Below are 55,401 nucleotides of genomic sequence, written 5' to 3' on the forward strand. Positions count from 1 at the left end.
CCCCCCCCCCACGGCGGCACTGGCGGCGGCGAACTCGTAAGACTGCCGGTCGCGGACCTTCACGTAGCTCGAGCGGCGGGCGGCGGCGGATCCCGGGATTTCGATGGCGGTGATCATCTCGCCCGGTTCGATCGCGTGTTCCTTCTGAGGCGTGGTGCCGGGCAGCAGGAAAAAGTCGTCGACCAAGACGCGGCGTTCTCCGAGATGGACCACCGCATCGAAGGCGACCAGCGCGGTGGCGAGGTCGCCGGGATACGTGGCGATGCAGGCCTCGCTGGTGCCGAGCACCGCATGGCCCCTGGTGACGCTGCCGATCGCCGAACAGCCGCTGCCGGGCTCGCGCTTGTTGCAGGCGGCAAAATTCGAGGGATCGCGGAAATAGGGGCAGCGTGTGCGCTGCATCAGATTGCCGCCGACGGTCGCCATGTTGCGGAGCTGCGCCGAAGCCGCCTGCCACAGCGCCTCCGAGACGGCGGGAAAGCCGCCCTTGATGCCGGCGTGGTCGGCGACATGGCTCATCCTGGCGAGCGCGCCGATGACGGCGCCGCGCTCGTCGATCTCGATGGTATCGAGCCCCTTGAGATGGCTGATGTCGACCAGGCTATCGGGCTCGGCGACGCCGCATTTGGCGAGGTCGATCAGCGTCGTGCCGCCGGCCAGCAGCATGGCGCCGGGCAGGGCGGCCGCTTGGCGTGCGGCGTCGACCGAGGCGGCGCGAAGATAGGAAAAATCCCTCATGACGCGGCCTCCAGCGCTGCCTGGCGCACGGCGGCGATGATGTGCGGATAGGCGCCGCAGCGGCAGAGATTGCCGGCCATGTATTCGCGGATCTCGTCATCGGAGCCGGCATGGCCTTCGCGGATGCAGGCGACCGCCGACATGATCTGGCCAGATGTGCAATAGCCGCACTGGAAGGCGTCCTGATCGAGGAAGGCAGCCTGCACGGGATGCAGTTCGCCCTCCCGTGCAAGCCCCTCTATGGTGGTGACGGTGCGGCCTTCGGCCTGTGCCGCCAGCGTCAGGCAAGCCAGCACGCGCTCGCCGTCGACATGCACCGTGCAGGCGCCGCACTGACCGTGGTCGCAGCCCTTCTTGGTGCCTGTCAGGCCGAGGCGGTCGCGCAAGGCGTCGAGCAGCGTGACGCGCGGTTCGAGGTCCAGCGTATGCGGCTGGCCGTTGATATCGAGATGGACGGGGATTGTGGTGTTCGTCATGGGCGTCTGGCTCCAGTTGCTTGACGCTGAGGGAAATGAAGTGGTGTCGGGGCGGGGAAGGGCAAGGCGCAATGTGGTCAGCTTGGCCGATCTCCCCCCGCGGGGGGAGATTACGCTCTTCGGCGCCTTCACCAATCCCTGACGAATATCGGCCTTGGCTTGCAAGCTTTCAGCACGTGACATACCGGTTCCCCTGATTATATGATAAAGGTGCTCCACTAAAGCGGAGGTGCCTCCGTTTATTACGTGGGGGCTGACCCGATGGGGTTCAAGCCCCATATTTCGACAGTGGAGAAAAAATTGGCCGCAGAGCCGTCCGCCATCCCCGACCAGAAGACCGCAGAGGCCAAGCCGCTGCGCGCCGACGCGCAGCGCAACCGCGACCGGCTGGTCGAGGTGGCGGCGTCGGTCTTCGCCGAGCGCGGGATCGACGCCTCGCTGGAGGAGATCGCGCGCCGCGCGGGCGTCGGCATCGGCACGCTCTACCGGCATTTCCCGACACGCGAGCACCTGGTCGAGGTGGTCTACCGCCGCGAGGTGGAGGGGCTGTGCGCGGCCGCCGGCGAACTGGCGGCAAAGCATCCGTCCGACGTGGCGCTGGAAGAATGGATGCGGCGCTTCGTCGACTATATCGCCACCAAGCGAGGGCTTGCGACCAGCCTGCGGATCCTGTTGACGGCGAATGCCAATCTCTATTCCGACACGTCGGGTCGGGTCTCGGCGGCGTTGCGGCAATTGGTCGAGGCGGCGGTGGCCGAGGGCACCATCCGTGGCGATGTCGACGCGTCCGACGTGCTGCACGCGCTGGGCGGCATCTATTCGGCGCCCGACACCCCGGATTGGCGCGATCGCTCGCGCCGGCTGGTCCGGCTGCTGATGGACGGATTGCGGTTCGGCGCCGCCAAGGCTAGGTGAGGGCGACTGGAGACTGGCCTGCGGCTAGCGGGCACGTCCGCGATTTGGGGGCATCTTATGTATGTGGGCCGTTCCTACAAGGTGATGGATTTCGCGCTCTGGTCGCGGCGCAGCGTCATCTACATGGTGGTGGTGAGCGGACTGGCGGTGGCCGCCTACCGTTTTCCCGGACTTGCCGGGTTCTCGGTGCCGTGGTCTGTCGTGCTGGTGCTCGGCACCACGGTGTCACTGGTTGCGGGCTTCAAGAATTCGCAGGTGTTTACCCGCAGCGGTGAAGCGCTGCAGGCCTTTGCGCAAATCACGGCCAGCAGCCGGTTGTGGTCCAATTTCTGCAGGGACTTCACCGACGCCCCGACAGCGAAGCAACTCATCTATCGCCACATCGCCTGGATGACGGCGCTGCGTTTCGCGCTGCGGCGGCCGATGCCATGGGAATCCATGGCGCGGGCCGCCAATATCGAATACCGGCGGCGTTACCATGTCCAGGAGGATACGGGCTCGATCACCGACGAATTGCGGCCGTTGCTAGCCGAGCAGACCGGGGGCGTCCTGAAATCGCCCCGCCCGGCGATCGCCTTGCTCGAAATGCAATCGGTGCAGGTCAACGGCTTGTTCAAGGACGCCAAAATTCCTCCGCAGATCTATGGCGAACTGACAAAACTCATCCGCGACTTCCACGACCAGCAGGCGCGCTGCGACCGCATCAAGAACAATCCCTATCCCCGCCAATACGCCATCGTCAGTTCCATGTTCGTCATGATCTTCTGCACGCTGTTGCCGTTCGGCGTCGTTCCGGTCTTCGCCGAGATGGGCAAATTCGGCGGCGCGCTGGGCTCGATCGCGATCTGGCTGACGATCCCGTTCAGCACGCTGCTGGGCTGGGCATACATGTCGCTCGACCAGGTCGGCGAGAGCAGCGCCAACCCTTTCGAGGGCAACGCCAACGATGTGCCGATCTCGCAGATCTGCCGCGACATAGAGATCGAAATGCGGACCGGGCTCGGCGAGATCGACCTTCCCGCGCCATTGCTGCCTGTCAACGACATCGCGACGTAAGGCCAGTGCCTCACGGCGATAAGCGCGAACCGCCCGGGCGTCATTGGCGATGTGTTTCGCCCCGGGCGGCGCGTCGGCGCCGCCGTCGAAGCGTCAGGTCTTTTCGGGCGTGCACCAGGGGCAGACCTTGGCGGGTTGCGACGGCTCGTCGCCGCGCCGTGTCGGCTCCGCCTCGATCGGCTCCCGTGTGTCGGGACCGTGCGTCTCACTCGTCCGTGTCATGGTTCTTCTCCTTGATGGGTTGCATCGGCGATTCAAGCTGCTTGCGCAATGCTCTGTTTTTGCAGAGTTTTCTCCAAGCGCTTTGCTTTCTCCCGGCCCGCCTGCCTGTTGGAAATCACGCGCAGCCAAGGCGCCAGATGGAAGGCGCTCATCAGCAGGTACATGGCCGGCATGCCGGTGAGCGGCGAAGAGGTGCCCATGCACAGCATCGCCGCATCGCCGCCGAAGATGCCGGCCAGCAGCGCCATCAGGGCGAAGATCGGCGCTGCGGCGAGGCCCAGCCAGTCGGCGATGCCGAGGCGGGCCGCGTCCTGATCGGGACAGCGGCGGGCGTCTGTATGGATGTCGCTCATGTCTTTCTCCTCGGTTGCGCATTGGCGCAAGCCCGGAAAGCAGCAGCAGTTCTGGGAAAGCTGCCACCTTGTGAAGAGCGTCCGGCCGCGCTTGCGTGGAGCCGGCGCTCTAGCCAGGCTCTACTGGACGTCCTTGTTGCGGAACGCCGCCTCGCCGGCAGCAGACACTTCGTCCCATTTCCTGTCCGGCGCGGTGTCTGCGTCGTAATTGTCGCTCCAGTTCCACCATTTGTAGGTCGGGGTCTGCGGATAGCCTTCGGGCGAGTCCTCCCAGACCTCCTGGCGGCCGAGCGGCGTGGCGTCGAGGTAGCTCCAGACGGTGCCCATCGCCTCGTCGCCGCGGTTGTTGATCAGATAGGTGCGGAAGATGCGGTCCCCGTCGCGGATGAAGACGTTGTGGCCGTGCCATTCGTCGACGCCGAAATCTTTGTCGAAGCTGTCGGTGATGGTGTACCAGGGCATTGCCCAGCCCATCCGCTTCTTCAACCGCGCAATGTCGGCCTGCGGCGCGCGCGAGGCGTAGGCCAGCGTGGTGTCGCGGGCGTTGAGATGGGCGAGGTTGGAGACCTGGTCGGCACCCAGCGAGCAGCCGCGGCAGGCGTGATCGGGCCAGCCATACACACCCGGCTCGAAGAAGGCGCGGTAGACGATCAGCTGGCGGCGGCCCTCGAACAGGTCGAGCAGGCTCGCTTTTCCGTTGGGGCCTTCGAACGTGTAATCCTTCTCGACGGCCATCCACGGCATGCGCCGGCGCTCGGCGGCCAGTGCGTCCTTGGCGCGGAGCGTCGCCTTCTCCTTTACGAGCAACTGCTGGCGCGCCGCCTCCCATGCTTGCTGGGAAACGATCGGCGGTGTGTGCATTTGCTTGGTCATGGCTTTTGCCTCGCTGTTCCGGTTTGATGTGACGCGACTGACATAGCGCCGGACAGCGGGATGGTGAGAGTTACAAGTGTGGCGGGATTCGCCGTGGCGGGATTTTTTTGATGGATTCGCTGATCACGGCCGCGGGGCTGTTGCTGGCGGCGGGTGACCCGCTCGGCGCGCTCGACCGCGTGGCGTTGCGCGAGGACGCGCCGGCGCTGGCGCTGCGCGGCATCGCCATGGCGCAGCTCGGCGATCTCGACCGGGCCAGGGCTCTGCTGCGGCGGGCGGGGCGCACCTTCGGGCCGAGGGAAGCGGTGGCGCGCGCCAGATGCGTCATCGCCGAAGCCGAGATCGCGCTGGTTTCGCGCGACCTCGGCTGGCCGGCCAAGGCGCTCGACGCGGCGCGGGCGACGCTGGAAAAGCAAGGCGACCGGCTGAACGCCGCGCATGCGCGGCACCTGGAAGTGCGATTCCTGTTGCTGATCGGCCGTCTCGACGAGGCCGAGCAGGTGCTGGCCGGGCTCGATGCGACGCCGTTTCCGCCGGCTTCGCGGGCCGCGCACGAGCTGGTCGTCGCCGGCATCGCCATGCGGCGCCTCAGGACGAAGACCGCGCGCGCGGCACTCGAGCGGGCCCGCCACGCCGCATGGCGGGCCGGCATTCCCGGACTGATGGCCGAGGTCGACAGCGCGTTCCGGGTGCTGGCAACGCCGGCGGCGCGGCTGATCGCGAACGGCCAGGAGCATCCGCTGCTGCTCGAGGAAGTCGAGACCTTGCAGGCATCGGAAGCGCTGGTGGTCGACGGTCTTCGTTATGCCGTGCGCAGACAGGAGGCGCGGGCCTCTCTGGCGACGCGCCCGGTGCTGTTTGCGCTGGCGCGCGCGTTGGCCGAGGCCTGGCCCGGCGACATGCCGCGTGCGGCGCTCATCGCCAGGGCCTTCGGCGGCAGGCACGCCGATGAATCGCATCGCGCCCGGCTGCGGGTCGAGATCGGCCGGCTGCGCGCCGAGCTGCGCGGGCTGGCCGACATCCAGGCGACGAAGCGCGGTTTTTCGCTGGCGCCGAAACGGGGCGGCGAAGTGGTGGTGCTGGCGCGGCCTCTCGAGGAGCGGCATGCGGCAGTGCTCGCCTTCCTCGCCGACGGCGAAGCCTGGTCGAGCTCGGCACTGGCGCTGGCGCTCGCATCCAGCCAGCGCAGCGTGCAGCGCGCGCTGGAGCAGCTTGCCGAGACCGGCAAGGTGCAATGGTTCGGCCGCGGCCGGGCGCGCCGCTGGATGACGCCGCCGGTGGCGGGTTTCACGACCACCTTGTTACTCCCGGCGCCGTTGCCGAGCGGCTAGGAATGGATCACACGATCAAAAGGTGAGGATGAAGACATGAAACATGCGGCGGCCGAAATCCTGCGTGAATACGGCCCCTTTGCGGGCGTGGACAGCGTGCATGGGGTGAGCTTCGATGGGCAGAACGTCTGGTTTGCCTCGGGCAAGGGGCTCACCGCCTTCGACCCGGAGAGCGGGCAGGCGGTGCGCTCGATCGATGTCGCCGCCCATGCCGGGACGGCCTATGATGGCCAGTACCTCTACCAACTCGCCAAGGACCGGATCCAGAAGATCGATCCCGGCACCGGCGCGGTGCTGTCCACCATTCCGGCGCCCGGCGGCGGCGGCGATTCCGGCCTCACCTGGGCCGAGGGCACGTTGTGGGTGGGGCAGAACCGCCAGCGCAAGATCCACCAGATCGATCCCGAGACCGGGGCGGTCCTGCGCGTCATCGAATCCAACCGCTTCGTCACCGGCGTGACCTGGGTCGATGGCGAGTTGTGGCACGGCACCTGGGAAGGCGATCAGAGCGACCTGCGGCGCGTCGATCCCGAGACCGGAGAGGTGCTGGAACGGCTCGACATGCCGCCCGGCAAGGGCGTGTCGGGGCTCGAATCCGACGGCGGCGACCGCTTCTTCTGCGGCGGCGGCCCGGGCGGCGTGGTGAGGACCGTGCGCCGACCGAAATGAGGGCTAATCTTCGCGGTGAGCTCAAATGCCAACGAAAGCGACAAGAGCATCGTCTGTGTCGATCACACATTCGGCAATTTGTCCGCCGCCGGCTGGCCGTTGCCCGATGCCGGGCCTAGATAGGCTGGACCATCTTCGCAGAGGACCAGACCATGCCTGAACAGATTTCGTTGAACGACGGCTCGACCATTCCCCGGCTCGGCCTTGGCGTGTGGCAAGTCGATCCCGCTATCACCGCCAAGGTGGTGGGTTGGGGGATCAAGGCCGGCTACAGGCTGATCGACACCGCCGAAGGCTACCAGAACGAGAAGGGCGTCGGGGAGGCGATCCGGGGCGCGGGCGTGCCGAGGGGCGAGCTGTTCATCACCTCGAAGCTGCGCAACGGCGCGCACCAGCGCGATGCCGCATTGCGCGCCTTCGAGGATACGATGGACAAGCTCGGTATCGAACAGATCGACCTGTTCCTCATCCACTGGCCGGTGCCCAGCCAGGACAAATATGTCGAGGCCTGGCAGACATTGGTCGAGCTGCAGAAAGCCGGCCGGATCAAATCGGTCGGCGTGTCGAATTTCAACCGGGATCACCTGGAGCGCATCATCGGCGAAACCGGCGTCACGCCAGCCGTCAACCAGATCGAGCTGCATCCGCGTTTCCAGCAGCGCGAGATCAGGGAGTTCCATGCCCGGCACAACATCCACACCGAAAGCTGGAGCCCGCTCGGCAGCGGCAGGCTGCTCAGCGACGCGACCATAGCAGGCATCGCCGCAAAGCACGGCAAGTCCGCGGCGCAGACGATGATCCGCTGGCATCTCCAGGAAGGGCTGATCGTCATCCCGAAATCGGTCCACCAGGACCGCATATCGGCCAATTTCGACGTCTTCGATTTCGAACTGGACGCGCAGGACCTGAAGGCCATCCGCGGCATGGATTCAGCCGATGGCCGCGTCGGGCCGAACCCTGCGACGGCGGCGTTCTTGTTTTGAGGCCACCAACGTTTTTACTCTACGGCGCCCCCCTCTGTCCTGCCGGACATCTCCCCCACGAGGGGGGAGATCGGCTGTCGTGAATGCTTTCGCCAATTTTCAACTTTGAAAAATGTGGCGCTGGAGCCAAAGCTGCCAATCTCCCCCCTTGTGGGGGAGATGCCCGGCAGGGCAGAGGGGGGCGCTGTCCCGCCAGCCTGTCAGGGCGCGTCTGCCAAACCAGCCGCGATAACGATATGCTGGCAGACATTGTCTATGTCGCGGATGACATCGTCATTCCAGAAGCGCAAGACGATCCAGCCATCCTGTTCCAAGCGTTTGGTTCTGGCCTCGTCAGCATTGGCAAGACCCGGGTCGCCATGTTGTGAACCGTCGACCTCTGCAATCAGCTTTTTCTCCGGGCAGGCGAAGTCTACGATGTAGCCGGCGATGGGGAATTGCCTGCGAAAGCCAGGCCCATCAGCCTATGCGCACGCAGCTCGTTCCAGAGCTTTAGTTCGGCATCGGTCATGATCCTGCGCATCGATTTCGCGTTAGCGCGGTGTCTTGGGGGCAAGGGTGTGTGTGGCATGGTGTGAGAGGCTTGATGCTGAAGTTGGTCACCAACGTTTTTACTCTACGGCGCCACCCTCTGTCCTGCCGGACATCTCCCCCACAAGGGGGGAGATTGGCAGCTTTGGCTCCGGCGCTACATTCTTCAACGTTGAAGATTGGCGAAAGCATTCGCGACAGCCGATCTCCCCCCTTGTGGGGGAGATGCCCGGCAGGGCAGAGGGGGGCTGTCCCGCCGGCGTCTCAGGAGATCAGCAGCTTCAGTGCCTCAAATCCCCGAGCCGTCCAGCTGCTGGGCGTCGTCGCCTTCCCAGGGCGAGGGCATGGAGGCGCGGGCGAGGTTGGCCGAGGGCATCGGCATCCAGCATTTCAGCTCGGGCTCGGCATATTCGACGATGCGGCCGGGCGAGGAGTCCGACGCGCGCCAGCCTTCTTCGCCGAACTGGTCGCCATCCGACCAATAGGCGAGGTCGACTTCCGCCGGCCCCTGCTCGGACGGCCGGACCGTGACGAGGATCCGGCTGCCGTCCTTGGGCGCGCTTGACATGTGGCGCCAGCGGTCGGGCTCATCCATCGCTCATCCTCCTCGAGATACATTGCCATGCTTCGAGAGGGATAGTCGCCTCGCGTCCGGAAGCGGTCAACCCGGACTTTTCGCAAAACCGGTCCTTGCGGTCGCGACCGCATTGTCGGATTCGATCGGCGCTATCCGTCCTTGGCGTGCATGCCGAACAAGGAGCGAGGCGATGGCGAGTGACAAGGTCGGGCCGAAACCGCACGGGGCGGACGCGGAGATGAAACTGTTCTTCAGCCGCAACCCCAATCCGCGCCTGGGACTCGCGGTGGCCCGTCACCTCGGGGCGAAGGTCGCGTTCGAATTCGCTTCGCCTATGGCGCCGGGGCAGGCGGAGCGGTTCCGCCCGCTCAATCCCAATCTTTCCCTGCCCTTGCTGGCCTGGCCTGGAGGGAGCCTCTGGGAAGCGGACGCCATAGCCTGCCGGCTTTCGCGCGACATGGGTTCGGATTTCTGGCGCGCGGGCGACGACGAACCCGAGATGATCCGTTGGCTGAGCTGGGGCAAGGAAGAGTTCGTCAGGGCCTGTGACATCGTGCATTTCGAGCGCGGCACCAAGCAGCGCTATGGCATCGGTCCGATCGACGCGGAAAAGGTCGCGGAGGGACTGGAACAGTTCCACAGGACGGCGCTGATCCTCGAGGCGGCACTTGGCCGGCGGCCATGGCTGGCCGGGACTTCGGTTTCCTATGCCGATTTCCGCATGGCGACGTTCCTGCCCTTCAACGACGCCGCCCGCTTGCCGCTCGGCGACTATCCCGAGATCGAGCGCTGGTATCGCCGGCTCGAAGAGATCGAGGCCTGGCGCGATCCGTTCCAGGGGCTGGACGCGCCCGCATTGGCGCCGGTCCCCGGACGGTGATGCCCGCGTGTGAGACGACGCGGGAGCGGCCGACCAGGCTTCAGGATTTGATTCGCGATTCCGCTTCAACTGCTTGTTTTCACGTGCATCCGAAACGATTGGGCGCTTGTCATGCGATCGTTCAGCCGGTCCGAGGTTCGCATCAGGCAGGCAGCATTCGCACAACTGTGCGCAACGCCCAACCGGCGGCCATCGGCGCTCGACGCTTTGCAATCGGATTGATAAGTCCCTCTGCGAAGGAGCGGCTGAGTCTGACATGACCGTTGCGATCGAGATGGGACAGACGACCGCCGGCGCGCCGGCGGCGCTGGACCTTGAGGAACTGCTGGCGACGCGGCTTTTGGTGCAGGGCAATTCGGGCTCCGGCAAATCTCATTTGTTGCGCCGGCTGCTGGAGCAGAGCGCGCCCTGGGTGCAGCAGACCATCATCGACCCCGAAGGCGACTTCGTGTCGCTGGGCGAACGCTTCGGCCATCTGGTGATCGATGCCGAGGAACATACCGAGCGCGGGTTGCAGAGCGCCGGCGAGCGGGCGCGCATCCACCGCGTCTCCACGGTGCTCAATCTCGAAGGGCTCGACGCCGAGAACCAGATGCGGCGCGCCGCCGCCTTCCTCGGCGGGCTGTTCGAGGTGGCGCGCGACCATTGGTATCCCATGCTGGTGGTGGTGGACGAGGCGCAGCTTTTCGCGCCGGCGGTGGCCGGCGAGGTTTCCGACGAAGCGAGAAAGCTTTCGCTCGGCGCCATGACCAATCTGATGTGCCGCGGGCGCAAGCGCGGGCTTGCCGGCATCATCGCCACGCAGCGCCTTGCCAAGCTTGCCAAGAATGTCGCGGCGGAGGCTTCCAATTTCCTCATGGGCCGCACCTTCCTCGACATCGACATGGCGCGCGCGGCCGATCTGCTTGGCATGGAGCGGCGGCAGGCGGAGGCCTTTCGCGACCTGGAACGCGGACACTTCATGGCGCTGGGCCCGGCGCTGTCGCGCCGTCCGCTCGGCCTGCGCATCGGGCCGACGGATACGAGCCCGCGCAACGGTACGCCGCGGCTGATGCCGCTGCCGGAAGCGGCATTGGAGGACGCCCGCGCGATCATCCTGGCGGCACCGCCGCCGGAGGCCGTGCGGCCGCAGCGGCGGGTGACATCGCCGGACCTGCTCGACCAATTGATGGCGGCGAAGTCGGCGGCGCTGGAGATCCGCCCCGAACCGGCCGAGCCGGCGCCCAGCGCCGAGGACCTGGCGGAGCGGCGCGAGCGGATGGACCGCATCCTGCGCGCCATCCTGGCGGAGCCCGATGCGGGCTTCCGCGTCATCGGCGTGCTCTACCAGGAGTTCGTGGTGCGCTGCCGCATCGAGGGACTGGCCTCGGTCGTGCCCGATCTGCAGGAGTTTCGCCGCATGCTGACGCGCGCCCGCGCCGGCGTCGGCTCCGATATGGCCGAGGACGATGCGTGGCGCGACGTCTCCGTGCGCGCTTCGCTGCTACCCGAGGACATGCAGGGCGTGTTCATGATGATCGCCCGCGCGGCCAAGGAAGGCTGGCCTTGCCCGAGCGACGCCGCGATCGCCCGCGCCTATGGCTCGCACTCCATGCGCCGCGCCCGGCGCCTGCTCACCTATATCGAAGAGCAGGGCCTGATCGTGTGCCAGCTCGACGGTACCGGCCGGCGCACCGTCACGCTGGTGGAACTCGCCTGGGCGACGGCGCCGGGCGACCCAAATGCGGCGCCGGGCGACCGCAACGCGGCGCCGGGCGATCCCAATACCGAGGAGACGGAGCAGGGTAGCCTGGCGCTGTGATCAATGCATGCGCGCGGCACGGTTGCGGTTTTCCACTGGAACATAACGAGAACATGTGATACTCTATCGCATCGGTGAGTCTTGCGCGGTACGGTCGAGGGCGATGGGAAAAGTTTCACAGATTCGCGGGTCGAAATTGCCTGCCGTCTTGCGCTCGGTGGCTGATGCATTGCGAGTGGCGCGCGCGGAGCTGTCGAAGGCTCGCCTGCTGGCGCGCGCATGGTGCGAGACGATCGATGAATGCGACCGCGAAACCTATGCGGTTTCGCTGACCCGGCGCGCGCTGGAGGCCTTGTCGGCGGCCCTCGGCATTTCCCCGGCGATCTGCCCCTCGCTCGCCTTCGATACGGAGGCGCTGGACGAGCCGGCTTCCGCGCTTGCGCACAGCATCGGGGAGACCGCCGCGCGGCTGCCGATCCTCGAAGCGCTGCATCTCGTCACCAGCCTCTATCCGGTCCTGCTGCCGACCAGGGAGCGCGGTGAGCGCGGTGCCTTCTACACGCCGCCGGCGCTGGTCAATCGCCTGCTCGACCAGGCCGAGGAAGAGGGCCTGGACTGGCGCAGCGCACGGGTTCTCGATCCCGCCGCCGGCGGTGGGACGTTTCTGTTTCATGCCGCGCACCGCATGATCGCCGCGCTCGGCGATTGCGAGCCAGCCTTCGCGCTCAGCCATGTCGGCACCAGGCTTGCCGGTTTCGAGCTCGATCCCCTCGCGGCGCGGCTGGCGCAAGGCGCCCTGGAGATCGCGCTCGCCGATATCGCGACCAGGGCCGGGCGCGCCGCCCCCGCCATCGTGACGGCCTGCAACACGCTTGAAGCCGATCCGGAACCCGTCTTCGATCTCGTCGTCGGCAATCCGCCCTATGGGCGGGTCTCGCTGCCGTCGCGATTGCGCGAGCGCTATGCGCGCGGCCTCTACGGGCACGCCAATCTCTACGGCGTTTTCACCGACGCCGCGCTGCGCTGGACCAAGCCTGGCGGCCTCATCGCCTTCCTGACGCCGACAAGCTTTCTCGGCGGCCAATACTACTCGGCGCTGCGCAGCCTTCTGGCCAACGAGGCGCCGCCCGTCGCGATCGACTTCGTGCATGCGCGGCGCGGCGTTTTCGAGGACGTGCTGCAGGAGACGCTGCTTGCCGTCTATGTCAACGGCGCGCAGCCGCGGCGCGCGCAGATCCACTACGTGACCGTCGCCTCCGAGACCGAGGCCGGGATTGCCCGCAACGGCACGATAGGCTTGCCATCCGACCGCGCCATGCCTTGGCTTGCGCCGCGCACGCCGGAGCACAGCCGGCTCATCGCCCGGGCCGAGACGATGACGCATCGCCTCGTCGACTGGGGCTATGGGGTTTCGACCGGCCCGCTGGTCTGGAACCGCTTCAAGGGTCAATTGCGCGATCGCGCCGGCGGCAAGGGGGTGCATCCGTTGATCTGGGCCGAAGCCGTGACCTCCGACGGCCAGTTCGCCTATCGCGCGCGCAAGAAGAACCACGCCCCTTACTTCAAGCTGGAGGCCGGCGATGGCTGGCTGCTTGTCGAGGAGCCCTGCATCCTCGTCCAGCGCACCACCGCCAAGGAACAGGCCCGCCGCCTGATCGCCGCCGAACTTCGCCAGGAATTCATCGATGCGCATGGCGGCGTCGTCGTCGAAAACCATCTCAACATGGTCCGCGCGACCGGCAGCACGAAGGTGCCGGCGGCGGTCGTGGCGGCGCTATTGAATAGCCGTGTCGTCGACGATCTTTTCCGCTGCATCAGCGGCAGCGTCGCCGTTTCCGCCTTCGAGCTCGAAGCGCTGCCACTGCCGTCGCCCAGGAGCATCCAGGCATTGGAAAGGCTGGTCATGGCCGGTGCACCGCGCGACAGGATCGAGGCGGAATGCAGCCGCCTCTACGGTGAGCCTGCATGACGGCACGGCCGCCCTATGCGACGCGCGATCTTGTCGCCGGGCGCCTGCCGCTGATCTTTCCGGAGGGCACGCCGAACCGCATCTATTGCATCCGCGAACTTGCCGCCAGCACCGTGTTCGCCGCTCTCTACATCGGCGCCGTCGAGGGTTCGGGGCGATTCCTGGGCCCTGTCCATGTTTATCGCATGACCCGCGAGCAGGCGGCGCTGGCGGACGATGCAGATCGGGATGCCTACGCCGCAACTGTCCTGCGCAAGAACGGCGCCGTCGCGGGATCACGCTGGTACGCGGACAATACGCGCGAGCCCATCCGCGACGAGACGCTGCGGGACGGGCTGGTGGCGATCGGCGCGGTGCTGCGTCGCGAGGATCTGCCGACGACTTCAGGCCAGCCCCGCTATGCGCTGAGGGCGGCATTTGCAGCCCTGTTCGACCCGGCGCTGGAAGGCGAGGCGCTGGAAACCGCCATCGCGGACTTCCAGGAAACGCATCTCAGCAAGGGCGCGCTGGCCCGCGTGACCATCATGCGCGCCGGCGCTGTCGCCAACACCGCCGGCATCCGCGTCACGTTTCCGAACGGCGACACCAGGCTTTTGGCGCCGGGACCGAGTTCGGTCATCGCGCAAGCCGTCATCGAGGTGTTCGCCAAACGGTTTCTCGCCGCCCCTGCCATGTTGTGGCTGAGCGAGAGCGGCAACAAGGTGGTCCTGCGCGACGACGCCATCGCCAGTGCGATCGGCCTCAAGATCGAGGCCGACAGGAACTTGCCCGACATCATCCTCGCCGATCTCGGCCGCAAGGAGCCGTTGATCCTGTTCGTGGAAGTGGTGGCGACCGATGGCGCGATCACGGATCGCCGGCGCGATGCCCTCCATGCTGTCACGGACGCGGCCGGTTTCGACCGAAAACAGATCGCGTTCCTGACCGCCTATCAGGATCGCCAGTCCGCCGGCTTCAAGAAGACCGTCGCGCAGCTTGCCTGGGGCTCGTTCGCCTGGTTCGTCTCCGAACCCGGCCAACTCCTCGTGCTTCATGACGGCGCGGCCGACGGGCGTCCATTCGGCAGCTTGCCTTGGACAGTGATGTAATAACGCTTCCCCAGCGTCACTAGGACAGCCGGTCGATACACGGATTATCCGGTGTTGCGCTCCGTTGGCGGCCTAGCCTGCTATGTTTAATGTTGGAGTTATTGTATAGGAATAAGGTCTGGCGAATAGCACTTCGTTTGTTGGGAACGAGTAGCATTTCGTTTGATGGCGAGGGGAGCGCCAAACGATGAAGTTCAACTTCGATGGACCTCCAGTGGATGAATCCGAGGCTGACATCCCGCTCGCCTGCCAGCGCCAATTGTTGCCTCTCGTGGGCGAAATCGTCGAGGCGGCTGTCGCGGCCGGTTGGGACAAGGATGATGTGCTTCTGGCTTTTGTGGAACTCGCGTGGGATCTTTACGAAAAAGGTCGCGGGGACCCGCAATAGACGGCCGTGAACGACTGGCTCCGCGCCGCGCCGTTGCGTGCCACTGATGCCGAACAACGCTGTCGAACCACAGGGCCGACACAGCCTCGCATGTGAACTCCTCCTTCGTGACCGATGCGTTGCCGGCTTACGCCCGGGCCGACGAATCCGGAAGCGAAGATCCGTCAAGGCTCTTCGCTATTGACAGAAATGCTGCTGAACTTCCTTCGACGGTCAGTTCTTCTTTCTTATCTCGAATAAAGAATTTTCTTTGCGCGTGGAAGTTCTTTTCAATTCGAGGCGTGTGCGTTACGTTGATTCCGGGTCAGGGGAAGGGGATACCAAGCGGCGGTAAGCCGGCTGAGGCAACACGTATGAAACATGCGGGCGGGGCTCGGGAAAGCGGCGATTCCCAGGGCGTCGATCAAGAGCGGACAGCTCGATACGTCCTGGATATCATTCCGGAAAGTGCTGGTCCCAGAAGAGCCACCGCCCGCGGAAGCGTCATCTATTCCGTCCGCAGTCCGGGATCGCAGAAATTCCTGGCCAGGGAGCATTCCACGGGGATTGTGCTGAGGCCGGCACGCAAGCTGAGAGCCTCGCTCGGCAGTGACAGGATCACGCAGTACGATGCGCCGGTCGGCTGTCTCGTCGTCAATCCGGCGGGCGTCGACAGCACGCTGGCCTGGTCGCAGACCAGGGAGAACGCCGTCGTTTCGATCTCTCCCGAAGCGCTGTCCGAGCTGGCGGCCCATGAGTTCGACCTCCCGGACGTCAAGCTCGAGCCGCCCGCGTTCGGCACGGTTGACCTGAGGGCGCTCAACATAGCCCAGATGATCACTGCCGAACTGACCGACAGGCTGCCGCCGAACGAGCTCTATCTGGACTCGCTGCTGACGGTGTTCGGAGTGCATCTGCTGCGCGGTTATACGGGTCGCAAGAGGCAGGCCGCGTCGCCCAAAGGCGGGCTCTCCGCCGTTGGCGCCCGACGCGTGCGAGAGTATCTCGACCAGAACTTCGTGCGGAAAGTCATGGTCGCCGAGCTCGCGTCGGTCGCGGGGGTGTCACCAAATCATTTCATAGCAAGGTTCGCCGGGACATTCGGCATGCCGCCGCATCGGTATCTGATCAACCTGCGCCTCGATCTCGCGGAAAAGCTGCTGGCCGGCGGAGAGTTGCCGATTGCCGAAGTCGCCTACCTTGCCGGATTTTCGGATCAGAGCCACCTGGCCGCGACCATGAAGAGATACAGGGGAAGGACGCCAGGCGGGCTGGTGACGCTTTCCGCAGGAATTGAAAGCCCGAGCATGGCAAAGTAGCAACAGCTGCTGGCCAGCGATCCAAGACCGGAATTTCCTACAAGGCTTCCGGAGTTTTTCAAAATACGTCCGTCACCACCTGTGCCCCAAGCTTTGCTGGAGTCATTTGGAATGCCATTCAGTTCGCGCATTGCTTGCCATCCGGCCGGATCGATCACATGAGCGGGGTTGGCGATGCGGGCCCGCTTCGATCAATCACGAATTGTTTTTCAGGGGAACGGGGAGGGAGGCCTCGGGTTGAAGTTCATCTGGGAAATATCGGGAGGCCGAAAAATGCCGGGCGATGATGGTCCCCCCGGATCGGTATCCGGAGCCAATCCGGCCCGGCAGCCGCTGCTCAACGTGAAGGGCGGGCTTTCCGTCCGCAGTGCGCGCAAGGTGCAGGAGTTCCTGAACGAGAACTTCTCGCGCAAGCTGGCGCTTGCCGAAATGGCCGCCGTCTGCGGATTTTCATCGTACCACTTCGTGCGCGCCTTCTCCAAGACGTTCGGCATGCCGCCGCATCAATATGTTCTCGATCTCAGGCTGGACTTCGCGGAAAGACTTCTTGCCGACAGCCGCATGACCATCGCCGACATCGCCCATCTCAGCGGGTTTTCGAGCCAGAGCCACTTCACCACCATGATGAAGAAATACCGGCAGATGACGCCGATGCAGGCGCGGGCGGGCAAGTTTAACGCAAAGATTAGATGAAGCCGCGCTCTCGTCATTATTTGATTACTTGATTTTAAAGCAGTTGCTAAGGTAACGAGCCGTTAACCTCCGCGTATATGCTCGTATCTTTTCTCACAAGACAGCAATTTCGTGAAATACCGCGAAGGGGAATCATGTCTTCCTGCTGTGGAGTGGAAGTGTCAGACATTTCGTGCCGGCCAGCGGAGAGGGAACCATGACCGACAATCATATTTCGGGCGGCCATATTTCGGGCGGCTCGCTCCTTGTTCAGCGCCGTGCGGCGCATTTCGCCAGTCACTGGATCGCGAATGGCGATCCTCGGTCCCGTTCGGCCCGGCGCCGCTTGATGGCGGTCCTGCGCATGGCGCATCGTGCGCTGGGCATGGGGCGCAAGCGCTTGGGGCTGGGAACGCTGGGCGTCGGCGGGGCGCTCGGGACAGCCGTGACGCTGGGCGCCTTCGCGATCGGCATGGCCGCGACGCCGGCTCAGGCGCAATATCAGGCCGGCGGCGGTTCGGCGACCGCTCCCGAGGCCATCGCGGTCGGAAACGGCTCAAACGCCAGCCTTAACTGGGCCATAGCGCTCGGCTTCCAGGCCCAATCGACGGCGCAATACGGCGTCGCCATTGGTCGCACCGCGTCGGCCACGGGCACCGGCGGCGCAGTGGCGATCGGCTCCGGTACGATTTCAAACAATATCAACACGGTAGCGATCGGCGTCGCCGCGGGTGCCACTGGGGCCGGGGCCAGCGCGCTGGGCACCAACGCCCAAGCTTCGGGAGGGAACTCCACCGCAGTCGGTGTCAGCGCCACGGCCAGCAACAACTATGCGTTCGCCGCTGGCTACGGATCCGTAGCCAGCGGGCTGCGCAGCACTGCGATTGGGCAGTTCGCAGGGGCGTCCGGGCTGGATGCTGTTGCACAAGGCACCAGCACCGTTGCGAACAGCCAAAATGCCGTCGCCGTCGGCTTCCAGTCGACCGCAACCGCGATAAACGCCGTCTATCTCGGCTCGCGCACCGCTGCCGGGACGGGAGCCTTGGCCCAGAGCGCCATTGCTATCGGTACGGACGTGACGGCGTCTCAGGTCGACACCACCGCAATCGGACGCCAAAGCAAGGCAACGGGAACGGGCGCCACGGCGATGGGTAAGAACGCCAGCGCCTGGGGCAACCAGTCCATTGCATTCGGTGTGGGCGCGCAGGCAGGCGTGCAGGCCGACACGGCCGTGCCCAACAGCATCGCCATCGGCACCAGCGCGCTTGCGAATAAGAACAACGCGATGGCGCTCGGCACGCTGGCCAATGCCACGGAGGACGGTGCCATCGCCATGGGCTCCTCTACCAACGCGACAGCCACGCAGGCCGTGGCGCTTGGCGTTTCCGTCAACGCCACTGGCGCCGGCGCCACCGTGGTGGGCAGCGCAGGCTCCACTGCGTCCGGCGCCTACTCCATTGTGGTAGGCGCCACCAGTACCGCGAGCGGAGCCAATTCCATCGCCATCGGCCCCTCGACCAACGCGACGGCGGCTAACACCATCGCCTTGGGCGCCAGCGCCAAGGCGGATTCCGCCGAAGCGGTCGCCATGGGCACCAATGCGGTAGCGACCGGCGGCAAGGCCGTCTCCATCGGCTCCGGCAACACCGCCTTTGGCGACGGCGCGGTCTCGATCGGCGACCCGAGCTATGCCAGCGGCACCGGCGCCTTCACCGGCGGCGCCAACAACATCGCCAACAGCGACGGCACGGCGACCGCCACCGCGGCCAACATGGCCAACGGCGCCGTCGCGATCGGCAACAGCAACAAGGCGATCGGGCAGGGCTCGGTCGCACTGGGCAACGGCTCGACGGCGGGCGCGGCCGGCCTCGCCGGAAATGTCGCGCTCGGCGATGGCGCGACGGCGGCGGCAAGCTCCGGCGACGTGGCGCTCGGCTCGGGCTCGGTGACCACCACGGCGGTCGGCACGGCCAGCGGGGTGGTCAACGGCACCACCTACGCCTTCCAGGGCACCAACCCGACCTCGACGGTCAGCATCGGCGCGGCCGGCGCGGAACGCACCATCACCAACCTGGCGGCTGGGCGGATCAGCGCGCTCTCGACCGACGCCATCAACGGCTCGCAGCTCTTCGCCACCAACCAGGCGGTCGATGCCATCGGCGCCGTCGTCAACAACATCAATGTCGGCGGCGGCATCAAGTATTTCCATGCCAACTCGACGCTGGCGGATTCGCAGGCGCTGGGAGCCGATTCCGTCGCTGTCGGCCCGAATGCGGTCGCCAACAATGCCGGCGATGTCGCGATCGGCCTGAATTCGACGTCGGGCGCCACGACCAATGTCGGCGGCACGACGATCGGCGGCGTCAACTATACCTTCGCCGGCGGCACGCCGGCGGGCGCCTTCTCGGTCGGCTCGGCCGGCGCCGAGCGCCAGATCCAGAACGTCGCCGCCGGACAGTTGAACGGCGGTTCGACCGACGCGGTCAACGGCTCGCAGCTCTTCGCCACCAATCAGCAGGTGACGGCCAACACCACCGCCATTTCCAATATCGGCGCAGGCGTGACCAATCTCGGCAACACGATCAACAACATCACCGGCGACACGTCGACCGTCTTCACCGACGCCAATGGCGAAGGCATCCGCTATGCCCGCACCAATGAGTTCGGGCTGGCGCAGACCGATTCCTTCGCCCAGGGCGTCGGCTCCACAGCGGTCGGCTACAATGCGACCGCCACCGGCGTCAGCGCGCTGGCGCTCGGCCGCGACAGCAATGCCAGCATCGACGGCGGCGTGGCCCTCGGCTCGGGTTCGCTCTCCGATCGCCCGATCGCTCCGGCTACCGGGCAACTGCCCGCCGGCCCATCCAACTTCATCCAGTACAACACCACCGACAAGGCGCTGCTCGGCGCCGTTTCGGTCGGCAACGCCACCTCCTACCGGCAGATCACCAATGTCGCCGACGGCACGCAGGACCAGGACGCGGTGACGGTGCGCCAGCTCGCGGGCGCCATCGCCGCCGTGTCGGCCACCTCGACCAAGTATTTCCATGCCAATTCGGTGGCGGCCGACTCGCTGGCGGTCGGCGCGGAATCGGTCGCGGTCGGTCCGACCACGGTCGTCAACGGCGATAACGGCATCGGCGTCGGCAACGGCGCCATCGTCGACCAGACGGCGCCCGGCGGAACCGCGATCGGCCAGAACGCCCATGTGATGCTGGCGGACGGCCTGGCCTTCGGCACCAATTCGCTCGCCTCCGGCATCCAGTCGGTGGCGCTCGGCGCCGGCGCGCAAAGCACCTTCATCAACAGCGTGGCGCTGGGCGCGCAGTCCATCACCTCGGTCGGCGCGCAGGCCGGCTACGCGGCCTTTGCCCTGACCGCTCCGCAGACCTCGGTGGGCGAGGTGTCGATCGGCGACGCCGGAGCTGAACGCAAGCTCACCAATGTCGCGGCCGGCTCGGCCGACACCGACGGCGTCAACGTCTCGCAGCTGCGCGGCGTGTCGCAAAACGTGACCAACCTGTTCGGCGGCACCACCACGCTCAACCCCGACGGCTCGATCACCGGGCCGACCTACACCGTCCAGGGCAACACCTACACGACCGTCTATGACGGGCTCACGGCGGTCGACAATGCCTTGACCACCATCAGCAATGGCGGCGGCATCAAGTACTTCCACGCCAATTCGTCGCTGGCCGACAGTATCGCCGGCGGCACCGACGCCGTGGCGATCGGACCCGAAAGCGTGGCGAGCGGCAACGACAGCCTGGCCGCCGGCCATGGCTCTACGGCTACCGGGGCGGGCGCGGTCGCGCTCGGCCAGGGCGCACAGGCCAACAACGCCAACGATGTGGCGCTCGGCTCCGGCTCGGTGACGCAGAGCGCCGTCGGCACCTCCAGCACCGTCATCAACGGCAAGACCTATGCCTTTGCCGGCACGACGCCGACCGGAACAGTCAGCGTCGGCGATGCCGGCGCGGAGAGGACGATCACCAATGTCGCTGCCGGACGGATCGCCGCCGACAGCACCGACGCGATCAACGGTTCGCAGCTCTTCGCCTCCAACCAGGCGATCGAGGCCCTGCAAACGGGCGTCGGAAATCTCAACCAGAATGCGGTGACCTATGACACGCAGGGCGGCGCCAAGACGAACACCATCACGCTGCAAGGCGGCGACGTCAACGCGCCGGTCGTCATCTCCAATGTCGGACCCGGCGTCGCCGGCACCGACGCGGTCAATGTCAACCAGCTGACCAAGGGCCTGGACACCGCCATCAGCACATCCAACAGCTATACCGACAAGGTGGCGGCCACGACCCTGCAACAGGCCAACGACTATACCGACCAGAAACTCGGCCAGCTGAATTCGGACATCAGCGGCATCCGCGACGAAGCCCGGCAAGCGGCGGCAATCGGCCTCGCCGCCGCCTCGCTGCGCTACGACGACCGTCCCGGAAAGCTGAGCGTCGCGGCGGGCGGCGGCTTCTGGCGGGATGCCAGCGCCTTTGCCTTCGGCGCGGGCTACACCAGCGAGGACGGCCGCATCCGCGGCAATGTCTCGGGCACGGCGGCGGGCGGAAATGTCGGTGTCGGCGCCGGCCTGAGCTTCACGTTGAACTGAGGCGGGAATGAACGGGGCAACCAGCCGTCATGCCCGGCTTTTCCTCCTGACCTGCCTGGCGCTTGCCGGCGGCCTGTCCTTGGCCGCCGGGCCAGCCGCCGCGCAAGCGACCGCGCCCTACAGGATCAAGCCGTCCGACGTGGCGGTGCCGCCGGATGTGAAGCTGGGCCAATACCAGCGCACCATCCGGCCCTTCGAGAACTGGACGCTGATCTGCGACGAGAACCTCAAGGCGCGCAAGAAGGTCTGCAATGTCTCGCAGGTGATCGAGGACGGGGCCGGCAAGATGGCCTTCAGCTGGTCGCTCGCGGCCACGCAGGACGGCAAGCCCTACATGATCCTGCGCACCGCGCCGAACGCGAAAAGCGACGGCCTGGTGTCGCTGAAGTTCGACGGGCGCGACCCGATCGACGTCCACTTGAACGGCTGCAACGAAGTGGTCTGCGTCGGCATGCTGCCGGTGGGGCCCGTCATGCGCCAGCAGATAGTGCAGAAAGCGACGCCGGCCATCTCCTACCCGACCGTCGACGGCCAGACGATTACCGTGACCGCAACGCTCAAGGGGCTGTCCGAGGCCCTTGCGCCAATCAAATAACCGAGGCAGCACCGTGAACCAGCAAGACCCGTTCATCTCCCCAGCGCGCGGCCCGAGCGTGGAGCCGGACCGCAAGAGGATCGTCGAGCCCGATCGCAAGAGGGGCGCCGAGCCGCAGCGGCGGTGGCCGCGCGTCCTGGGCTTCTCGCTGCTGGGGCTGGCCATGATCGGCATCGGCTTCGCTGCCGCCAACTATGCCGCGATCGCCGGTCTCGTCGGCACCCCGACGGCCGCACAGGCCGGGACGGCGCCGCCCGCATTGCCGGACTCGCCCTTCCTCGAACATGTCAAACAGGCCGGGGTGCAGGCCTGCTCGACGATCTTTCCTGTGCTCGGACAGGTGCTGACGACGGGTTCTAAATACAGCGTCAAATCCTTGTGGAACGACCAGGCCGCCGACAAGCACGCCGTGCAGGCCCTCGTCGGCATGGATTATGCGACGGAAAAATACAGCGGACCGGCCGCCGGCGTGGTTTTCGCATCGCCCACCGCTTCCGGCTGCGAAGGCGCGATGGTGCGGGTGGCACCGTTCGCCAGCCCGTGTTCGGAGATCCCGTCCGTTCTTCCGCAAGGCAGCAAGATCACCGACCATCTCGGCCAGGTAGAAGTGTATGAGCTGGGCGGCAATTCGGGCGAAGCGCTTCTGCTGCCGACCGGCAATAGCTGCGTGGTGATTTCCATAGCGTCGGCGTCGAAGTGAGACACGGGATAGGCGAATGGGCGAGGGCTCCTGGAAAGGATTGCAGACCATGATATCGCGACGTCTGGCAGTTTTGTGCATGGCCCTGCTGTGGAGCGGGCAGGTTGTCTCGGCCGACCTTGTGGCGCCGCCGGAGCCGGAGCCGAAGGAGGAAAAAGGCATCTGGGGGGCGATCGCCTATTCCAGCATCGATACCAAGCACGGCTTCTTCTGGGGCGCCGACAAGCGCCAGGAGGCGAAGGACGCCGCGATGAAATATTGCGAGAACGCCGGCGGCAAGGGCTGCACTGTTGTCACGGTGTTCCGCAATCATCGCCATTGGACAGACGACGACGAGACCGGCTTTCCCTACAAGCACTGCGGCGCCCTGGCCGTGGCTAAGGAGAAGCAGAGCGACCGGCTGACGCCGTGGGGCGCGAACTCCGCCGAGACCCGCAAAGACGCGGAAGATCTCGCTCTGCATGCCTGCGAGGCGGCGGGAACCGAATGCAAGATCCGCGAGTGGGTCTGTACCTGAAGCGCGCCGCGCTCACACGGCGCGCTTTGGAATTGCTTTTGCACGCTGCGTGAGGCAGATGACCATGCCCGCGGCCCCGAAAATCCCATCCGGTTTTCGGGGCCATGCGCGTGAACCCCGAAAGAGAAAGTCGCCATCGTTGTTTGACAGATTTGTTCTTCTGAAGGCGGCCGCAATCTGCGCGGTGGCGCTGCCCGCATCGAGTGCCTGTGCGCAACAACAGCAGGCGGCCACGCTTCCAAACGGCGCGTCGTCGCTCCAGGAGACCTATCAGGACTGGAGCCTGGCCTGCACCATCCAGGACAATGCACGCGCCTGCTCGGTTTCGCAGGACCAGACGCAGAAGAACGGCCAGAGGCTGCTGGCGGTGGAGTTGCGGGCGGGGCCGAAGGGTGGATTGACCGGAACCCTGCTTCTGCCGTTCGGTATCCTGTTCGACCCAGGCGTGACGATCCAGATCGACGACCAGCCGCCCCTCGGCCAGTTGCGGTTCCGCACCTGCCTGCCGAACGGATGCGTGGCGCAGTTTCCGATCGACCGGGCGCTGGCGCAGAAGCTGAAGGCGGGCGGCGTATTGACGCTCAACGTCATCACCGACGCCGAGACCAAGCTCAACTTCCCCGTCTCCCTGAAAGGCCTCGCCGCCGCCCTCGACCGCGTCGCGGCGCTGAGCGGGCGCTGAGGAGGGACGAAGTCGGTTTTACTCCAGCTCGCGCGGCCTTTGGGCCGCAGCGCCGGAGCCCCACAAGGCGCGCCTGAGCAGGTTCCGTCCGCCCTTGCGCGGCACAAGATTAATATCGCTTACAAGCTTTGCGCCGCCCTCGCGCCGCTCCAATGTGATCTTGCGGCTGTGGAAGGCTTCCAGCTCGGCGCGATGCGCGACGCTTATGATGGTCACCTTCGGTAATTCATGGATGACCGTCTCCATCATCTTGTCCTGGCTCTTCTCATCGAGCGCAGACGTCGCTTCGTCCAGAACGACGATATCGGGATGATGCAGGAGGAGGCGCGCGAAGGCGAGCCGCTGCTTTTCGCCACCCGACAGGGTCTGGTCCCAGGGCGCGTCTTCCTCGATTCGGTCCTTGAGATAATCGAGCCCCACCTTGTCGAGGGCGGCGTTGATCTTCTCCAGCGTCCAGTTGTCGGCGGCGGCCGGATAGGCGACCGCGCGGCGCAGCGTCCCGGAGGGGATGTAGGGACGTTGCGGCAACATGAACAGCCGCCTGCCGGGGTGGAAGTCGACGCTGCCGCCACCCCACGGCCAAAGGCCGGCGACGGCGCGCACCAGCGTGCTCTTGCCCGAACCGGATTCGCCGGCCACCAGCACCCGCTCGCCAGGCTCGATCTCTACCTCGGTTTCCTTGACCACGCCGGTGCCGTCGTCGAGCGACACCGAGAGATTGTCCAGGCTGAGCATCGCACCGTCTTCGGTTTCGCCGTGCCTGATGCGGCCCAGCGCGTCGCTGCGTTCGGCGCGCTCCAGCCCGTCAAGCGACATCATCAGCGAGGCAATACGCCGTGCCGAGGCGTTCCAGTCGGCGAGGCGGGGATAGTTGTCGACCAGCCATCCGAACGCGGCCTGCACGATGGCGAAGGCTGAGGCAGCCTGCATGATCTGTCCAAGGGTCATGCTGCCTTCGAGAAATTTTGGCGCGCAAAGCAAGATCGGCACGACCGGCGCAAACAGGCTCGACCCCTGCGACACCAGCGCTGTGCGCATGTGCTGGCCTGTCAGCAGCGCCCATTGCCGGAGCACCGTGCCGAACGTCTTGTCGATGCCGCTGCGCTCCTCCTCCTCGCCGCCGAGCAAGGCGATGCTCTCGCCGTTTTCGCGCACGCGCGTCAGCGTGTAGCGGAAATCGGCTTCCGCCTGGTTCTTCTGCTCGGAGAGCCGCACGAAATGGCGGCCGATGACCACCATCGAAGTGGAGGTGATGGCGGCGTAGATCACCGCGGTCACGACCAGGAAGCCGGGAATGGTGACGCTCCAGCTTCCGATCTGCAAAGTCAGCGCCCCGCCGATCGTCCACAGCACCACGATGAAAGTGGAGGCCGACAAAAACGCGTTGATCACGCCGGAGATGAAATCGACGGGCGATTCCGTGGCGATCCGCAAATCCTCCGCGATGCGTGCCTCGGGGTTCGTGTGGTCGCCGCCCACGAGGTTCAGCTGATAGTAGCGGCCGCTTGCGAGCCAGCGCGCGATGATGGCGGTGGTCGACCAGGAACGCCAGCGGCGCTGGATCGTCATGCGAAGGTAGACTTGCGCGACGACAAGGCTTGCGCTTCCAACCACCAGCGGCGGGAATACGGCGCTGAGCACATAGACGGTGTGGGCGTCGCGCTGCTCGATGGCATCGAAGATCGAGCGGTTCCAGATGTTGATCCCATACTGGAAACCGACATTGATGCATATCAGCATCAACAGACCGATCGTGAACGGCCAGGCCAGCTTGTCGCCGCGCGTGCTCCAGTAGCCGCGCGCGCTGATCCAGAAGCGCCTCAGCAGGTATCGCTTGCGCGCCTGCTCGGCCTCCCGCGGCGTCAGCTCCGGACCGGGTTCGATGGCCCCGGGCGGCGGCGCAGCCTCGCCCACGACCTCGGACGCAACTTCGACTGTCGAGGCCTTCTCCTGGTGCGACTTCTCTGCCTTGCGCCGCCTGGCGCCGTCGACCGTTTTCGGCATGAGTTCAGCCTCGGATGTAACGGCGACAACGGCCTAAAAATCAAAAAGTTTCACCAGGCCCGCTCCAGACGGCGCCATGGGTCTCCCCGTGCTCCCCTGCTCGACCCGCGATGCCGCCAGCCGCCGCTGGACAATCGCCAGCCGGCGGGCCCGTTTAGCGACGGTCTCCTCGCAGCCGGAACGAGACCGTGTGCTTGGAACCAATGATGGGCGAGACTGTTTAGCCATGAACTTCGATGCGACGCCGACGTCCCGGCCCGGTCGGGTGAGCAGCGACCTTGAGGAGCCCCTTGTCATGAAGATTTCGTCCAGATTTCGTTCAGTCGCCATCGCCGTCATCACTGCCGCGGGCGTTGGCTTTGCCAGTGTCGCGCACGCCGACACCGGAACGATCCGCTTCTCCATCTACAAGGCGGCCTTCTTCATCGGCGGCGCCGGAGGCGAGGGCACGCTGACCTTCCATGGCCGCCGGTATCCGATCTCGGTCGGCGGCATTTCGGGCGGCCTCGCCTTCGGTGCCTCCAAGACCTATTTCCGGGGCACCGTGCGCCATATCAAGCGCGCCCGGGACGTGACGGGTGTGTACGGCGCGGCGGGCGGCGGCGGCGCGCTCGGCAAGGGCGCCCAGGTGATCGTCATGACCAACGACAAGGGCGCTCAGCTCGAGCTCACGGGCAGGCAGGTAGGGCTGCAAGTCAACGCCGATCTCAGCGGCATGAGCATCACGGTGAAGTGAGGGCGATCACTGCGTCGGTGTTTCCAGGGATGAGCCGGCGGCCCCTCCCTACCGCTCCTCCACGATCCGCAGATAGGCCGCAGTCACGAACAGCACGATCAGGCCGAACAGGATCCTTCTTGCCCCCTCCGGCATCTGCAAAATCGTCAGCAGCGTCGTCAGCACGGTCAGGATCAAGGCACCGATGATGGTGCCGGTATAACCGCCGCGGCCGCCGAAGATGGAGGTGCCGCCGATGACGGCGGCGGCCACGGAGGGCAGCACCAGCGGTTCGGCGAGAGACAGGGAAGGGGCCTTGATCAAGCCGATATAGAGCAGGCCGGTGATGCCGGCGAGCAGGCTGGAGAGGACGTAGAGCGCGGTGATGACCTGCCAGTAGCGCACGCCGGAAAGGCGGGTCGCGCGCTCATTGTCACCGACGGCGTAGAGCAGGCGGCCGAAACCGGTGCGGTTGAGGCCGAAGACGATCAGCACCGCGACGGGGACGAACAGAAGCAGCGCGTTGGGAAACCCTGCGGTCACGCCGGTGCCGAGCCAGGCGAGGAAATCGGGGATCTTGGCGCCCGAGGCGATCACCGTGCGTTGATAGACCTGCAGGAAGCCGGTGCCGATCAGGCTGGTGCCCAGCGTCATGATCAGCGGATGGACGCGGAAGACGCCGACGCCGATGCCGTTGACGAGGCCGATCAGCACCGCCGGCATCATCGCCAGGAGGAAGGCCACGGCTGGGTCCTGGTTGACGGCTTGCGTAGCCATGATGAAGGCGCTCATCGTCGCCACCGTGCCGACAGAGAGATCGATGCCGCCGGTCAGCATGGTCATGGTCTGGCAGCCGGCAAGGATCGCCAAGGGAATGGCGAATTTGATGGTGTTGGCGATCCAGCGCTCGTTGACGATGCCGGGGCGCAGGATCTGCAAAATCACAACCAGGATGACCAGCAGGATGACCAGCGGAATCAGCGGCCGGTCGGCCATGAAGCGTTTGACACGGCGGCCGAAGGGGACGGGTTGGGGCGTGATTGCTGACGTGCTCATGGGGTGGCTCTTGTCTGCAAATGTAGCGCCCTACGGCGCCCCCCTCTGTCCTGCCGGACATCTCCCCCTCCAGGGGGGAGATCGGACGGGGTGACGGCTTTCGCAAATTGTCGGCGTTGCAAGAATGAGCGAGACGCCGAAGCTGCCAATCTCCCCCCTTGAGGGGGAGATGTCCGGCAGGACAGAGGGGGGCCTCGTAGAGCGCTGCGCCACATTTCACGCCCACTCATCATTGCCGCCCCCGCATCGTAATGAAAGCCCCGAACATCACCACGGCGACCATGATCAGGCCCTCGATGATGGCGGTGACGTTGGGATCAATGGCGAGCAGGGTGAGATCGGTGCGCACCAGGCGCAGCACGAAGACGGCGACGATGGGGCCGAGCAGGCCGCCCTTGCCGCCGCCCAGCGCCACGCCGCCCAGCACCACGGCCGCGACGCTGGCGAGCAGATAGGGGCCGGGAATAGGAGCGCCGATGCCGGTGCTCATGGTCAGCGCCAGGCCGCCCATGGCCGCGAACAGGCCCGACAACGCATAGGCGATGATGCGGGTGCGCTTGACCGGCACGCCGCTGCGGAACGCCGCCAGCTCGCTCGAGCCGATGGCGTAGATGGACAGGCCGAGGCGCGAGCGCCTCAGCGGTATCCAGACGATGCAGAGGCAGATGATCAGCACCAGCAGAGCCTTCGGCAGCCAGGCGTCGATGTTCTGCGGCAGGCCGGGTATCGGGACCGTGCCTGAAATCATCGCCTTCAGCCATTCGGCGGCGGCGCCGCCCGGCGCGCCGAGCACCAGAAGAGCCGCCCCTTGCAGCACGAACAGCATGGCGAGCGTCACCACGATGTCGGGGACACGGGTGGCGACAATGAGCAGGCCGTTGAGCGCGCCGAGCACAAAACCCATGGCCAGTACGAAAGGCACCACGAACAGCGCGTATTCTTCCGAGGCGCCGGCCATCATCGAGGCGGCGGTGACGCTGGTCAGCGCCATCATGGCGGCGACCGACAGGTCGATGCCGCCGGCGATGACGACGACGGTCTGCGCGGCCACGGCAAAGGCGTAGGGCAAGACGGCCCGCGCGAGCGAGCCGAAATCGCCGCTGCCATAGCCGGGCTGGATCAGCTTGGTGACGACGAACAGCACGACGAGGAGGGCGAACAGGCCGGCGACCCAGCCCTGGCGGCGCAGGAGATGGCTCATGGCGTCACCTCCGGTGCATCCGGGGTATTTGCTGTGGGGTCCGCCAAAATGCCGACATCGGCCTTGGCGCCGCGCGGCAGGCCGTAGGCGGCGCGCATCAGTGCCGGCTCGTCCGCCTCCTCGACCGGGAAGATATCGACGACGCGGCCGCCGAAGATGACGATGACGCGATCGCAGACGCGTTGCACCTCTTCGAGTTCCGAGGTGTAGAACAGCACCGACTTGCCGTGGCCGGCGAGCTCGCGCAGCAATTTGTAGATCTCCTGTTTGGTGCCGACATCGATGCCGCGCGTCGGGTCGAAGCACAGGATGGTGCGGGCGTCCGCCGCGATCCAGCGTGCGATGGTCACCTTCTGCTGGTTGCCGCCGGACAGGCGCTGCACCTCGCCTTGCGCGCGGGTGTCGATCTGGAGGCGCGCGATGGCGCTCGCCACCGTGGCGCGCTCCTTGCGCATGGCGATCGGCCCCCAGTTGCGCAAGGCGGCGCTGAAGGGCAGCGCGATGTTCTCGCGCACCGAGCGCTGCATGGCGAGGGCTTCGGAACGGTCGCCCGGCACATAGGCGATGCCGGCGCGGATGGCGTCGATCGGATGGGTGAATTTCGCCGGCTGGGCGTCGACCTCGATCGTGCCGCCGGACGGTTTGATCGAGCCGGCAAGGGCGGCGAACAATTCATCCTGGCCCTGGCCTTCGAGCGCGACGACGCCGGCGACCTCGCCGTCGGCGAGCTCGAAGGAGACGTCGTTGAGCTTGGTGCCGACGCGCAGATTGCGCACGGCGAGACGCGGGCGGGCAGGGGCCGATGTGGCGGCCTGGCCGGCGGCGCGGGCGGTCACCTTGGTCTTCTCGATGCGGGCGCCGAGCATCAGCTCGACGATCTTTTCCTCCACGCCGGGCTCGATGTCGAGAACGCCGACGGTCGCGCCGTCGCGCAGCACGGTGGCGCGGTCGCAGAGCGCCGAGATCTCGACGAAGCGGTGCGAGATGAAGATCACGGCGCGGCCGCTGTCGCCCTGGCGACGCACGACTTCCAGCACCTTTTCGGCAAGATTTGCGGGGAGCGCCGCGGTCATCTCGTCGAGCAGCAGCACGTCGGGCTCGACGGCGAGCGCCCGCGCCAGGTCGAGCACGCGCAGCACCGCCAGCGGAATGTCGCGCGCGGTGTCGCGCAGGTCGAGGTCGGGAATGCCAAGTTCGCGCACCCAGGCGCGGAACGGCTCGACGGGCGTGCCGGTCAGCCGCAGATTGGACAGTATGTCGAGATCGGGGATCAGCGACGGTTCCTGGTAGACGGGCAGAAGGCCAGCGCGGCGCGCGGCGGCGGGCGAGCGTATGTCACGCGCCTCGCCACGGATCAGCACGCGCCCGGCCGAGGCAGGAACCGCGCCGGTCAGGATCTTCACCAGCGTCGACTTGCCGGCGCCATTGGCGCCCATCAGGGCATGCACCTCACCCGGCAGGACAGACAGCGACGCGTCGCGCAGCGCGGCAACCGCGCCGTAATTCTTGGCGACGCCGGAGGCGTCAAGGAGGGGTTTGGTGGTCAAATTGCTGTCCGTACCAGAAACTCAATTGCTGGCGCTCTACGGCGCCCCCCTCTGTCCTGCCGGACATCTCCCCCACAAGGGGGGAGATCGGCCGTAACTTCGGCTTTCGCCAATTTTCAACGTGGCAAGACGAGAGCCGGCGCCGAAACTGCCAATCTCCCCCAAGTGGGGGAGATGTCCGGCAGGACAGAGGGGGCGCCGTAGAGCGCTAACCTATCAAACCTTTGGTTGGCGGGGACGGCAAACGCCATCCTCGCTAGCCAATCAAAATAGCCCTTACTCCCCCGGCCCCTTGCACGCTACGATCTGGTCCTTGGTGTAGGTCGTCCAGTCCGGGATCGAGATCGAGACCGGCCATTCCGGGCTGAGCGACGGATCGGCGGCGGCCTTCAGCTTGGCCTTGCCTTCCTCGGTGGCGTTTTCCCAGAGCTGCGGCTCGACCAGAACGGTCTGCTGCGCCGGCTTCTTGCCGTCGAGGATCTGGAGCGCGAGCGTCACGCCGGCGCCGCCGATCGAGCCGGGATTGGTCACGGCGGCCCCGACCAGGTCCTTGACCGAATTCAGCTGGCCGACGAAACCGGCATTGTCGGCGCCGACCACGGGCACCATCGGCGCCTGCGATTCCACCAGCGCGTCGACGATGACGTTGTCGATGCCCGAGGTCCACACGCCGTTGAACGGCGTGCCGGTGGCGAGGAAGGACAGCATCTGCTGCTTGGCCTGGTCCTGCTGCCAGCCGGTGAACACTTCCTGCGCGACTTTCACGTCGGGAAATTCGGCCAGCGCCTTCTTGAAGCCCTTGTCCCGATCCGAGTCGGCCGAGGCGCCGGCGGCGCCGCGCATGTAGAACACCTCACCCTTGCCGCCCATCTGCTGGAACAGCCATTTGGCGCCGAGATAGGCATATTGTTCCTGGTTGTTGGAGATGATGTAGGCCGAGGGTTCGGTGACCGCCTGGTCGACGGCGACGACAACGATGCCGGCCTTGGTGGCTTCCTCCAGCCCCGCCTTGATGCCGGCGGGATCAGCCGGATTGACGACGATGGCGTCGACCTTGGCGCTGATCAGGTTGCGGATGTCCTCGAGCTGCCCGGCGGCGTCGGTGTTGCGGTGGGCGATGTTGAGCTTGGTCACTTCGCCGGAGGCCAGCGCCTGCGCCTTCATGGCGCAGACCATCTCCTCGCGCCAGCCATTGCCCTGCACGGTGTTGGAGATGCCGATCGTGTATTTGCCCTCGGCGGACGAGGCGCCCATCGAGGCCAGCAAGGCAGCGCCGGCAAGGAGCGGCACCATGGTCAGGTATTTCTTCATTTCAGATTTCCTCCACTTTGATTTTCGTTTCGATTCCAAGTCGTTACACCGGGCCGCGCAGAAAGAGATTCAGGCGGCGCCTCGATGTTGTTTTTGCGCCTTCATTTGACGAAGGGACGCAGCACGTCGCGGGCAAGCAGGAAACCGCGCTTGACCTTATCGTCGCTGCCCTCGAACCACCGGTCCTCGTGCTCGATGATGATCGGGCCGTCGTAGCCGGCACGATAGAGGCCGGAGAAGAAGCCGTTCCAGCCGACATCGCCCAGCCCCGGCATGCGCGGCACCTGCCAGCCTATGCCAGACGAAAGGATTCCGCGCTCGTACAAACCATCATGATCAATCATCAGGTCCTTGGCATGGACATGCAGCATGTAGGGGCCGAATTCCCTGATGAAGCGGGCCTGATCGATCATCTGCCAGACCAGGTGCGAAGGATCGAAATTCATCCCGACATCGCCGCCCCAGGTTTCGAGGATGCGGCGCCAGACCAGCGGCGAATAGGCGATGTTGTGGCCGCCCGGCCATTCGTCATAGCTGAAGATCATCGGGCAGTTCTCGAAAGCGAGCTTGACGCCGTGATCGCGCGCATGGGCGACGATATCGGGCCAGATTTCGAGCGCGTGCTGCCAGTTGACGTCGACGGTCTTCGAGGCATCGCCGCCGCAGAAGGTGTTGACCAGGGGCACGCCCATATTCGCGGCCAGCACGATCACCTGCTTCAGATGGTCGATCACCGTCTTGCGGTGGGCGGCATCGGGATGCAGCGGGTTGGGATAATAGCCGAGACCGGAAATGGTCAGCCCCTTGCCGGCAAGGTTTGCCGCGATATCCCTGGCCTGCGCCGGCGAGGTCGCGGCGGCGTCGATGTGGCTGGTGCCGGCATAGCGGCGGCTGGCGCCCGAGGCTTTCGGCCAGCAGGCGATTTCCAGCGCCTCGAAGCCGGCCGAGCTTGCCCAGTCGGCGACCGCGTCGAGCGGCGTCTCCGCGAACGGTGCGGTGAGCAGTCCAAGCCTCATAATGCCTCCCCCGGTCGTGAATTCACGACCGATTCCTACTATGCAGATCGTGCCGGTTGCTTCAACCGCTCATCTGCCGGTTGCGCGCATGCATGCCTGACGGATGCCATCGGATCGTCCGACAACAGCCCGTCGAGCGCCGATGTGACGGCCTTGCGGAACATGTCGTTGGCGGCGAGGGCGGGATCGAAGATGGCGTCGATCGCCAGGATGCCCGCAGCCAGTGCCGGGACGTCGCGTCCGCTTGCCTCCGCTATGCCAGCGATCTTGACGGCATAGGGGTCCGACACCGGCCAGCGCCGGCCGAACCGGGATGAAGCCTGGATCAGATAGGCCATCCAGCCGGCGACGGATACCGACAGCAGCGCAATGCTTTTTTCCTCGCCCAGCCGATCGCGGATCGGGTTGAGTAGGCGCTGCACGATCTTTTGCGAGCCGTCGGTGGCGATCTGGTGGTTGCGGTGGCGGATCGCGGTATTCTGCAGACGGCCAAGGCTCTGCTCGACATAGGCTGATGGGTCCATGCCGGGCACCGGCTTCAACGTTGGCAGAGTCTCCTCGACGAGCATGCGGCGCACGAAGGCCGACAGCAGCGGGTCCGCCATCGCATCGAAAGTGTGTTCGAGGCCGGCCAGCACGCCGAGATAACTGAGTGTCGTCTGAGCGCCGTTCAGCACACGCATCTTGAGATGCTCGAACGGCGTGACGTCGTCGACGAAGGTTGCCCCCACCAGGTCCCAGCGCGGCACGCGGCCGGCGAATTTCTGCTCGATCACCCATTGCCGGAACGGCTCGCCGGCAACGACGGCTCCATCGCGGTAGCCGAAAAGCTGCTCCACACCGTCGAGATCGGCCTGCGTGCTCGCCGGCACGATGCGGTCGACCATGGCGCTGGGGAAGGCGGCATTGGCCGCGATCCAGCCGGCAAGGCCGTTGCCGCGCCGTTCGGCAAAAGTCCGCACGACATTTTCCAGGATGGTGCCGTTCGCCGGGATGTTGTCGCACGAGAGCAGCGTCAGCGGCCGGCCGTGCGTGGCCATGCGTTGCTCCAGCGCCCGCGCCAGAATGCCGGGCACGCTGCGCGGCGTCAGCGGGTTTGCGAGATCGTGGACGATGTCGAGATGGTCGAGGTCGAGCGCGCCGCTGGCCGGAATATGGCAATAGCCCTTTTCGGTAACGGTCAGCGTCACGAATTCGATGTCCGGGGAGGAGAGCACTTCGAGCGCGGGCATAGCGCTCGCCTGGCTATCGACAACGCGCACGATGCTGCCGATGACGCGGGCCTCGACATGGGAATCCTGGCGGATGAGCCTGGTGTAGAGCCCGTCCTGAGGGCCGAGCGTATCGGCGAGCGCCGGCGGACGGATGTTGATGCCGACCACGCCCCAGCGGCCGAAGCTCCGCGCCAGGAGGTCGTCGGTGTATTCGGCTTGGTGGCAGCGGTGGAAGGCACCGACGCCGAGGTGCGCCATGCCTGCCTGGAGCAAGGCACGGTCATAGCCGGGCCTTTGCACCGTCGCCGGCAGGCGGCCGAGCAAGGCCGGACCGAGCGTCTCGGGCGCGGCTGTGCTCACCGGTTGGCTCCGATCACCCACTGTTCCTGGTCGATCAGCGAGCCGGTCATCGGTCCCGCGGCGTCGGAGAGAAGGAAGACGGCGAGCCTGGCCACGTCCTCCGCCGAGAACAGCCGGCCGAAGGGCTGCGCGGCGTTGGCGGCATCGAGCCAGCCGGCGCCGTGGCCGAGCGTCTCGGCCTGCATGACGCGCTCGGCGGGCGTATCGGTCCAGCCGACATTGATGCCGTTGACGCGGATGCGGTCGAAGCGGTGGGCGTTGGCTGCGTTCCTGGTCAGCGTCGCCAGCGCGCCCTTGGTGGCGGAATAGACGGCGAGCTCGGGCGAACCGCAATGGGCATTGATCGACAGGATGTTGACGATCGCGCCGCCCTGGCCCCGCTTCCGCATGTCGGCAATCGCCGCCTGCATGAGGAAGAAAGGGGCGCGGGCATTAACGGCGAACAGCGAGGCCCAGTCGTCGGGGGTCGCATCGAGGAAGGAGGCCCGGTCGGTCAGGCCGGCGGCATTGACGAGACCGTCGATACGGCCGAAGCGGTCGATGCAGGCTTGCGCAAGGAGGGCAGGGGCTGCCGGGTCGGAAAGCTCGGCGGCGATGAAGTGTGCCGGCGTGCCCGCTTGCGAGAGCTCCGCAGCAACGGCCTCGCCGCGCGTCCCGTCGCGGCCGGTGACCAGCAGGCCGCCGGCGCCGGCACGCGCCAAGGTTTCGGCGACTGCCCGGCCGATGCCTTGCGTCGCGCCGGTGACCAGCACCATCTTGCCGTCGAGCTGAAGCTCCATTCCTCCTCCCGGAACAAAGTTTCTATTTCTGAAGATATGGAATGTCAGTTCTCGTTAGTCAACCGCGCAATCATTCTGCCCGTTGGGCCACGACACCATGGACCAAAGCCATGCCGACGGCGAGCGACGCCGCCAGCGAGCGGAAGCCTGCGAAGTCCTGTTCCACAACTTCCAGCCAGGTGTCCGAGAACTTGACCAGCGGAGAAAAAGTGCTGTCGGTGATGGTGACGATCCGCGCGCGCCGCTCGTGGGCGACCGCGACGAGGTCGGGCGTGATCGAATTGTAGGGACTGAAGGAGACCGCCAGCACCGCGTCGCGTCTGCCGATGCAGCCGACCTGGTCGAGCGCGGTGGAGCCGACATTGTCGACCAGCACATTGCGCACGCCTTGCTGCGACAAGGTCAGCGAGAGATAGCTGGTGACGGGAAAGGCGCGCTTGGAGCCGATGACGTAGATCAGCTCGGCGGCCGAAAGCAACGCCACCATTTTCTCGAAGCTCTCGATATCGAAGCCGGTTTCGATGCGGCTGAGCGAGGCCTGCGAGGCGCCGACCATGCCGCGCAGGAAATGCAGGTCGGCATTGGATACGCGCGGCGTGCGTTCCTGGCCGCGCCCTTCCGGCCAGGACGCCTTGACATGGTCCTTGAACAGGCCCTGGAAATCGGAAAAGCCGGCATAGCCGAAGATCTGGGCGAAGCGCACCAGCGTCGAAGGCTGCACCCCTGCCTGCGCGGCGACCTGTGCGATGGTGCCGAGCGCGACGTCGCTCGGATGCTGCCACAGGAAGATCGCGACCTGGCGCAGCCGCTTGGGAAAATGGACCGTGCCCGACGACAGCACCGCGCGCAGCTCCTCGTAAGTCTGCGGCTTGATATAGCCGAGCGCCGCCAGCGAGCGCCCGCGCTTGCGGGTCGTCGCCTCGTCGGCGCTGGAGGGTCCGGATGATTTGCGCGCCCCGCTCATGATTTCAGGCTAGCGCGATACGATCGTTTTACAATATGAAAATTGGAAATCCTGTTCGAGGGTGGTAGCTGTTCTGCAGCGAAGAAGTTCGATGCATTCAACATAGCACCCTATGGCGCCCCCCTCTGTCCTGCCGGACATCTCCCCCACAAGGGGGGAGATCGGATGTCACGCCGGCTTTCGCCAAATTGCCAGCGTTGCATGAAAGGCGTCGCGGTCGACGCTGCCAATCTCCCCACCTGTGGGGGAGATGTCCGGCAGGACAGAGGGGGGCGCTACAGAACTCGACGGTGGGTGCTGGCTTAACATCCTTAAATCGGAGGAGACAAACATGGTCTATGCGACATCGGACGGATCGGCGGGCAAGCGTTTGCGCGTCGGCATGGTGGGAGGCGGGCAGGGCGCCTTCATCGGCGCGGTGCATCGCCTCGCCATGCGGCTCGACGACCAGATCGCGCTGGTGGCCGGAGCGCTGTCGTCCGACCCCGGGAACGCCGCCGCCTCGGCCGCCGAGATCGGCATCGCGCCGGAGCGCAGCTATGCCGATTACCGCATGATGGCAAAGGCGGAGGCGGCGCGCCCGGACGGCATCGAGGCGGTCGTCATCGTCACGCCCAACCACCTGCACGCGCCGGTCGCGACAGCCTTTCTGGAAGCCGGCATCGATGTGATCTGCGACAAGCCGCTGTCGACGACGCTGGGCGAGGCGCAAGCCCTGGTGGCGCTGACGCGGGAGAAAAATCGCCGCTTCGTCGTGACCCTCAACAACACCGGCTACGCCATGGTGCGCCAGGCGCGCGAGATGGTGGCGGCGGGCGAACTCGGCCGCATCGTCTCCGTGCACGGGGCCTATATCCAGGACTGGCTGACCAGGCCGATCGATGCCGACGGCCAGAAACAGGCGGAATGGCGCACCGACCCGGCGCGCGCCGGCCAGTCGGCGGTGGTGGCCGATATTGGCGTGCATGCCTTCAATCTGGCGAGTTTCATCAGCGGCCGCGAGGCCGAGACGGTGTCGGCCGACCTGTTCACCGCCGTGCCGGGACGGCGGCTCGATGATAACGCGCATGTGCTGGTGCGCTGGGCGGGCGGGGCACGCGGCACGATCCTGGCCAGCCAGACGTCGCCCGGCCACTATAATGATCTCTCCGTGCGCATCTATGGCGACAAGGCGGGGCTTGAATGGTCGGGCACGCGGCCCGAGGAACTGCGCTTCTCCAGATATGGCGAGGAAAGCCGCACGCTCGTGCGCGGCGGCCATGGCTCGACGCAGGAAAGCCGGCGCGTGTCGCGCATGCCGGCCGCTCATCCCGAAGGCTATATCGAGGCCTTCGCCAATTTCTACCGCGACGCCGCCGACATCATCCGCGCGCATCGTTCGGGCGCCGCCGTCGATGCGGCCCGGGCGGCGCAGGTGCCCGATGTGGTCGACGGCGCGCGCGGCGTGAAGTTCGTCGCCGCGGCGGTGGAGTCGAACGCGGCTGACGGGGCGTGGACGGCGGCAAGGTTCGGGTGAGGGTGTGCCATCCAATGTGACATCGCGGCCACGCCCGACGGTACCGCGCGGTTGACGGCGATCAAGAGTTGGCCGTCCATTCGGGACCGCGCTGTGTTCCGCCATTTTTCAAGCCCGTTGCGAGGCTGGTTTCGAAGGCAACAGCCGGTTGACTGGCTTCCAAATCGTTGCCGCCGACCTTGCGCGAGGTGATTGCGACGCTATGTCAGGCGCATCCGCGTTGCTCCCCGCCCGCGCATTCGGCAATCTGTCGCTTCTTCGGCGTTGAAGGCTTGCTCCGATGGAACTCGGTCTCATTGGATACTACAGCGACTTCGTGGTTTACCCCCTGGCGATCGCCCTGCTGGCTGTGGCCGGGCTTATCGAGGCCGGCGAAGAGAGCGCGCCAGGCTGGCTGGCGACGGCGCTGGCGTGCCTGTGTCTGTGGACGCTGATCGAATACGTCATGCACCGCTTCGTCCTTCACCACATTCCCTGGATCAGGGATCTGCACGCCCGCCATCATGTCGAGGAGCGCAGTCCGGTAGGCACGCCGACCTGGCTCAGCCTCGGCGTGCATGCGCTTGTCGCGTTCTTTCCCGTATGGATGGTCTCGGATTTCGCGGTCGCCAGCGCGGCGAGCTGCGGGCTGATGCTGGGCTACCTATGGTACGTCAGCATCCACCATGTGATCCATCACTGGCATCCCACTCATCCGAGCTATCTCTACACGCTGAAGCGCCGCCACGCGCTGCATCATCATGTCGACGAAAATGTCAATTTCGGCGTGACGTCGCTGTTCTGGGATCGGGTCTTCGGCACGATGCGGCTCTGAAGCCAACTGGTGTGCGCCATTCGAGGAGCGCAGACAGCCATTCCCGCTTACAATTCCTTCTGCGCCAATTCCCTGAACTCGTCGGGCACGGAGCGGGCCGCCTCCAGCGCCACGGTGCCGTAGTCGACGGCCTGTTTGCCGAAGCGCTCGCGGATCTTGTCGATGGCGCGGTCGGCGCCGAAGCGTGCGAGGCCCTTCCTGGTGCCGGGGCGGCGCTTTTCGTCGGCGAGGCCGAGCGGCAGTTCGAGCTGCAATTCGGCACTTTCCTCCAGATGCGAGACCGAGATCGCCAGCAGCGAAATCGTCCTGTCATGCGGATGATCGGCAAGCACGCCCCGCACCAGGTCTGTCGCGATCTCGGCCAGCATCACCGTCGCCGAGATCGGCTGGTCGAGCGTGATCGAGCGGGTGACGGCGCTGAGGTCGGCGAAGCGCACGCGCACCGTCACCGTGCGGCCGGGGCGCGCCTTGGCGCGCAGCCGGCTGGCGACCCGGTCGGCCAGATGCAGCAGGACAGGGATGTAGACGCATTCCAGTGCCGGCTTGCGGCCAAGCGCCGACTGGGCACCGGCCGAATGGGCGCGGCGACGTGTTTCCAATTTGCGCGGATCGCGGTTCCACGACAAGGCGGCAAGCTTTTCGCCGGCGGCAGGGCCGAGCAGCCGCGCCAGCGCGCCGCTGTGCGTCCTGGCCAGTTCGCCGATTGTCTGGACGCCGATCTCGGCCAGCCGCGCGCTGGTCGCCGGGCCGACGCCCCACATCAGGGAGACCGGCAGGTCATGCAGGAAGGCGATCTCCGTGCCGGGCTCGACCACCACCAGCCCATCGGGCTTGGCCACCTGCGAGGCGATCTTGGCCAGGTGCTTGGTGCGCGCCACGCCGATCGAGATCGGCAGGCCGAGTTCGCTTCGCACGCGGCGGCGAATGGTCGAGGCGATCTCCCGCGGCTGGCCGAACAGATGCGTGCAACCGGCGACATCGGCGAAGGCCTCGTCGATGGAGATGCGCTCGACCAGCGGCGTGAAATCGTCGAGCACCTTCATCGCGGCGTCGCCGAGCCGCTGGTAGTCGCGGAAATTTCCGCCGACGAAAATCAACTGTGGGCAGAGCTCGCGCGCCTTGCGCCCCGGCATGCCGCCGCGCACGCCGAAGGCGCGGGCTTCGTAGGAGGCGGCGAGCACGACGCCGCCGCCGACCGCGATCGGCTTGCCGCGCAGCGACGGGTCGAGAAGCTGCTCGACCGAGGCGTAGAAAGCGTCGAGATCGGCATGCAGGATGGTGGGCTCCATCCCCGGTTCCTCGCGACGTTGTAGAGTATGGAACATAAAGAGAACAAACATTGCTCGCTGTCAAGCGAGGTCGCGATCCGCCGGAACATTGTCGCTCACAATCGCGTTGACGGCCGAAGGGCGCCGCGTGCGGAGGCTGGCATGGGCAACTTTGAAATGATCGATCTGGTTTGCGTCGTCAACGCCTGCTCGACCGACCGCGCCGCGGGGCGGCTGGTTTCGATGGCCAAGGCCGTGGAGGAATTGCGGGTGCTGACCGGCGATTTCGTCTCGGCCGACGAAACGGTCGCGAATGCGCTGAGTGAAGTCGCGCTGCAGTGCGGCTGCGCCGTGCTGTTCGATGAGCAGGCGGGCGCCGACATATTGCGCACGCCATAGCTCGCCGCCGGCGTGCTGCAATGCATCACGCAACCGCTCCAATCGCTTGTTTTTGCGCTATTCCGAACAGAGGGCCGTGACGCGCTTTCTGAGGCGCGTTGCCTGTGCGGGTCGTTGTCCGCGAGGCCGCCTTGGCGACATCCATCAACCGAGATGCTCCGCCCGCAGCGCCTGCCTGAGGCGCTCCAGCGCCGGCTCGCCGTCGGCAGCGAGCTTATCGGCGATCCTTGCCAGATCATCGTCGGCCTTGCGGTGCTTGCTGCCCCAGGCGCCGAGCGTGGCCAGCACGGGCACAAGGTCGACGCCGGCCTCGGTCAGGCGATAGATCGCCTTCAGGCCATGTGTGGGATCACCGCTGCGGGTGAGGATGCCTTCGTCCTGCAATGTCTGGAGGCGCTCGGCCAGCGTACGCGAGGAAATGCCCTCATCGGATTGCAGGAATTCGCGAAAGTGCTTTTTTCCGGCGAAGACCAGGTCGCGGATGATGAGCAGCGTCCAGCGGTCGCCGAGCAGTTCGAGCGACAGGTTGATGGGGCAGCCAGACCGGTCCTGTGTCGACATGTGTATGGTTCCATTTTTAAATCGCTTTACTATTGACATCGTTTTCATCTCAGGTCAATAGTTCCAAATGTAAACCATCGGCAACCGTGCCGGCCGGACGGGTAAAACGAGCCGCTCGGCCCTTGACTGGGAGAACCATAATGAAAAAGCTGATCCTCCAGATGCAGATGTCGGTCGACGGTTTTGTCGGCGCCGCCGGGGATCATCGCTGGCAGCTCTGGGAATGGGGCGACGACAGCGCCTGGGACGAGGAGCTGAAGCGGGACTTCAACGCCGTCTTCGCCGGCATCGATACCATCCTCTTGAGCCGCAAGATGGCCGAGGAAGGCTACCTCACCCATTGGGGCAATGCGGCGAAGAGATATCCGCGCGACCCGTTCTATGCTTTCGCCCAGCGCATCGTCGAGGCGAGGAAGGTGGTGCCGAGCGACAGGCTCAAGGCCTCGCGATGGGAGGGCACGACAGTGGTCAGCGGCGACCTGCCGCGGGAGGTCGACTTGCTGAAGAGGGGTGAGGGCGGCGACATCGCGGTGTTCGGCGGCGCCGGCTTCGCCTCGGCGCTGATCGCGGCCAGGCTGGTCGACGAGTTCCAGCTGTTCATCAACCCGGCCGTGCTGGGCGCCGGCCGCCGCATCTTCGACCAAGGCGGGTTCGGCAGGCTGCGGCTGCTCGGCTCGAAATCCTATGCGAGCGGCATGGTGGTGAGTCGCTACGCGCCGGCCGGCTAATCGAAAGGCATTGCACTGATATCATGCCTGCCGTTGAGCTTGGGCATGGCAGTCGGCGATGCAGCACCAAGCGCGGTTGTGCCTTAGCCCCCAGGGGCGAAGGGAACACGCGCCTCGATGTACTCTTGGTCAACACCTTGGCCTCACCAATTCACTTCGCATCATGAAAAATGATGCCCACCGTGTGCCGCATGCCCGAGCGCAGGCGGCTGACGCCGTGGCGCAGATTGACGCGGTAATTGCCCTTGGTGCCCTGCACCGGCCGATTGTGGACGGCGAAGGAGACGGCATCGCCCTGGCGCAAGGGCACCACTTCCACCCGGCTCTGCATGCGCGGCCGCTGTTCGGTCAGGGCGAACTCGCCGCCGGTGAAATCCTCGCCGGGTTCTGAAAGCAGAACCGCCACCTGCACCGGAAAAGCGAGGTCGCCATAGAGGTCCTGGTGCAGGCAGTTGAAGTCGCCGGGCACATATTGCAGCAGAAGTGGCGTCGGCCTGACCTGGCCGGCGGCGTGGCACTGCTTGAGAAAGGCGGCATGCGTTTCGGGATAGCGCGTGGCGATGCCCATGCGCTCGTTCCAGCGGTTGGCGACCTCGGCGAGCCTGGGATAGAGCGCCGTGCGCAGCCCGCCGATCAGGTCCGGCAAGGGGTAGCGGAAATAGCGGTATTCGCCCTTGCCGAAGCCGTGCCTGGCCATGTGGATATGGCTGCGGAAATGTTCTTCATGCGGATAGAGCCCGGCGAGTTGCCGACACTCCTGCGGCGTGAGCAGCTTTTCCATCACGGCACAACCGAAGCCGTCGAGTTCGGCGGCGAGGGCCGGCCAGTCGTAAGCGGCAACCCGTTCCTCGGCGGCTTTCACCACCGATGCCGCAACCTTGGCATGGGCGTTCATATCGCGGCCTCTTTGTCGAGCAAAGCGTGCTTGCGCTCAGTGCCCCAGCGGTAGCCGGAGGGCGTGCCGTCGGCGCGGACGACGCGGTGGCAGGGAATGCCGAGCGCGATCGCGTTGGCGGCGCAGGCCGTCGCCACGGCGCGGGCGCCGTTCGATTGGCCGAGACGCTGGGCAAGGGCGGCGTAGGTGATGGTTGCGCCGCGGCGGATGCTGCGAAGCTCGCCCCAAACTTTTTGCTGGAACGGCGTGCCGTGGCTGATGTCGAGCGGCAGGTCCAGGCCGGCGGCGGGCGTTTCGATGAAACATGCTATCGCCGCGAGATCGTCATGCAAGGCGGTCTCGTTCTCGACCAGCATCTTGCCGGGAAAGCGGCTGGCGAGGTCCTGCGCCAGCGCCTCTGCGTCGTCGCCGATCAGGATGGCGCAGACGCCGAGGGAACCGCGCGCGGCGAGGATTTTGCCGATCGCGGATTGGGCGATGGCGTAGGTGATGGTGTCGGCGCCGGAGGCTGTCGCCGGCGTGTGGGTTTGCATGAGGTTCATTGCTTCACTCCTTCTGTGTGCCTGAACCCTAGCTGCGTGCCTTCCGTTCCTCACTCCGATGGTTGCTTTCAAATTCAATTTCCGGAACGGTGCGGAGGTAAGTACCCCACGGCGCCCCCCCTCTGTCCTGCCGGACATCTCCCCCACGAGGGGGGAGATTGGCAATTTCGGCGCCCCACTCATTCCTGCAACGTCGTAGATTGGCGAAGGCGGTTGTGACAGCCAATCTCCTCCCAAAGTGGGGGAGATGTCCGGCAGGACAGAGGGGGGCGCCGTAGAGCGCTGATTTATGCGATACGAATGACAGCAACCTCGCCAAGCAAAAAAACCTCGCCTGATAACAGCCGCAGTTCGATCTCGCCGGTCGCGCCACGGCTCCACTCGGCCTTGCCGCTCTCGACAAGCTCCCCGAGCGCAGCCATCACCAGCGACCGCGCATCTTTGGCGCGTCTGACGGCGCCGCGATGGGGGATCCCAATGTCCGCATCGGTGGTGGAAGACCTTGCCATCGCGCCCATTGCCGCTCCTCCTCAGGCCTCGCGGCCGAGCAGCGCGCGCTTGCGCTCCGCGCCCCAGGCGTAGCCGGACAGGGCGCCGTCCTTGCGGATCACGCGGTGGCAGGGAATGGCGACCGCGAGCGCGTTGGCGGCGCAGGCGCCGGCAACGGCGCGGGTCGCCTTCGGCGCGCCGATGCGCCCTGCTATCTCGGCATAGGAGACGGTGCGGCCGGCCGGGATGTCCCGCAGGGCCTGCCAGACGCGCTGCCGGAACGCGGTGCCGCGCAGGTCGAGCGGCAGGTCGAGACCAAGCCTTGGAGCCTCGACGAAACCGACGACGCGGGCGACGAGCGCCTCATAATCGCGGTCGGCGCCGATCAGGCGCGCCTTGGGGAAACGGTCCTGCAGGTCGCGCACCAGCGCGTCCGGGTCGTCGCCGAGCAGGATCGCGGCGACGCCCTTCCTGCTCGACGCGACAAGGATGGCGCCGAGCGAGCATTCGCCGACGGCGAAGCGGATCTCCTCGCTGGCGCCGCCGGCGCGGTAGCGCGTCGGCGTCATGCCGAGCATGCCGGCCGACTTCTCATAGAAGCGTCCGCTCGAATTGAAGCCGGCATCGTAGATCGCCGCTGTCACGCTGGCGCCGTCTTCCAGGCGCCGGCGCACCCTTTCGGCGCGCCGGGCGGCCGCGTAGTCCTTTGGCGTCAGGCCGGTGACGGCCTTGAAGGTGCGGTGGAAATAGCCGGCGCTGCGGCCGGCGGCGGCGGCCAGTTCACCGAGCGACGGTTCCTCCTCGCTCTGTTCGATCCTGCGGCAGGCCTCGGCCACCATCGCGGCGTTGCCGGCCTCGAGCGAAGGTCCGTCGGGATTGCAGCGCCGGCAGGCGCGAAAGCCGGTCGCCCTGGCCTCGTCCAGCGTGTCGTGGAGTTGCACGTTCTTCGGGTTGGCGCGCCGCGACGGGCAGGAGGGCCGGCAATAGACGCTGGTCGTCGCCACCGAATACCAGAAGCTGCCATCGGCCGATTTGTCGCGCGCCACGACTTGCGTCCAGCGCGGATCGTCGGCGACCGGCAGCGGCGCGGGTTTGAGATCCTTGGCAAGGGTGATGAACATGGCCGGCATTGAAGCCGCAGACGACCCGCGTCGCCACCCGTTTCCTGCCAATTGAGAGGTGGACGCGAGCGTATTCGTCGGGACACACAAAGGATATGACAAGATTGATCCGGAGAAGGTGTGATGGAAAACATTCGACCCCTTAAGACCGAGGCCGATTACGATCGGGCGATTGCCGAAATCATCCAATATTTCGAGAACGAGCCGGAAATCGGCTCTCTTGGCGATTACCGGTTTGATGTTCTCGCGACCTTGATCGACGCTTATGAGGATAAGCACTACCCTATCGAAGCACCCACATCCCGTTGAAGGTTATTCACTCACACATTCAACCTGTCGCGAAAGGCGAAAGCCGCCGCTCCCGGTGCCCGATCGCTGTTCCCCGAGCCCTCGTTTCTACGCCGCCCGTTTGGGCTCGACCGCGAACGGGCTGAGGCCGAGCCAGGTCTGCATCTTCCTTGCGATGTGCTGATCTCCGGTCAAGGCGACCTTCGCGCCGGCCTTCTCGACGGTGATCAATCCCATCCAGATCGCCGTCATCGTGTGCAGGTCGGTCGAGACGTAGAGGTCGATATCGAAGCCCGGATCGTACCAGCACAGATCGACCTCGCCATGCTTTTCGACGATCAGCCACCACGACCGTTTGGACGCCGGCAGCTCCTGGTACAGGAATTGTATCACGGTGCGCCCGTCGGGCAGCGGCGAGGGGTTCAGATTGCGCCGCATGTCCCACATCAGCAGCGACGGATCGAGGTTCTTGAGGGACAGCCGGGACTCGACCCATTTCTGTCCCCAAAAGCCCATCGCCTCGACGACGGGGCGCAAATCCCGGCCGGCCTCCGTCAGCCGGTATTCGGAGATGCCCTTCTCGCCCGGCACCTCCTTGCGCTCGACGATCCCGGCGAGCTCGAGCTCTTTCAGCCGTTGCGACAGAAGGCTGGGCGACATTTTGGGAACGCCGCGGCGCAGGTCGTTGAAACGGGTCGAACCCGCCACCAATTCGCGCATCAGCACCATCGTCCAGCGGGTGCACAGCACCTCGGCGGCCATCGATAGCGGGCAGAACTGCTTGTATCCGTGCTGGGCCATGATCCGACGTCCTCCCTCGAAACTGGGCTGAACATTAGGCCTTCATGAAGGAAGCGGCCAGTACGGAAACTGTACCGGCCCGGTACAGATCGCGGACTGGCCGGCGCCGGCCCTGCCATGCGAGCCCTTTGACCGGCCGCGGGGATCTCCCCTGTGCGCCGTAACAGGGAGAAGACCATGACCACCTACGTAATCGCAGACATCAAGGTGAAGAACCCGCAGTGGATGCCGGCCTACGCCGCATCGGTGCACGACCTCGTCCACAAGCATGGCGGCAAGTATCTGTCGCGCAGCGGCAATGTGAAGACGCTTGAAGGCAAGCCGCTCGACACCACTCTGATCGCGCTGATGGCATTCCCGTCGGAAGCGGCGGCGCGCGCCTTCGCCAACGATCCGGCCTACGCGCCCTTCGTCTCGGCCCGTCAGGACGGTAGCGACAGCCGCTTCCAGATGATCGACAACACAGACCTGGCGGGGACGATCCCGTATCTGCCGAAGGGATGAAGCTTTCCTCCATCCGTCGCATCGCTTTCGGGCTCTCCGAGCAACGACAATCACGGCGCTTGCCTGCCGCGCCTCCGTATTTCCGGCGGCCGGCGCGCTGGGCCTTTTCAAGAAGAATGGAATGAACATGATACGCAAATTCCACAACGGGCTTCTCATGGCGGGGGCCATGCTGGCCGTCTGCGCCACTTTCGCCCAGGCCCATCAGGACGAGGTCGCATTTACATCCGGCGCGAATCCACTGGCCGGTAAGGTGCGGGCGGCGAACGGCCGGTTCCTCGACGTCAAGGTCGCCACGGACGAAGGCTATGCGCCCATTCCCTGCGCCAGCGGCATCACCGGCGGCGCGATGGGCATTCACTATGTCAACGGCCAGTACCTGAAGGACGACAAGATCGACATTGCCCGTCCCGAGGCCGTGATGTACGAGCCGATGGCCGACGGCACACTGAAGCTGGTGGCGGTCGAATACATCACCGCCAAGGGGCCGGCGTCACTGGACGGCCAATTGTTCAACTTCAACAGTGCGCCCAACCGCTACGGCCTGGGCGAATTCTACGAGCTGCATGTCTGGGCCTGGAAGGGCAACCCGACCGGCACCTTCGCCGACATGAACCCGAAAGTGTCGTGCGAACACGCGGTGGCGCCCAGCCAGTAAGCAATGAAGCCAGGCGGTGAAGGCCGCCTGGCTCGACGCTGTCCGCTCCGGCCCGTTATCGCGGCGCGGGATTGGGGGCCGCCGATCCCGTATCGGAAGACTGTTGGGCCACGTCGGAAGCCTGCTGCCCCGATGCCGGTAGAACGAAGCGTCCGGTCAGGTACCAGAGCAGAGAGACCACGATGATCGATAGGTAGCCGTCCACGGCATAGTGCCAGCCGGTATAGACCGAGCCGAACAGGATGAGTGCGGCGAACGACCAGCCTGCAACGGCCCAGCGGCGACCAAAGCCGGTGAGGAAGAAGGCATTGAGCGTGACGATGGCGACATGCATGCTTGGCATCGCCGTGATGCCGCTGCCCAGCGCGGAGCTGCCGCTGTCGTGTGCATCGAGCAGATAGCTGGCGGCGAACCGCACCGGCAAGGCATACGGGTCTGCCATCAGCGCTGCGAGCACCCCGGCAAATCGGCTGCCGCCATAGAACCGGTCGTAGAATATCGGCCCGCTGGATGACAGCATGATTGGAAGAACGGTGCCACACAACATCATGGTGAGCGCGAACGCCCAGAGATAGCGGATGCGCCGGGCGGGACTGTTCCAGAAGGCGACGAAGAGCACGACGCCAAGCCATTGCATGAACCACCAGGACATATAGGCCTTGAAAACCAGCATGGAGGCGGGCTCTGAAACGATGCCGTGCGTCCATACCCAAGGATCGACGCCGTGCAGCCAACGATCGAGGTCGGCCAGCATGGGATCGGCATAGTAAGGCACGATCTCCGGTATGGTGATCCTGAATGTCGTGAAAGCGATGATGCCGAGAAAGAATAGCAAGACGACCCGCGCGGCCGCCGGCCCGCGTTCCTTGAGTATGTGCACCATGAATCTTGTCGGCCTGGGCCCGCCATACACCAATGCCGTTAACCCGAGGCCAACCACCAGCAGCACCGGCAGCAAGCCGAGGAATGTCCCGAAGTACTTTATGGACAGCAGAAGATATCGCTCAGGCCGCAGGCAAAGCGCCGTCGCGACGCAGACCAGGCACAGGCCCGTCAGCAGCCAGCTGCTTCTGGTTGTCGCCACGCCAAGATCAACAGTGGAAACCGATCGGAGATCGCCGCCCTGTGTTCCGGTGTAACCACTCATCAGGGAGGTCCCGCCAGCTTTCGAACTTGTCATGAATGTTCTGGCGGCAACGTATTAATATCTTGTTGCACCCGTAATGGTGTCTGGTTTCCAATGTAATACTCAATAGTGTAGTATTGTATTCAAATACGGGCTGAGGACGATGGCGGTGCTGGCCCTGTGTTGGGTTGCTGCCAAGAGGCCTTTCGTCACGCACGTGCAATCGAGAGGGACCACTGCCTGGACGGCGATGGTCCCTCTCATTCAAGCCGCCTTGATCAGGCCGAGCTGGGTCAACGCCGCGACGCCGTCGTCGAGGCCGATCTCCTCGACGATCCTGCCCTCGATCACCTTCAGCACCGTGGTGCCGGTGAAGCGCATGGTGCGGCCGGTGGCGGCGGGCAGCGAACCGACGAGGAAATCGCTGAAGGCCGGACCGGCATGGGTGCCGCCGCCTTCCCACTGGCCGACGACATAGTCGCCTTCGGCGATGAGGTCGGCGGTGGCCCAGAAGTTGAGGTCCGGGAAGGCAGCGCGGAAATCGGTCATGAAGGCCTTGATGTCCTCGCGGCCGCGGCGCGGTTCATGCAGCGAATATTTGAGGAGCATGTCGGGCGCGGCGATGGCGTCGACGACGGAAAGATCGCAGGTTTCACCCCAGAAATCAGTGAACCATCTAACGACGACGGCCTTGTTGTCTTCCTGTTTGGTCATGGGAAAAGTCCTCTTGTGTTTGCACGAGATCGCCAGGGCGGGCGGCGACCCCGCGCAAACACTAGGAGGATCGCCGGGCGGGCAAACTCCGCTTCTTGCCCGCCAATCGAAAGTCGGGACCGCAAGCGAGGAACGCGGCGGAGGCACCGGCGTGGTAACGCTTTCTTCTCTGGTTTTGCCGCAGATTGTCCCCGGCGGGGTTGGACGAAACGGAAGATGGCGGGTCAGGACAAGAAAAGCCGTGATGGAACGTTCTGGGAGAAGGCCCTGGAGCGCGCCCAACTTGGCGTCTGGGACTGGGACCTTCGGACAGGCGAGTGTTTCTATTCCGCCACCTGGGCGCGGATGCTGGGCTATGACGAGGACGAGCTCGCCAACAGCAGCGACCTCTGGCTGCGGCTTACCCATCCCGACGATCGCGAGCAGGCGCTGGCCAGCGGCGACCGTCACATCGCCGGCCTGACCGACACCATCGAGACCGAGCTCAGGCTCCGGCACAAGCAAGGCCACTGGGTCTGGGTGCTCGACCGCGGCGGCATCGTCGAACGCGACGGCGACGGCCAGCCGATCCGGCTGATGGGCGTGCAGACCGATATTTCGAAACAGAAGGCGGCAGAGGCCGCGCTGGAACAGGTCAACATCCGCTTCCGCCTGGCGCTCGCGGCCAGCGGCACCGGCATCTGGCACTACGACATCGCCAGCAACAAAAGCTATTGGGATTTCCGCACCAGGGAAATATTCGGCCTTGTCGCCGTTACCGACGAGGTGACGGCCGACCTGTGGCACAGCTACCTGCATCCCGACGACAAGCAGGCGGCCGAACGCGCCCACAGGGCGCCGCTGGAAACCGACGGCGTCATTGCCGCGCAATATCGCATCATCAGGCGCGACGGCGATATCCGTCATGTCGAATCGCTGGTGCGTTTCGTCGCCGCCGCCGGTGCCGCCGGCCAGATCCTCGGCACGGTGCGCGACATCACCGAGGACAAGCTGCGCGAACAGGAACTGGCCTATGCCGCCCGCCACGACGCGCTGACCGGCCTGTGGAACCGCGCCGCCTTCGACAGGCTGCTTGGCGAGCATATTGCGGTGGGGGCGCCGCTGGCGGTGTTCTATGTCGATCTCGATTACTTCAAGGCGCTCAATGATTTCGCCGGGCATGCCGCCGGCGATCTGGCGCTGAAGAGCGTCGCGGGGGGCATACGCGGCTGCCTGCCGTCGTCGGCGCATGCGGCGCGCCTGGGCGGTGACGAGTTCGCGCTGCTGGTGCCGCATTGCGACGCGGTGCAGGCCGAGCGGATCGCCGGGGCCGTGCTTGGGGCGGTGCGCGAGGCCGATCTCGGTCCGGCCGCGTCATCGCGCCGACTGGCGGCCTCGATCGGCATCGCCTTCATCGATGACGCCACGACCACCGTGGCCGATGCGCTGGCTTGCGCCGACGACGCCTGCTACGCGGCCAAGGCGGCGGGGCGCAACCGCTTCGCGGTGTTTTCGGCCGCGGCGCGATCGGGAGCCGCCGGCCTCAATGCGGCGCGCATCGCAGCCGACACCGTCGATGCCATGGACGACGGGCGGCTGAAACTGTTCGGCCAGGAAATCCATCTCCTGGGAAAGCCATGGCAAGAGTGCCGGCACGTCGAAGTGCTGGCGAGGCTCGCCGCGCGCAACGGGCGGCTGGTGCCGCCGGGCGAATTCATCCCGGTGGCCGAGCGTTTCGGTATCGCCTCGAAACTCGACCGCTGGATCATTCGCACGGCGCTGTTGCGGCACGGACCGGCGCTGCTTGCCGGGGCGCTGACGCTGGGCTTCAACCTGTCGGCTCAGACATTGAGCGATCCGGGGCTGTGGGATTTCGTCGACAACACCATCGAGGAAACCGGTGCGCCGCATTCCGGCATCGGATTCGAGATCACCGAAACCGCGGCCGTCACCAATTTCGATGCCGCGGAGGACTTCGTGCGCAAGGCGCGTGAGCGACGCTGCCGGGTCAGCCTCGACGATTTCGGCGCCGGCATGAGCTCGTTCGAGTATCTCAGGCGCTTTCCCGTCGATGCGATCAAGATCGACGGCTCGTTCATCGAACATATCACCGACAGCCGCTTCGACCGCGAGATCGTGCTGGCGATGACCGGCATTGCCAGGAGCCTCGACTTCGCCGTGGTGGGCGAAAAGATCGAACGGCACGATACGCTGGCCATGCTCCAGGACATGGGGGTCGCCTACGGTCAGGGCTTCTTTCTGCATCGTCCCGAGCCGCTGGAGGCGATCGTTTCGCGCGCGACGGCCGGAACGCCCGACAGGCGGCGCGCCTGAAGCGGGCAAGCCGCCCGCCAGAATCGCCGAGCCACTCCAACACTCCATTAGGCAATCCCGAAGAGCTGTATTAGGCAATCCCGAAGAGCTGTTAAGCACGGCCCCTGGAACGGCTCCGGGCGGTCGGCCGGGCGCGGCGGAACGATCACTGGCGGTCGGCGAACCGTGCCGATCGCGGAAACTCCAACACCTCTGCCTCCGATCGCCTGTGCTGCGCCTCCGCGACCGCTTCGATCAGCAGGTCGAGGGCTTCGCATGCCGAGCGGCTTGTCTCGTCATCGCCGCGCAAATAGTGATAGGCGCGTTCGAGATGCACCCGGGCGGCTGAAAAATCGCTGGTCAATGATCCCTCCATTACCTCGCCCTAATATATCTTGGCCGGTCTGGCGGAACACAGGGTAAATATCCACAGGCGGATTTTATTCAAATGCCGGGGGATTCCGGCAAGAAGGGCGAGGCGGTGGCTGTCAGGAGAGACAACGCCCAACCCCTTTGCCATGCCTTGCCACGCGGCTAGAATGCTACTCCCTTGTCCGAGGATGGCAGCCATGATCGTCCAGGCCTGCATCAATGGCGCACGACCGCGCGATTTTCATCCGAAATTGCCGCTGACGGCGCAGGCGATGGCGAGCGATGCGGCCGCCTGCGTCGCCACGGGCGCGGCCGAGCTGCACATCCATCCGCGCGGCGCGGACGGGCGCGAGAGCCTGGCCGCCGTGGACGCGACCGTGCTGGCGGTGCGCCGGGCCTGTCCCGGCACGCTGATCGGCGTGTCGACAGGCGCCTGGATCGAGAATGACGTCGAGCGCACCCGCGCGGCGATCGCCGGCTGGCGCGAACTGCCCGACTATGCCTCGGTCAATCTTTCGGAGGCCGACGCGCCCGGCGTGATGGAGCTTTTGCGCCAGCGCGGCGTCGGCATCGAGGCCGGCCTTGCCACAACGGAAGATGCCCAGCGGTTCGTCAGTCTTGCCGATCACGGCCGGGTGCTGCGCATCCTGATCGAGATCGACATACAGGAATTGCCCGCCGCACTCGCCGAGGCGCACGGCATCGCCGCCGTGCTGGACCGGGCCGGGGTGCGGCGGCCGATCCTGCTGCACGGCGCCGATGCCACGGTCTGGCCGTTCGTGGAGCTCGCGCGTCGAAGGCGCTGGTCGACGCGGGTCGGACTGGAAGACGGCAGGACGCTTCCCGATGGAAAGGTGGCGCAGGACAATGCGGAGATCGTTGCGGCGGCGGCGGTGTTTTGGTCGAAAACCTGAAGGGTCTCAAGCGCCTTGGCTGTGCAGCCGGTGCGACAAGCCGACCCGACCTGCTCCGCCATAAATCGTTCTCACTCGAGGCGCAGCTAAATAAAGGCAAATTCGGCCTGGCGCGGGGAGCCTTGTGCAACTGCCGCGGAGTTCCTGCATGTCACTGTCCGGTACCACAACTCGCTACGGAAGCCTTGCCCAGGCATTCCACTGGTTGACGGCACTGCTCGTGCTCATCGCCTTCCTGGTCTCGGCAGGCGGCCCTCCTACGCGCGTTTATTCAGCGCCCAGGGCCTCGATGCTGCTGCTTCATGAATCGCTCGGCTTCGCGGTTTTCTGGCTGCTGGTGATCCGCCTGGCCTGGCGGCTGTTCGATCGCATTCCCGATGCTCCGTCCATGCCCGCCTGGATGTATGTCGGGTCGAAGGCGGTACATTGGGCGCTCTACGCGTTGATGTTCGCTGTGCCGGTGACCGCCATGCTCGGCGCATGGTTTGGCGGCCATCCGGTCACGGTGTACGGCTTCGGTCCGATCGGTCCGCTTTTCGCCCCATGGGACGTCGGCGCTTCGCTGGCGGAAATACACGGCACGCTTGGCGACATCCTCATGTGGCTGGCCGGCCTGCACGCCGCGGCGGCCGTCTTCCACCACGTTCTTCTGCGAGATCGCGTGCTCAGCCAGATGCTGCCCGGCTTGGCTGCTCCAGAATGATCCGGATCGCCTGATCCACCACGGGATGCAGGCCGCTGGCCTGGAAGGACAGGCGGTTGCCGGAGCCGACATTGCTGGTCATGGCGATGGTAAGACCGGTCGCCGGATCATGCAGCATGACCGCGACATAGCCCGGAATGCTGCCCTGATGGCCGTAGAAGGCGCGGTCGGCATAGGCGCTCTGGAACATGCCGGCGCCGGTCTCGCGCATGCGGGTGCCCGGGAAGCTCGCCGGCACGCGGCGTTCGAACATCTCGGCGAAGAAAGGCGGCGACAAGAGCTTGCCGGAGAACAGGCTGCGCATGAAGCTCACCATGTCGGACGGCGTCGACACCATGTCGCCGCAGCCATAGGCGGCGCCGAATGGGAAGGAATCGGAAGAATCCTGCAATTCGTCGGAGTAGGGCAGCACGCCGTCCATGCGCCACATCTCGCCGCCGGAAGCGATGTCTGTCGGTGCGCCCGGCGCCAGCGGCGGCCGGTGGTAGTAGCCGCGCACCATCGACCTTTCCGGGAATGCTTCGGTGGCTGGCGACCAGGTGTTTTCCAGGGCGAGCGGCCGCAGGACCGCGCTTCTGACGTAGGCGCCGAGGGACTGGCCGGTGACGGCCTCGATCACCATGCCGGCCAACACATAGCCGGTGTTGTTGTAGACAGCGGGTCCGCCCGGTGCCTTCTGTTTGTCGGAGGCGAAGGCGATGTCGACCAGCTGCTGCGGCGTCCATTGCCGGCCCGGATCCATCGGTATGTAATATTCGAATTCCGGCAGGCCGCTGCGATGGTTGATCAGCTGGCGCACCGAAATATTCCCTGCGCCCGGCAGATCCGGGAACCAGGAGGAGATCGGCGCGCCGAGCTCGAGCTTGCCGGTCTCGGCGAGCTTGACCAGGGCGGCGGCGACGAAGGTCTTGGTGCAGCTGCCGATCTTGAACAGCTGGTCCGGTGTGACTGATGTGCCATGTGCGCGATCGGCTAGGCCCGCGGTGAGGGCGATTGGCGCGGCGCCTGTCGAATAGGCCAGCGAGGCACCCACCGCGCCGTCGGCGAGGTAGCTGTTGAGGAGGGAGGTCAGGTCTTTCGGCATTGATATCGCTTTCTTTTTTCCTTCTCCCCCTGTGGGAGAAGGTGGCCTCGCGAAGCGAGGTCGGATGAGGGGTGCTCCAGGGAACACCAACGTCTCATTCCGCTGGAACACCCCTCATCCGTCTCGGCGCTGCGCGCCGATCCACCTTCCCCCATATGGGGGAAGGACAGGGAGCGCCTGCCCTCACTCAGCCACATCGACCGCGGCGAAATTCTGTCGGCCGAAGGGGTCGAGGATGTAGTTGAGCACGCTCTTGCGGATCGGGATCGCCACCAGCGAATGGGCGATCGGCGCCACCGGCACCTCGGCCTTCAGGATTGCCTGCGCCTTCGCGTAGATCGCGGCGCGTTCTTTCGGGTCGGCGGCGACGCGGCCTTCATCCAGCAGCTTCTCGAAATCCTTGTCGCACCAGCGCGAGCGGTTCGAGCCACCCTTCACGCCGTCGCAGGACAGGAGATAGCTCAGCATGTTGTCGGGATCGCCATTGTCGCTGCTGCCGCCGAGCAGGAAAGCGTCCTGCTCGCCCGCTGCGGTGCGCTTGAGATATTCGCCCCATTCGAAGCTGACGATCTCGGACTGCACGCCGACCTTCGCCCAGTCGGCCTGGATCATCTCGGCCATGCGCTTGGCGTTGGGGTTGTAGGGGCGCGACACCGGCATCGCCCACAGGCTGATCTTGAGGCCGCTTTCGTGGCCTGCTTCCTTCAGCAGTTTCTTCGCGCCGTCGGGATCGTAGTCGATGCCGGCATCGGTAACGGCGCCGAGCTGCGCCGGCGGCACGACGCTGCCGGCAACCGTGCCGGCGCCGGCATAGACGGCATCGACGATTGCCTTGCGATCGACGGCCTTGGCAAGCGCGGTGCGCACGCGGACATCGCCCAGCGGCTGATGTTCGACGTTGAAGCCGAGGATGCCGATATTCTGGCCCTTGAGGTCGAGGACCGTAATGTCTGGATCGGCGCGCAATTCGGCGACGGCACTGGGCGGAGGCGGGGCCGCCACCTGGCATTCATTGGCCTTGAGGCGCTCGACGCGGGTGGTCGGCTCGGGCGTGACGGCGAAGACCAGCGTGTCGATCTTCGGCGCGCCGCGCCAGTAATCCTTGTTGGCGGCATAGCGCACCTGGCTGTCGGGCACATAGGCCTCGAGCATGAACGGGCCGGTCCCGACCGGCTGGCTGTCGATTAGCTCCGGCGTGCCGGCGGCCACCATCTTTTCGGTCTGCTCCAGCGACAAGATCGAGAGGTAGTCGAGCGCCAGCCCGGCCAGGAAGGTGACGTTGGGGGCCGTCAGCGTGAAGCGCACGGTGTAATCGTCGACCTTGTCTATTTTGTCGATCAGCGTGCCCATGCCCAGCGCGTTGAAGTATTCGTAAGAGCCGCCGCCGAGCTTGTGGTAGGGATTGTTGGCGTCGCGCTGGCGGTTGAACGTGTAAAGGACGTCGTCCGCGTTGAACTCGCGCGTCGGCGTGAAATGCTCGTTCGACTGGAATTTCACGCCTTGGCGCAGGTGGAATGTGTAGGTCTTGCCGTCCGGCGAGACATCCCAGCTCTCGGCCAGCGCCGGTCCG

Annotated in this window: 55 protein-coding genes and 1 pseudogene (1 of these 56 only partly in view); 28 read left to right on the forward strand and 28 right to left on the reverse strand. The window is 65.6% G+C overall.

What is annotated here, in order from left to right:
* Both LB541_RS19770 and LB541_RS19775 read right to left on the reverse strand, forming a co-directional pair.
* A partial coding sequence (locus LB541_RS19770; RefSeq protein WP_224619408.1) for an FAD binding domain-containing protein occupies positions 1–738 on the reverse strand: 738 nt, incomplete at its 3' end.
* A complete protein-coding gene (locus tag LB541_RS19775; protein ID WP_140516079.1) occupies positions 735–1,214 on the reverse strand; it encodes a (2Fe-2S)-binding protein in 480 nt (159 codons plus the stop codon). The genes LB541_RS19770 and LB541_RS19775, both read right to left, overlap by 4 nt.
* Before the next feature lie 300 nt (positions 1,215–1,514).
* Here LB541_RS19775 and LB541_RS19780 point away from each other — a divergent pair, with 300 nt between their 5' ends.
* Together LB541_RS19780 and LB541_RS19785 are read left to right on the forward strand one after the other, a co-directional pair.
* The gene (locus tag LB541_RS19780) at positions 1,515–2,129 is read left to right on the forward strand and encodes a TetR/AcrR family transcriptional regulator (protein WP_140500115.1); all 615 of its coding nucleotides are present in this window, start codon (positions 1,515–1,517) and stop codon (positions 2,127–2,129) included.
* Between the two features lie 57 nt (positions 2,130–2,186).
* Positions 2,187–3,185: a bestrophin family protein gene (locus tag LB541_RS19785; protein WP_140500113.1), complete on the forward strand. Its 999-nt coding sequence runs from the start codon at positions 2,187–2,189 to the stop codon at positions 3,183–3,185.
* Between the two features lie 93 nt (positions 3,186–3,278).
* Here the strand turns inward: LB541_RS19785 and LB541_RS28545 are convergent, their stop codons facing one another.
* The 3 genes from LB541_RS28545 to LB541_RS19795 form a co-directional block, all read right to left on the reverse strand.
* Complete coding sequence (locus LB541_RS28545) at positions 3,279–3,407, reverse strand: hypothetical protein (RefSeq protein WP_263488156.1); 129 nt, start codon at positions 3,405–3,407, stop codon at positions 3,279–3,281.
* Between the two features lie 32 nt (positions 3,408–3,439).
* A complete protein-coding gene (locus LB541_RS19790) occupies positions 3,440–3,760 on the reverse strand; it encodes a hypothetical protein (protein ID WP_140759739.1) in 321 nt (106 codons plus the stop codon).
* Between the two features lie 120 nt (positions 3,761–3,880).
* A complete protein-coding gene (locus LB541_RS19795; protein WP_140671010.1) occupies positions 3,881–4,633 on the reverse strand; it encodes a DUF899 domain-containing protein in 753 nt (250 codons plus the stop codon).
* Positions 4,634–4,743: 110 nt separating this feature from the next.
* On the opposite strand from LB541_RS19795, the gene LB541_RS19800 reads away from it, so the two are divergent.
* From LB541_RS19800 to LB541_RS19810, 3 genes are all read left to right on the forward strand, one after another.
* Positions 4,744–5,964, forward strand: a complete 1,221-nt coding sequence (locus LB541_RS19800) for a helix-turn-helix domain-containing protein (RefSeq protein WP_140728439.1) — start codon at positions 4,744–4,746, stop codon at positions 5,962–5,964.
* A 36-nt stretch (positions 5,965–6,000) separates the two neighbouring features.
* On the forward strand, positions 6,001–6,633 hold the full coding sequence (locus tag LB541_RS19805) for a PQQ-binding-like beta-propeller repeat protein (RefSeq protein ID WP_140556448.1): 633 nt from the start codon (positions 6,001–6,003) through the stop codon (positions 6,631–6,633).
* Between the two features lie 152 nt (positions 6,634–6,785).
* Positions 6,786–7,616: an aldo/keto reductase gene (locus LB541_RS19810; RefSeq protein ID WP_140500104.1), complete on the forward strand. Its 831-nt coding sequence runs from the start codon at positions 6,786–6,788 to the stop codon at positions 7,614–7,616.
* A 200-nt stretch (positions 7,617–7,816) separates the two neighbouring features.
* On the opposite strand, the pseudogene LB541_RS19820 reads toward LB541_RS19810, so the two are convergent.
* A pseudogene (locus LB541_RS19820) lies at positions 7,817–8,187 on the reverse strand (endonuclease domain-containing protein).
* 249 nt (positions 8,188–8,436) lie between these two features.
* A complete protein-coding gene (locus LB541_RS19830) occupies positions 8,437–8,742 on the reverse strand; it encodes a hypothetical protein (RefSeq protein WP_140500102.1) in 306 nt (101 codons plus the stop codon).
* A gap of 220 nt (positions 8,743–8,962) precedes the next feature.
* On the opposite strand from LB541_RS19830, the gene LB541_RS19835 reads away from it, so the two are divergent.
* The 12 genes from LB541_RS19835 (at position 8,963) to LB541_RS19890 (ending at position 23,875) form a co-directional block, all read left to right on the forward strand.
* Entirely contained in the window at positions 8,963–9,604 is a 642-nt protein-coding gene (locus LB541_RS19835; protein ID WP_140568083.1) for a glutathione S-transferase family protein, read from the forward strand.
* 256 nt (positions 9,605–9,860) lie between these two features.
* Positions 9,861–11,405: an ATP-binding protein gene (locus LB541_RS19840; RefSeq protein WP_224619410.1), complete on the forward strand. Its 1,545-nt coding sequence runs from the start codon at positions 9,861–9,863 to the stop codon at positions 11,403–11,405.
* A gap of 136 nt (positions 11,406–11,541) precedes the next feature.
* Complete coding sequence (locus LB541_RS19845) at positions 11,542–13,314, forward strand: class I SAM-dependent DNA methyltransferase (protein WP_224619412.1); 1,773 nt, start codon at positions 11,542–11,544, stop codon at positions 13,312–13,314.
* Positions 13,311–14,402 (forward strand): BsuBI/PstI family type II restriction endonuclease, encoded by a 1,092-nt coding sequence (locus LB541_RS19850; RefSeq protein ID WP_140500097.1) that lies wholly within the window; start codon positions 13,311–13,313, stop codon positions 14,400–14,402. Before LB541_RS19845 ends, LB541_RS19850 begins: the two co-directional genes overlap by 4 nt.
* Before the next feature lie 187 nt (positions 14,403–14,589).
* The gene (locus LB541_RS19855) at positions 14,590–14,790 is read left to right on the forward strand and encodes a hypothetical protein (protein WP_140500096.1); all 201 of its coding nucleotides are present in this window, start codon (positions 14,590–14,592) and stop codon (positions 14,788–14,790) included.
* Between the two features lie 107 nt (positions 14,791–14,897).
* Positions 14,898–16,088, forward strand: coding sequence for a helix-turn-helix domain-containing protein (locus LB541_RS28640; protein ID WP_224619413.1), 1,191 nt, complete (start codon positions 14,898–14,900; stop codon positions 16,086–16,088).
* 174 nt (positions 16,089–16,262) lie between these two features.
* Positions 16,263–16,781: an AraC family transcriptional regulator gene (locus tag LB541_RS19865; protein ID WP_140500094.1), complete on the forward strand. Its 519-nt coding sequence runs from the start codon at positions 16,263–16,265 to the stop codon at positions 16,779–16,781.
* Between the two features lie 196 nt (positions 16,782–16,977).
* A complete protein-coding gene (locus tag LB541_RS19870) occupies positions 16,978–21,381 on the forward strand; it encodes a YadA-like family protein (protein ID WP_224619415.1) in 4,404 nt (1,467 codons plus the stop codon).
* Between the two features lie 7 nt (positions 21,382–21,388).
* Positions 21,389–21,976, forward strand: a complete 588-nt coding sequence (locus LB541_RS19875) for an invasion associated locus B family protein (protein WP_140561110.1) — start codon at positions 21,389–21,391, stop codon at positions 21,974–21,976.
* A 13-nt stretch (positions 21,977–21,989) separates the two neighbouring features.
* Positions 21,990–22,676, forward strand: a complete 687-nt coding sequence (locus tag LB541_RS19880; protein WP_140895385.1) for a hypothetical protein — start codon at positions 21,990–21,992, stop codon at positions 22,674–22,676.
* Positions 22,677–22,725: 49 nt separating this feature from the next.
* Complete coding sequence (locus tag LB541_RS19885) at positions 22,726–23,193, forward strand: DUF4189 domain-containing protein (RefSeq protein ID WP_140558900.1); 468 nt, start codon at positions 22,726–22,728, stop codon at positions 23,191–23,193.
* Between the two features lie 64 nt (positions 23,194–23,257).
* On the forward strand, positions 23,258–23,875 hold the full coding sequence (locus tag LB541_RS19890; RefSeq protein ID WP_224619417.1) for an invasion associated locus B family protein: 618 nt from the start codon (positions 23,258–23,260) through the stop codon (positions 23,873–23,875).
* An 18-nt stretch (positions 23,876–23,893) separates the two neighbouring features.
* Here LB541_RS19890 and LB541_RS19895 read toward each other — a convergent pair whose 3' ends face one another.
* Positions 23,894–25,879, reverse strand: a complete 1,986-nt coding sequence (locus LB541_RS19895) for an ABC transporter ATP-binding protein/permease (protein ID WP_224619419.1) — start codon at positions 25,877–25,879, stop codon at positions 23,894–23,896.
* Between the two features lie 295 nt (positions 25,880–26,174).
* Between LB541_RS19895 and LB541_RS19900 the strand changes: the two genes are divergently transcribed.
* Positions 26,175–26,615 (forward strand): hypothetical protein, encoded by a 441-nt coding sequence (locus LB541_RS19900; protein WP_140500175.1) that lies wholly within the window; start codon positions 26,175–26,177, stop codon positions 26,613–26,615.
* Between the two features lie 48 nt (positions 26,616–26,663).
* Here LB541_RS19900 and LB541_RS19905 read toward each other — a convergent pair whose 3' ends face one another.
* The 8 genes from LB541_RS19905 to LB541_RS19940 all read right to left on the reverse strand — a co-directional run bounded on the left by LB541_RS19905 (position 26,664) and on the right by LB541_RS19940 (position 36,042).
* Positions 26,664–27,650, reverse strand: coding sequence for an ABC transporter permease (locus LB541_RS19905; RefSeq protein WP_140516049.1), 987 nt, complete (start codon positions 27,648–27,650; stop codon positions 26,664–26,666).
* Positions 27,651–27,879: 229 nt separating this feature from the next.
* Positions 27,880–28,851, reverse strand: a complete 972-nt coding sequence (locus tag LB541_RS19910) for an ABC transporter permease (protein ID WP_140561105.1) — start codon at positions 28,849–28,851, stop codon at positions 27,880–27,882.
* Positions 28,848–30,398, reverse strand: coding sequence for a sugar ABC transporter ATP-binding protein (locus LB541_RS19915; protein WP_224619420.1), 1,551 nt, complete (start codon positions 30,396–30,398; stop codon positions 28,848–28,850). Before LB541_RS19915 ends, LB541_RS19910 begins: the two co-directional genes overlap by 4 nt.
* Before the next feature lie 276 nt (positions 30,399–30,674).
* Positions 30,675–31,709 (reverse strand): ABC transporter substrate-binding protein, encoded by a 1,035-nt coding sequence (locus LB541_RS19920; protein WP_140582418.1) that lies wholly within the window; start codon positions 31,707–31,709, stop codon positions 30,675–30,677.
* Between the two features lie 101 nt (positions 31,710–31,810).
* The gene (locus tag LB541_RS19925) at positions 31,811–32,725 is read right to left on the reverse strand and encodes a sugar phosphate isomerase/epimerase family protein (protein WP_140622968.1); all 915 of its coding nucleotides are present in this window, start codon (positions 32,723–32,725) and stop codon (positions 31,811–31,813) included.
* A 38-nt stretch (positions 32,726–32,763) separates the two neighbouring features.
* Positions 32,764–34,299, reverse strand: a complete 1,536-nt coding sequence (locus LB541_RS19930) for a mannitol dehydrogenase family protein (protein WP_140622970.1) — start codon at positions 34,297–34,299, stop codon at positions 32,764–32,766.
* Positions 34,296–35,078 (reverse strand): SDR family oxidoreductase, encoded by a 783-nt coding sequence (locus LB541_RS19935; protein ID WP_140500072.1) that lies wholly within the window; start codon positions 35,076–35,078, stop codon positions 34,296–34,298. Before LB541_RS19935 ends, LB541_RS19930 begins: the two co-directional genes overlap by 4 nt.
* Positions 35,079–35,148: 70 nt before the next feature.
* A complete protein-coding gene (locus LB541_RS19940) occupies positions 35,149–36,042 on the reverse strand; it encodes a MurR/RpiR family transcriptional regulator (protein ID WP_140622972.1) in 894 nt (297 codons plus the stop codon).
* Positions 36,043–36,373: 331 nt separating this feature from the next.
* Between LB541_RS19940 and LB541_RS19945 the strand changes: the two genes are divergently transcribed.
* Both LB541_RS19945 and LB541_RS19950 read left to right on the forward strand, forming a co-directional pair.
* A complete protein-coding gene (locus LB541_RS19945; protein ID WP_224619421.1) occupies positions 36,374–37,558 on the forward strand; it encodes a Gfo/Idh/MocA family protein in 1,185 nt (394 codons plus the stop codon).
* Positions 37,559–37,838: 280 nt separating this feature from the next.
* Positions 37,839–38,372: a sterol desaturase family protein gene (locus LB541_RS19950; protein WP_140500066.1), complete on the forward strand. Its 534-nt coding sequence runs from the start codon at positions 37,839–37,841 to the stop codon at positions 38,370–38,372.
* A 47-nt stretch (positions 38,373–38,419) separates the two neighbouring features.
* Here the strand turns inward: LB541_RS19950 and dinB are convergent, their stop codons facing one another.
* Positions 38,420–39,661 (reverse strand): DNA polymerase IV, encoded by a 1,242-nt coding sequence (gene dinB / locus LB541_RS19955; protein WP_140622976.1) that lies wholly within the window; start codon positions 39,659–39,661, stop codon positions 38,420–38,422.
* 141 nt (positions 39,662–39,802) lie between these two features.
* Between dinB and LB541_RS19960 the strand changes: the two genes are divergently transcribed.
* Positions 39,803–40,039: a hypothetical protein gene (locus LB541_RS19960; RefSeq protein WP_140500063.1), complete on the forward strand. Its 237-nt coding sequence runs from the start codon at positions 39,803–39,805 to the stop codon at positions 40,037–40,039.
* 144 nt (positions 40,040–40,183) lie between these two features.
* Here the strand turns inward: LB541_RS19960 and LB541_RS19965 are convergent, their stop codons facing one another.
* Entirely contained in the window at positions 40,184–40,600 is a 417-nt protein-coding gene (locus tag LB541_RS19965) for a winged helix-turn-helix transcriptional regulator (protein WP_140622978.1), read from the reverse strand.
* 140 nt (positions 40,601–40,740) lie between these two features.
* On the opposite strand from LB541_RS19965, the gene LB541_RS19970 reads away from it, so the two are divergent.
* Positions 40,741–41,328: a dihydrofolate reductase family protein gene (locus tag LB541_RS19970; protein WP_140516033.1), complete on the forward strand. Its 588-nt coding sequence runs from the start codon at positions 40,741–40,743 to the stop codon at positions 41,326–41,328.
* Between the two features lie 151 nt (positions 41,329–41,479).
* Here the strand turns inward: LB541_RS19970 and LB541_RS19975 are convergent, their stop codons facing one another.
* From LB541_RS19975 to ada, 4 genes are all read right to left on the reverse strand, one after another.
* Positions 41,480–42,223 (reverse strand): 2OG-Fe(II) oxygenase, encoded by a 744-nt coding sequence (locus LB541_RS19975; protein ID WP_140521491.1) that lies wholly within the window; start codon positions 42,221–42,223, stop codon positions 41,480–41,482.
* Positions 42,220–42,765: a methylated-DNA--[protein]-cysteine S-methyltransferase gene (locus LB541_RS19980; RefSeq protein ID WP_140557843.1), complete on the reverse strand. Its 546-nt coding sequence runs from the start codon at positions 42,763–42,765 to the stop codon at positions 42,220–42,222. The genes LB541_RS19975 and LB541_RS19980 overlap by 4 nt, the downstream gene beginning before the upstream one ends.
* A 287-nt stretch (positions 42,766–43,052) precedes the next feature.
* Positions 43,053–43,283 carry a hypothetical protein gene (locus LB541_RS19985; protein ID WP_140500055.1) on the reverse strand — a complete coding sequence of 77 codons (231 nt, stop codon included), beginning with the start codon at positions 43,281–43,283 and terminating at the stop codon, positions 43,053–43,055.
* A 12-nt stretch (positions 43,284–43,295) separates the two neighbouring features.
* The gene (ada, locus tag LB541_RS19990) at positions 43,296–44,375 is read right to left on the reverse strand and encodes a bifunctional DNA-binding transcriptional regulator/O6-methylguanine-DNA methyltransferase Ada (RefSeq protein WP_181174996.1); all 1,080 of its coding nucleotides are present in this window, start codon (positions 44,373–44,375) and stop codon (positions 43,296–43,298) included.
* Between the two features lie 123 nt (positions 44,376–44,498).
* Between ada and LB541_RS19995 the strand changes: the two genes are divergently transcribed.
* A complete protein-coding gene (locus LB541_RS19995) occupies positions 44,499–44,684 on the forward strand; it encodes a transcriptional regulator (RefSeq protein WP_140500052.1) in 186 nt (61 codons plus the stop codon).
* 87 nt (positions 44,685–44,771) lie between these two features.
* Here LB541_RS19995 and LB541_RS20000 read toward each other — a convergent pair whose 3' ends face one another.
* Positions 44,772–45,464: a winged helix-turn-helix transcriptional regulator gene (locus LB541_RS20000; RefSeq protein ID WP_140500050.1), complete on the reverse strand. Its 693-nt coding sequence runs from the start codon at positions 45,462–45,464 to the stop codon at positions 44,772–44,774.
* A gap of 177 nt (positions 45,465–45,641) precedes the next feature.
* Here LB541_RS20000 and LB541_RS20005 point away from each other — a divergent pair, with 177 nt between their 5' ends.
* Positions 45,642–45,968 carry a DUF1330 domain-containing protein gene (locus LB541_RS20005; protein WP_140500048.1) on the forward strand — a complete coding sequence of 109 codons (327 nt, stop codon included), beginning with the start codon at positions 45,642–45,644 and terminating at the stop codon, positions 45,966–45,968.
* Between the two features lie 121 nt (positions 45,969–46,089).
* Positions 46,090–46,626: a hypothetical protein gene (locus tag LB541_RS20010; RefSeq protein WP_181167216.1), complete on the forward strand. Its 537-nt coding sequence runs from the start codon at positions 46,090–46,092 to the stop codon at positions 46,624–46,626.
* 55 nt (positions 46,627–46,681) lie between these two features.
* Here LB541_RS20010 and LB541_RS20015 read toward each other — a convergent pair whose 3' ends face one another.
* Both LB541_RS20015 and LB541_RS20020 read right to left on the reverse strand, forming a co-directional pair.
* Positions 46,682–47,773: a phosphatase PAP2 family protein gene (locus LB541_RS20015; RefSeq protein WP_140817871.1), complete on the reverse strand. Its 1,092-nt coding sequence runs from the start codon at positions 47,771–47,773 to the stop codon at positions 46,682–46,684.
* 243 nt (positions 47,774–48,016) lie between these two features.
* Positions 48,017–48,466, reverse strand: a complete 450-nt coding sequence (locus LB541_RS20020) for an ester cyclase (protein ID WP_140516026.1) — start codon at positions 48,464–48,466, stop codon at positions 48,017–48,019.
* Positions 48,467–48,682: 216 nt separating this feature from the next.
* Here LB541_RS20020 and LB541_RS20025 point away from each other — a divergent pair, with 216 nt between their 5' ends.
* Positions 48,683–50,779, forward strand: coding sequence for an EAL domain-containing protein (locus LB541_RS20025; protein ID WP_224619422.1), 2,097 nt, complete (start codon positions 48,683–48,685; stop codon positions 50,777–50,779).
* A 145-nt stretch (positions 50,780–50,924) separates the two neighbouring features.
* Here LB541_RS20025 and LB541_RS20030 read toward each other — a convergent pair whose 3' ends face one another.
* On the reverse strand, positions 50,925–51,122 hold the full coding sequence (locus LB541_RS20030; RefSeq protein WP_181165267.1) for a hypothetical protein: 198 nt from the start codon (positions 51,120–51,122) through the stop codon (positions 50,925–50,927).
* Between the two features lie 205 nt (positions 51,123–51,327).
* Between LB541_RS20030 and LB541_RS20035 the strand changes: the two genes are divergently transcribed.
* Together LB541_RS20035 and LB541_RS20040 are read left to right on the forward strand one after the other, a co-directional pair.
* Entirely contained in the window at positions 51,328–52,044 is a 717-nt protein-coding gene (locus LB541_RS20035) for a 3-keto-5-aminohexanoate cleavage protein (protein ID WP_224619423.1), read from the forward strand.
* A 148-nt stretch (positions 52,045–52,192) separates the two neighbouring features.
* Positions 52,193–52,747 carry a cytochrome b gene (locus tag LB541_RS20040; RefSeq protein WP_140500038.1) on the forward strand — a complete coding sequence of 185 codons (555 nt, stop codon included), beginning with the start codon at positions 52,193–52,195 and terminating at the stop codon, positions 52,745–52,747.
* Here the strand turns inward: LB541_RS20040 and LB541_RS20045 are convergent.
* Both LB541_RS20045 and LB541_RS20050 read right to left on the reverse strand, forming a co-directional pair.
* Positions 52,710–53,831: a serine hydrolase domain-containing protein gene (locus tag LB541_RS20045; protein ID WP_140516020.1), complete on the reverse strand. Its 1,122-nt coding sequence runs from the start codon at positions 53,829–53,831 to the stop codon at positions 52,710–52,712. The two genes, LB541_RS20040 and LB541_RS20045, sit on opposite strands and share 38 nt — an antisense overlap.
* 183 nt (positions 53,832–54,014) lie before the next feature.
* A protein-coding gene (locus LB541_RS20050) for an ABC transporter substrate-binding protein (protein ID WP_140630677.1) crosses the window boundary here: on the reverse strand, positions 54,015–55,401 show its 3' portion. 218 nt of this gene lie beyond the right edge of the window; only the last 1,387 of its 1,605 coding nucleotides appear in the window; its start codon lies off the right edge, out of view — the gene reads right to left on this strand; the stop codon is at positions 54,015–54,017.

Origin of the sequence: Mesorhizobium sp. BR1-1-15 (genome assembly GCF_020165475.1) — a bacterium.
Lineage (GTDB): Bacteria > Pseudomonadota > Alphaproteobacteria > Rhizobiales > Rhizobiaceae > Mesorhizobium.

Excerpts from the sequence above, each read along its gene's own strand:
- LB541_RS19775 (WP_140516079.1), bottom strand. The coding sequence starts at position 1,214 with ATGACGAACACCACAATCCCCGTCCATCTCGATATCAACGGCCAGCCG.
- LB541_RS19785 (WP_140500113.1), top strand. The coding sequence starts at position 2,187 with ATGTATGTGGGCCGTTCCTACAAGGTGATGGATTTCGCGCTCTGGTCG.
- LB541_RS28545 (WP_263488156.1), bottom strand. The coding sequence starts at position 3,407 with ATGACACGGACGAGTGAGACGCACGGTCCCGACACACGGGAGCCGATC.
- LB541_RS19790 (WP_140759739.1), bottom strand. The coding sequence starts at position 3,760 with ATGAGCGACATCCATACAGACGCCCGCCGCTGTCCCGATCAGGACGCG.
- LB541_RS19795 (WP_140671010.1), bottom strand. The coding sequence starts at position 4,633 with ATGACCAAGCAAATGCACACACCGCCGATCGTTTCCCAGCAAGCATGG.
- LB541_RS19800 (WP_140728439.1), top strand. The coding sequence starts at position 4,744 with ATGGATTCGCTGATCACGGCCGCGGGGCTGTTGCTGGCGGCGGGTGAC.
- LB541_RS19805 (WP_140556448.1), top strand. The coding sequence starts at position 6,001 with ATGAAACATGCGGCGGCCGAAATCCTGCGTGAATACGGCCCCTTTGCG.
- LB541_RS19810 (WP_140500104.1), top strand. The coding sequence starts at position 6,786 with ATGCCTGAACAGATTTCGTTGAACGACGGCTCGACCATTCCCCGGCTC.
- LB541_RS19830 (WP_140500102.1), bottom strand. The coding sequence starts at position 8,742 with ATGGATGAGCCCGACCGCTGGCGCCACATGTCAAGCGCGCCCAAGGAC.
- LB541_RS19835 (WP_140568083.1), top strand. The coding sequence starts at position 8,963 with ATGAAACTGTTCTTCAGCCGCAACCCCAATCCGCGCCTGGGACTCGCG.
- LB541_RS19840 (WP_224619410.1), top strand. The coding sequence starts at position 9,861 with ATGACCGTTGCGATCGAGATGGGACAGACGACCGCCGGCGCGCCGGCG.
- LB541_RS19850 (WP_140500097.1), top strand. The coding sequence starts at position 13,311 with ATGACGGCACGGCCGCCCTATGCGACGCGCGATCTTGTCGCCGGGCGC.
- LB541_RS19855 (WP_140500096.1), top strand. The coding sequence starts at position 14,590 with ATGAAGTTCAACTTCGATGGACCTCCAGTGGATGAATCCGAGGCTGAC.
- LB541_RS19865 (WP_140500094.1), top strand. The coding sequence starts at position 16,263 with ATGCGGGCCCGCTTCGATCAATCACGAATTGTTTTTCAGGGGAACGGG.
- LB541_RS19870 (WP_224619415.1), top strand. The coding sequence starts at position 16,978 with ATGACCGACAATCATATTTCGGGCGGCCATATTTCGGGCGGCTCGCTC.
- LB541_RS19875 (WP_140561110.1), top strand. The coding sequence starts at position 21,389 with ATGAACGGGGCAACCAGCCGTCATGCCCGGCTTTTCCTCCTGACCTGC.
- LB541_RS19885 (WP_140558900.1), top strand. The coding sequence starts at position 22,726 with ATGATATCGCGACGTCTGGCAGTTTTGTGCATGGCCCTGCTGTGGAGC.
- LB541_RS19890 (WP_224619417.1), top strand. The coding sequence starts at position 23,258 with ATGCCCGCGGCCCCGAAAATCCCATCCGGTTTTCGGGGCCATGCGCGT.
- LB541_RS19895 (WP_224619419.1), bottom strand. The coding sequence starts at position 25,879 with ATGCCGAAAACGGTCGACGGCGCCAGGCGGCGCAAGGCAGAGAAGTCG.
- LB541_RS19900 (WP_140500175.1), top strand. The coding sequence starts at position 26,175 with ATGAAGATTTCGTCCAGATTTCGTTCAGTCGCCATCGCCGTCATCACT.
- LB541_RS19905 (WP_140516049.1), bottom strand. The coding sequence starts at position 27,650 with ATGAGCACGTCAGCAATCACGCCCCAACCCGTCCCCTTCGGCCGCCGT.
- LB541_RS19910 (WP_140561105.1), bottom strand. The coding sequence starts at position 28,851 with ATGAGCCATCTCCTGCGCCGCCAGGGCTGGGTCGCCGGCCTGTTCGCC.
- LB541_RS19920 (WP_140582418.1), bottom strand. The coding sequence starts at position 31,709 with ATGAAGAAATACCTGACCATGGTGCCGCTCCTTGCCGGCGCTGCCTTG.
- LB541_RS19925 (WP_140622968.1), bottom strand. The coding sequence starts at position 32,725 with ATGAGGCTTGGACTGCTCACCGCACCGTTCGCGGAGACGCCGCTCGAC.
- LB541_RS19935 (WP_140500072.1), bottom strand. The coding sequence starts at position 35,078 with ATGGAGCTTCAGCTCGACGGCAAGATGGTGCTGGTCACCGGCGCGACG.
- LB541_RS19940 (WP_140622972.1), bottom strand. The coding sequence starts at position 36,042 with ATGAGCGGGGCGCGCAAATCATCCGGACCCTCCAGCGCCGACGAGGCG.
- LB541_RS19945 (WP_224619421.1), top strand. The coding sequence starts at position 36,374 with ATGGTCTATGCGACATCGGACGGATCGGCGGGCAAGCGTTTGCGCGTC.
- LB541_RS19950 (WP_140500066.1), top strand. The coding sequence starts at position 37,839 with ATGGAACTCGGTCTCATTGGATACTACAGCGACTTCGTGGTTTACCCC.
- dinB (WP_140622976.1), bottom strand. The coding sequence starts at position 39,661 with ATGGAGCCCACCATCCTGCATGCCGATCTCGACGCTTTCTACGCCTCG.
- LB541_RS19960 (WP_140500063.1), top strand. The coding sequence starts at position 39,803 with ATGGGCAACTTTGAAATGATCGATCTGGTTTGCGTCGTCAACGCCTGC.
- LB541_RS19965 (WP_140622978.1), bottom strand. The coding sequence starts at position 40,600 with ATGTCGACACAGGACCGGTCTGGCTGCCCCATCAACCTGTCGCTCGAA.
- LB541_RS19970 (WP_140516033.1), top strand. The coding sequence starts at position 40,741 with ATGAAAAAGCTGATCCTCCAGATGCAGATGTCGGTCGACGGTTTTGTC.
- LB541_RS19975 (WP_140521491.1), bottom strand. The coding sequence starts at position 42,223 with ATGAACGCCCATGCCAAGGTTGCGGCATCGGTGGTGAAAGCCGCCGAG.
- LB541_RS19980 (WP_140557843.1), bottom strand. The coding sequence starts at position 42,765 with ATGAACCTCATGCAAACCCACACGCCGGCGACAGCCTCCGGCGCCGAC.
- LB541_RS19985 (WP_140500055.1), bottom strand. The coding sequence starts at position 43,283 with ATGGGCGCGATGGCAAGGTCTTCCACCACCGATGCGGACATTGGGATC.
- ada (WP_181174996.1), bottom strand. The coding sequence starts at position 44,375 with ATGTTCATCACCCTTGCCAAGGATCTCAAACCCGCGCCGCTGCCGGTC.
- LB541_RS19995 (WP_140500052.1), top strand. The coding sequence starts at position 44,499 with ATGGAAAACATTCGACCCCTTAAGACCGAGGCCGATTACGATCGGGCG.
- LB541_RS20000 (WP_140500050.1), bottom strand. The coding sequence starts at position 45,464 with ATGGCCCAGCACGGATACAAGCAGTTCTGCCCGCTATCGATGGCCGCC.
- LB541_RS20005 (WP_140500048.1), top strand. The coding sequence starts at position 45,642 with ATGACCACCTACGTAATCGCAGACATCAAGGTGAAGAACCCGCAGTGG.
- LB541_RS20010 (WP_181167216.1), top strand. The coding sequence starts at position 46,090 with ATGAACATGATACGCAAATTCCACAACGGGCTTCTCATGGCGGGGGCC.
- LB541_RS20015 (WP_140817871.1), bottom strand. The coding sequence starts at position 47,773 with ATGAGTGGTTACACCGGAACACAGGGCGGCGATCTCCGATCGGTTTCC.
- LB541_RS20020 (WP_140516026.1), bottom strand. The coding sequence starts at position 48,466 with ATGACCAAACAGGAAGACAACAAGGCCGTCGTCGTTAGATGGTTCACT.
- LB541_RS20025 (WP_224619422.1), top strand. The coding sequence starts at position 48,683 with ATGGCGGGTCAGGACAAGAAAAGCCGTGATGGAACGTTCTGGGAGAAG.
- LB541_RS20035 (WP_224619423.1), top strand. The coding sequence starts at position 51,328 with ATGATCGTCCAGGCCTGCATCAATGGCGCACGACCGCGCGATTTTCAT.
- LB541_RS20040 (WP_140500038.1), top strand. The coding sequence starts at position 52,193 with ATGTCACTGTCCGGTACCACAACTCGCTACGGAAGCCTTGCCCAGGCA.
- LB541_RS20045 (WP_140516020.1), bottom strand. The coding sequence starts at position 53,831 with ATGCCGAAAGACCTGACCTCCCTCCTCAACAGCTACCTCGCCGACGGC.